This is a genomic window from Nodularia sp. UHCC 0506, from assembly GCF_034931045.1.
In the GTDB taxonomy this organism is placed as follows: domain Bacteria; phylum Cyanobacteriota; class Cyanobacteriia; order Cyanobacteriales; family Nostocaceae; genus Nodularia.
In genome coordinates this window covers 6,117-49,594 of the sequence record NZ_JAYGHH010000043.1, presented here as the reverse complement: position 1 = coordinate 49,594, position 43,478 = coordinate 6,117, and the positions used below count along the sequence as shown (strand labels likewise).

Annotated in this window: 44 protein-coding genes and 1 pseudogene; 22 read left to right on the top strand and 23 right to left on the bottom strand. The window is 41.6% G+C overall.

Annotation, left to right across the window (positions count from 1 at the left end; translation table 11 throughout):
• The 8 genes and pseudogenes from VB654_RS19550 to VB654_RS19515 form a co-directional block, all read right to left on the bottom strand.
• Positions 1–673, bottom strand: a 673-nt coding sequence (locus VB654_RS19550) for a chromate transporter (RefSeq protein ID WP_323215469.1), incomplete at its 3' end; no start/stop codon positions are given.
• Between the two features lie 96 nt (positions 674–769).
• A complete protein-coding gene (gene rppB, locus VB654_RS19545; protein WP_323215468.1) occupies positions 770–2,185 on the bottom strand; it encodes a two-component system sensor histidine kinase RppB in 1,416 nt (471 codons plus the stop codon).
• Positions 2,186–2,235: 50 nt separating this feature from the next.
• Positions 2,236–2,928, bottom strand: a pseudogene (gene rppA / locus VB654_RS19540) (two-component system response regulator RppA).
• A gap of 249 nt (positions 2,929–3,177) precedes the next feature.
• Positions 3,178–3,756 carry a Uma2 family endonuclease gene (locus VB654_RS19535; protein ID WP_323215467.1) on the bottom strand — a complete coding sequence of 193 codons (579 nt, stop codon included), beginning with the start codon at positions 3,754–3,756 and terminating at the stop codon, positions 3,178–3,180.
• A 48-nt stretch (positions 3,757–3,804) separates the two neighbouring features.
• Entirely contained in the window at positions 3,805–4,284 is a 480-nt protein-coding gene (locus tag VB654_RS19530) for a hypothetical protein (RefSeq protein ID WP_323215466.1), read from the bottom strand.
• Between the two features lie 106 nt (positions 4,285–4,390).
• Positions 4,391–7,516 (bottom strand): efflux RND transporter permease subunit, encoded by a 3,126-nt coding sequence (locus VB654_RS19525; protein ID WP_323215465.1) that lies wholly within the window; start codon positions 7,514–7,516, stop codon positions 4,391–4,393.
• A gap of 41 nt (positions 7,517–7,557) precedes the next feature.
• Positions 7,558–9,132 (bottom strand): efflux RND transporter periplasmic adaptor subunit, encoded by a 1,575-nt coding sequence (locus tag VB654_RS19520; RefSeq protein WP_323215471.1) that lies wholly within the window; start codon positions 9,130–9,132, stop codon positions 7,558–7,560.
• 194 nt (positions 9,133–9,326) lie between these two features.
• A complete protein-coding gene (locus VB654_RS19515; RefSeq protein ID WP_323215464.1) occupies positions 9,327–10,004 on the bottom strand; it encodes a DUF305 domain-containing protein in 678 nt (225 codons plus the stop codon).
• 209 nt (positions 10,005–10,213) lie between these two features.
• On the opposite strand from VB654_RS19515, the gene VB654_RS19510 reads away from it, so the two are divergent.
• Complete coding sequence (locus VB654_RS19510) at positions 10,214–11,350, top strand: HhoA/HhoB/HtrA family serine endopeptidase (protein WP_323215463.1); 1,137 nt, start codon at positions 10,214–10,216, stop codon at positions 11,348–11,350.
• A 135-nt stretch (positions 11,351–11,485) separates the two neighbouring features.
• On the opposite strand, the gene VB654_RS19505 is transcribed toward VB654_RS19510, so the two are convergent.
• Positions 11,486–11,791, bottom strand: coding sequence for a hypothetical protein (locus VB654_RS19505; protein ID WP_323215462.1), 306 nt, complete (start codon positions 11,789–11,791; stop codon positions 11,486–11,488).
• Positions 11,792–12,024: 233 nt separating this feature from the next.
• On the opposite strand from VB654_RS19505, the gene VB654_RS19500 reads away from it, so the two are divergent.
• Positions 12,025–13,152: a site-2 protease family protein gene (locus VB654_RS19500; protein WP_323215461.1), complete on the top strand. Its 1,128-nt coding sequence runs from the start codon at positions 12,025–12,027 to the stop codon at positions 13,150–13,152.
• 29 nt (positions 13,153–13,181) lie between these two features.
• On the opposite strand, the gene VB654_RS19495 is transcribed toward VB654_RS19500, so the two are convergent.
• Entirely contained in the window at positions 13,182–13,571 is a 390-nt protein-coding gene (locus VB654_RS19495; protein WP_323215460.1) for a hypothetical protein, read from the bottom strand.
• A 726-nt stretch (positions 13,572–14,297) separates the two neighbouring features.
• Between VB654_RS19495 and VB654_RS19490 the strand changes: the two genes are divergently transcribed.
• The 7 genes from VB654_RS19490 (at position 14,298) to VB654_RS19460 (ending at position 20,713) form a co-directional block, all read left to right on the top strand.
• Positions 14,298–14,648 carry a phage holin family protein gene (locus tag VB654_RS19490; protein WP_323215459.1) on the top strand — a complete coding sequence of 117 codons (351 nt, stop codon included), beginning with the start codon at positions 14,298–14,300 and terminating at the stop codon, positions 14,646–14,648.
• A gap of 69 nt (positions 14,649–14,717) precedes the next feature.
• The gene (locus VB654_RS19485) at positions 14,718–15,512 is read left to right on the top strand and encodes a superoxide dismutase (RefSeq protein ID WP_323215458.1); all 795 of its coding nucleotides are present in this window, start codon (positions 14,718–14,720) and stop codon (positions 15,510–15,512) included.
• A gap of 11 nt (positions 15,513–15,523) precedes the next feature.
• A complete protein-coding gene (locus tag VB654_RS19480) occupies positions 15,524–16,120 on the top strand; it encodes a DUF2459 domain-containing protein (RefSeq protein ID WP_416235699.1) in 597 nt (198 codons plus the stop codon).
• Positions 16,121–16,275: 155 nt separating this feature from the next.
• Positions 16,276–16,704, top strand: coding sequence for a hypothetical protein (locus tag VB654_RS19475; RefSeq protein WP_323215457.1), 429 nt, complete (start codon positions 16,276–16,278; stop codon positions 16,702–16,704).
• A 394-nt stretch (positions 16,705–17,098) separates the two neighbouring features.
• A complete protein-coding gene (gene mgtE, locus VB654_RS19470) occupies positions 17,099–18,463 on the top strand; it encodes a magnesium transporter (protein WP_323215456.1) in 1,365 nt (454 codons plus the stop codon).
• Positions 18,464–18,571: 108 nt separating this feature from the next.
• Positions 18,572–19,930: an APC family permease gene (locus VB654_RS19465; RefSeq protein WP_323215455.1), complete on the top strand. Its 1,359-nt coding sequence runs from the start codon at positions 18,572–18,574 to the stop codon at positions 19,928–19,930.
• 144 nt (positions 19,931–20,074) lie between these two features.
• The gene (locus tag VB654_RS19460) at positions 20,075–20,713 is read left to right on the top strand and encodes an SAM-dependent methyltransferase (RefSeq protein WP_323215454.1); all 639 of its coding nucleotides are present in this window, start codon (positions 20,075–20,077) and stop codon (positions 20,711–20,713) included.
• Between the two features lie 60 nt (positions 20,714–20,773).
• Here the strand turns inward: VB654_RS19460 and VB654_RS19455 are convergent, their stop codons facing one another.
• The 4 genes from VB654_RS19455 to VB654_RS19440 all read right to left on the bottom strand — a co-directional run bounded on the left by VB654_RS19455 (position 20,774) and on the right by VB654_RS19440 (position 23,206).
• Positions 20,774–21,913: a tyrosine-type recombinase/integrase gene (locus tag VB654_RS19455; protein WP_323215453.1), complete on the bottom strand. Its 1,140-nt coding sequence runs from the start codon at positions 21,911–21,913 to the stop codon at positions 20,774–20,776.
• Between the two features lie 4 nt (positions 21,914–21,917).
• On the bottom strand, positions 21,918–22,415 hold the full coding sequence (locus VB654_RS19450) for a hypothetical protein (protein ID WP_323215452.1): 498 nt from the start codon (positions 22,413–22,415) through the stop codon (positions 21,918–21,920).
• Positions 22,416–22,417: 2 nt separating this feature from the next.
• The gene (locus tag VB654_RS19445) at positions 22,418–22,732 is read right to left on the bottom strand and encodes a hypothetical protein (protein WP_323215451.1); all 315 of its coding nucleotides are present in this window, start codon (positions 22,730–22,732) and stop codon (positions 22,418–22,420) included.
• Positions 22,733–22,807: 75 nt separating this feature from the next.
• Positions 22,808–23,206 carry a hypothetical protein gene (locus tag VB654_RS19440; protein WP_323215450.1) on the bottom strand — a complete coding sequence of 133 codons (399 nt, stop codon included), beginning with the start codon at positions 23,204–23,206 and terminating at the stop codon, positions 22,808–22,810.
• A gap of 730 nt (positions 23,207–23,936) precedes the next feature.
• Between VB654_RS19440 and VB654_RS19435 the strand changes: the two genes are divergently transcribed.
• The 12 genes from VB654_RS19435 to VB654_RS19380 all read left to right on the top strand — a co-directional run bounded on the left by VB654_RS19435 (position 23,937) and on the right by VB654_RS19380 (position 33,987).
• Positions 23,937–24,152 (top strand): hypothetical protein, encoded by a 216-nt coding sequence (locus VB654_RS19435; RefSeq protein ID WP_323215449.1) that lies wholly within the window; start codon positions 23,937–23,939, stop codon positions 24,150–24,152.
• 5 nt (positions 24,153–24,157) lie between these two features.
• Positions 24,158–24,328, top strand: coding sequence for a hypothetical protein (locus VB654_RS19430; RefSeq protein WP_323215448.1), 171 nt, complete (start codon positions 24,158–24,160; stop codon positions 24,326–24,328).
• Between the two features lie 259 nt (positions 24,329–24,587).
• Positions 24,588–27,089, top strand: a complete 2,502-nt coding sequence (locus VB654_RS19425; protein WP_323215447.1) for a DnaB-like helicase N-terminal domain-containing protein — start codon at positions 24,588–24,590, stop codon at positions 27,087–27,089.
• An 84-nt stretch (positions 27,090–27,173) separates the two neighbouring features.
• Positions 27,174–27,485, top strand: a complete 312-nt coding sequence (locus VB654_RS19420; protein ID WP_323215446.1) for a hypothetical protein — start codon at positions 27,174–27,176, stop codon at positions 27,483–27,485.
• Positions 27,486–27,577: 92 nt separating this feature from the next.
• Positions 27,578–27,910: a hypothetical protein gene (locus VB654_RS19415; RefSeq protein WP_323215445.1), complete on the top strand. Its 333-nt coding sequence runs from the start codon at positions 27,578–27,580 to the stop codon at positions 27,908–27,910.
• A gap of 561 nt (positions 27,911–28,471) precedes the next feature.
• Complete coding sequence (locus VB654_RS19410) at positions 28,472–30,487, top strand: hypothetical protein (protein WP_323215444.1); 2,016 nt, start codon at positions 28,472–28,474, stop codon at positions 30,485–30,487.
• Positions 30,484–31,119, top strand: coding sequence for a hypothetical protein (locus VB654_RS19405; protein ID WP_323215443.1), 636 nt, complete (start codon positions 30,484–30,486; stop codon positions 31,117–31,119). Before VB654_RS19410 ends, VB654_RS19405 begins: the two co-directional genes overlap by 4 nt.
• Before the next feature lie 105 nt (positions 31,120–31,224).
• The gene (locus VB654_RS19400) at positions 31,225–31,479 is read left to right on the top strand and encodes a hypothetical protein (RefSeq protein ID WP_323215442.1); all 255 of its coding nucleotides are present in this window, start codon (positions 31,225–31,227) and stop codon (positions 31,477–31,479) included.
• Between the two features lie 36 nt (positions 31,480–31,515).
• Complete coding sequence (locus VB654_RS19395) at positions 31,516–31,956, top strand: hypothetical protein (protein ID WP_323215441.1); 441 nt, start codon at positions 31,516–31,518, stop codon at positions 31,954–31,956.
• The gene (locus tag VB654_RS19390) at positions 31,956–32,408 is read left to right on the top strand and encodes a hypothetical protein (RefSeq protein ID WP_323215440.1); all 453 of its coding nucleotides are present in this window, start codon (positions 31,956–31,958) and stop codon (positions 32,406–32,408) included. Before VB654_RS19395 ends, VB654_RS19390 begins: the two co-directional genes overlap by 1 nt.
• Complete coding sequence (locus VB654_RS19385; protein ID WP_323215439.1) at positions 32,405–32,734, top strand: hypothetical protein; 330 nt, start codon at positions 32,405–32,407, stop codon at positions 32,732–32,734. Before VB654_RS19390 ends, VB654_RS19385 begins: the two co-directional genes overlap by 4 nt.
• A gap of 443 nt (positions 32,735–33,177) precedes the next feature.
• Positions 33,178–33,987, top strand: a complete 810-nt coding sequence (locus VB654_RS19380) for a glucose 1-dehydrogenase (RefSeq protein ID WP_323215438.1) — start codon at positions 33,178–33,180, stop codon at positions 33,985–33,987.
• A 124-nt stretch (positions 33,988–34,111) separates the two neighbouring features.
• Here the strand turns inward: VB654_RS19380 and VB654_RS19375 are convergent, their stop codons facing one another.
• From VB654_RS19375 to VB654_RS19360, 4 genes are all read right to left on the bottom strand, one after another.
• A complete protein-coding gene (locus VB654_RS19375; protein WP_323215437.1) occupies positions 34,112–35,362 on the bottom strand; it encodes a ribulose bisphosphate carboxylase small subunit in 1,251 nt (416 codons plus the stop codon).
• A gap of 215 nt (positions 35,363–35,577) precedes the next feature.
• The gene (frr, locus tag VB654_RS19370) at positions 35,578–36,126 is read right to left on the bottom strand and encodes a ribosome recycling factor (RefSeq protein ID WP_323215436.1); all 549 of its coding nucleotides are present in this window, start codon (positions 36,124–36,126) and stop codon (positions 35,578–35,580) included.
• Entirely contained in the window at positions 36,113–36,841 is a 729-nt protein-coding gene (pyrH, locus tag VB654_RS19365) for a UMP kinase (protein ID WP_323215435.1), read from the bottom strand. Before pyrH ends, frr begins: the two co-directional genes overlap by 14 nt.
• A gap of 70 nt (positions 36,842–36,911) precedes the next feature.
• The gene (locus VB654_RS19360) at positions 36,912–37,463 is read right to left on the bottom strand and encodes a thioredoxin family protein (RefSeq protein WP_323215434.1); all 552 of its coding nucleotides are present in this window, start codon (positions 37,461–37,463) and stop codon (positions 36,912–36,914) included.
• Positions 37,464–37,914: 451 nt separating this feature from the next.
• Between VB654_RS19360 and VB654_RS19355 the strand changes: the two genes are divergently transcribed.
• Positions 37,915–38,814: an alpha/beta fold hydrolase gene (locus VB654_RS19355; protein ID WP_323215433.1), complete on the top strand. Its 900-nt coding sequence runs from the start codon at positions 37,915–37,917 to the stop codon at positions 38,812–38,814.
• Between the two features lie 275 nt (positions 38,815–39,089).
• On the opposite strand, the gene VB654_RS19350 is transcribed toward VB654_RS19355, so the two are convergent.
• From VB654_RS19350 to VB654_RS19330, 5 genes are all read right to left on the bottom strand, one after another.
• The gene (locus tag VB654_RS19350; RefSeq protein WP_323215432.1) at positions 39,090–39,311 is read right to left on the bottom strand and encodes a hypothetical protein; all 222 of its coding nucleotides are present in this window, start codon (positions 39,309–39,311) and stop codon (positions 39,090–39,092) included.
• 535 nt (positions 39,312–39,846) lie between these two features.
• Positions 39,847–40,095 (bottom strand): hypothetical protein, encoded by a 249-nt coding sequence (locus VB654_RS19345; RefSeq protein ID WP_323215431.1) that lies wholly within the window; start codon positions 40,093–40,095, stop codon positions 39,847–39,849.
• 167 nt (positions 40,096–40,262) lie between these two features.
• Positions 40,263–40,514, bottom strand: coding sequence for a hypothetical protein (locus tag VB654_RS19340; protein ID WP_323215430.1), 252 nt, complete (start codon positions 40,512–40,514; stop codon positions 40,263–40,265).
• A gap of 415 nt (positions 40,515–40,929) precedes the next feature.
• The gene (locus VB654_RS19335; protein WP_323215429.1) at positions 40,930–41,235 is read right to left on the bottom strand and encodes a hypothetical protein; all 306 of its coding nucleotides are present in this window, start codon (positions 41,233–41,235) and stop codon (positions 40,930–40,932) included.
• 30 nt (positions 41,236–41,265) lie between these two features.
• Positions 41,266–43,434, bottom strand: a complete 2,169-nt coding sequence (locus VB654_RS19330) for a peptidase domain-containing ABC transporter (RefSeq protein ID WP_323215428.1) — start codon at positions 43,432–43,434, stop codon at positions 41,266–41,268.
• Positions 43,435–43,478 lie beyond the last annotated feature (44 nt).

The following is a 43,478-nucleotide window of genomic DNA, read 5'->3' as shown; positions in this document are numbered from 1 at the left end:
TATAATACTCCTGAATCCGTTCTAGTCCCCAAAAGCTAGACAATGCCAATGTATCAGCAGATACAGTTGCCAGTGTTTTGGGCAGCATCTGTATTATGGGTAAAAAGGGAACTAGCCAAGCACTGGTACGATTTGATGGAGTGTACAGGATTAACCCGACAATACCTGCTAAGAGGAATTGCAATAGAATATTAACTTGAAATAGCCAGGTGACAAGTAGCACAGTTAAAGCGATAGCTACTCCTTTTCCATCCGTAATAGCCCGTTTTGCTAACTTCCAGCAAAATCCAAAGATGATCGCAATCACAACAGGTGTCACCCCTAAAAATAAATCATCAATCTGTGGTACACCCTGAAACCGAAAATATGCCCAAGATAGAGTTAGAACCATCAAAAAAGCAGGCAAGATAAAACAAATACCCGCTACTAAAGCCCCCAATTGTCCCGCCCGTATATACCCAGTATAAATTCCCATTTGCGTAGAAGCCGGCCCCGGTAACATCTCGCAAACGGCCACTCCTGCCAAAAATTCTTCTTGGGTAAACCAGCCTCGCCGCACGACCGCTTCATCATTTATCATGGCAATGTGAGCTTGAGGCCCACCAAAGCCAATCAAGCCTAGCTTGAGAAAAAGTTGAGCAAGTTCAAGCAATCGATGCGATAGATTAGGCATGAAATTAACCCCAAAAACAGGTAAGTTTGAGTAAGTTTTAGATCACAATTTTGCTATTTTTCGGCAATTCAACCTAAAATGGGAAATTGGCTGTGGCTAATGGCGATCGCTCCAATTCAACGTAATATAATTTGAATAGTTCGTAACTAGGCGAACAAAATTTTTCTTATGGCTATTCTCGAAAGGTAATTTTACAATAAATTTACTACCGATGTTTAATTCACTATGTATGTTTATACTGCCATTGTGTGCATGAACAATTGCTTGAGCGATCGCTAATCCTAATCCTGAACCGCCAGTTTTCCGAGAGCGATCGCTATTAACTCGATAAAATCTATCAAAAATTCGCGGAATCTCTGATTGTGGAATACCAATACCTGTATCCTGCACCTGAATTACAGCATCATGGTCATTGCGACCTAAACCAATAGTAACTTTTCCCCCGGCTGCTGTGTATTGAATAGCATTAAAAATTAAATTAGAAAATAGGCGATAAAGCTGATCTTCATTACCCATAACATTGAGAGATGCAGACATTCCGACCTGAGAAATTAATTTTATATCAGAGGCGATCGCTAATGCTGCAAATTCCTCAATTAAGTCACTAATAATATCATTCAAACAACACAAATTATATTGTATAGATACAGCTTGACGGTCTAAACGAGTCAGCAGTAATAAATCTTTCACCAAAGTTGTGAGTCGTTGATTCTGACGTTGTATAGTTTTCAGAACGTCCCGCGCCTCCGCCGTATCCAGTTGGGACATAAACAGCGTTGATTCTATCGTCGCCTGTGTTGCGGCTAAAGGTGTGCGTAACTCGTGCGCTGCATCGGCTGTAAATTGTTGCACTTGTTGATATGAAAGATAAATTGGCTGCATAGCTAAACCTGCTAACCACCAACTAGCAAAACCCACCAAACCCAAAGCTATGGGAAAAACCAAAGCCAAAGTTAATTTTATCGTTTCCAAATATGTATTAAAATCTTCAAGACTTCGCCCTACTTGGATATAACCCCAATCGCGATTATCTTGAGTGTGCAGAACAAAAGAAATTTGTTGATAAACAACACCTTGATTGTCCTTCAGACTTTGCCAACTTTCTTGATTAAACTCAGAAGATAATCCCTTCGGATAAGTACCAGCAATAGCAATCAAACGTCCAAAATTATCAAAAAACCGCACATAATAATTACTTTGATTAATAGCACTTAAAACATGACGATGAGAACTTAACTGTACTTGAATACAACCTTCACTAACTGTACAAATATTAGGCAAAAGTTGCTTCATGACCAGTGACAACTTTCCTGGTTCCTGTAACTTCAGTTCAATACTATCATGCAAAGTTCCCGCCACAGATTCCAATTCACGATTTAAAGTTACCCATTGAGTATGAGAAAGCACCCTATAAACCCCATACTCACACAGACTAAAAATCACAGCCATCACCAGCGCATACCAAAAACTCAAACGTAACCGCGTCTGCCGAAACAGCTTATTATCATTCATAAAGTCAAATTATATTCAGCCCTAGCAATTTATGTTCGCCCATAAATTTATCAATTAAAATTAAACCGATATCCCAAACCATGTAAAGTTTCAATCATATTCTCACATCCACCATTAACCAACTTCCGCCGCAACAAACGCATTTGAGCCGCCACCACATTACTAACAGGTTCCGCACTCACTTCCCAAAGCTGATGACGAATTTGTTCAGTAGTTAGAATTTGGTTTGGGTGCTTCATAAAATATTCTAATAACTGAAACTCCTTATAAGTCAGAATAATTTTCTGACAATTTCCCACAGCATCTTGACTACAAACTACATTATTACCGTAATCTAAAGTTAGATTACCAACGGTTAACTTTTGGGGTTGAAATTGAGGCGACCTTCTTTGCAAAGCGCGTAACCTTGCTAACAATTCCGCCATCCCAAAAGGCTTAACTAAATAATCATCTGCACCTGCATCTAACCCAGTAACTTTATCTTCCATGCTGTCTTTAGCTGTCAGCATCAAGACAGGTAGAGAATTCTGGCGTTTACGCAACCTTTTACACAATTCTAACCCGGAGATTTTAGGTAACATTCAATCAAAAATAGCTAAAGTATACTCAGTCAAGCTATCTTCTAAATATGCCCATGCTTCATCTCCGTCAATTACCCAATCAACTAAATATTTATGTTGAGTAAGAGTTCGTTTAATAGCAGCACCTAAATCCGGTTCATCTTCGACAAGTAAAACCCTCATTAGCCTTTTATTGATGTAAAAATCGGTTGTCAATTTCAAGTTATTGTAGGTTGGGTAGAATGAGTGAAACTCAACAAATCTGCCCAAATTTTTAACCTACACTGAATTGTATTATGGCAATTCCTATTCAAGTGAGGTACAAGCAGTAATAATTAAACGCAGATGGACGCAGATAATTTTGTACTTTATTAGATTAGGAAATGCTATAGGGAAGAAAGGACTAAAGTCCTTACTACGAACAAATGCCTGTTATGCTAAAATTTGTTGTAAATTTAAAGTAAAACCGGGAAGCACTTCTTCACCTGATAAACTTTTAGGAGATTGTAAAATTTCTGGTGGTTGATGAGGACGATAAATTTCTACTTGTTGGTTGTGGGGATTAATTAACCAACCAAGTTGTAAACCATTGGCTAAATATTCCCGCATCTTGGCTTGAGTATTTGATAAATCATCAGTTTCAGAAACCAATTCTACAGCAAAATCAGGACACAAAGGCAGAAATTTCTTTCTTTGCTGGGGAGTGAGACTATCCCATTTTTCCATTCTTATCCAAGCAGCATCAGGAGAACGAGTTGCACCATTAGGAAGTTTAAAACCAGTGGAAGAATCAAAAGCTTTACCCAATTTATATTGACGGTTCCAAAACCATACTTGACCTAATAAATCAAAATTCCGGTTTCCCGTTTCTCCCCCAGTAGGTGACATGATAACTAATTCCCCTTCAGCAGATAATTCCAAACGCAAATCCTTGTTAGCAGCCACAACCTGGGCAAATTCGTCATCAGTAAATTGCAAATGATTAGGTAATTGTAAAGTTAAAGCGCTCATAATTACTTCCTCCAGCCTCTAAAATATATGAACTGCATCTTCTAACCATTATCGGTTAAAACTAAAACGCCCGTTCACTTTTTCGTCATTAACATCTGCGGTAATTCTGACTTGATATTGTCCTGACGCTTGTTCATTCAGCATAGCTGTATAGTGTTTACCTTCAGCATCATAAGTAAAAGGAAGAGTTTGTTCCGTACCATTAGGTGTTTGAATTTGAGCCGTCACCTTAGCATCAAGTACAGTTTCGTGAGTATCACCAGTCAGCAAATATAAATCTAAGTGACTTCCCCCAGCTTCTTTGTCAGCTAAAAATTCTAAATGATAGTTTCCGGTTTCCACAACTTGACCACCTTTACTTGCGCCATGCTCGTTATTTGATTTCGCTACAGGCGCAGCAGCAGGAGTTTCAGCGCTGGGGGTAGCTGAAGTTTCTGTGTTAGCTACTGGATTAGTATTACTACAAGCACCGACAAAAAGCAGTCCTGTACATCCTAAAACAATCAAATTTGATGTTATTGATTTCATTGATTTACTCCTTTGAAATAGATAAATGAAAGTTCGTAGTCAGGGCTTTAGCCCTTTACTAACTTGAAAAAAAGCGATAAATCGCTTACTACAAACAAAATTTTTTTTACAAAATTACTTGTACAGCTTTACCATTTTCCACATTTACAGAAGGGTGTATTTGCTTAGGAATCAGAAACTTACCAAATTGAGCATACAAAGCAGGTAACACCAGCAAAGTTAAAGCTGTAGAAGTAAACAAACCACCCAACACAACCACAGCCAAAGGCTGCAAAATTTCCTTACCAGCACCAGTACCAATCACCAAAGGAACCATTCCTAAAGCGGAAGTTAAAGCTGTCATTAAAATAGCAACTAAACGCTCCATTGAACCTTGAAAAATCACTTCCTTTAAAGGCATTCCCTCCGCCAACTTGTGATTATAATTATCTACTAACAACAAACCATTACGTGTAGCCACCCCAAACAAAGTAATAAACCCCACCAACGAAGCCACAGAAATAATCCCGCCTCCTAACGCAATAGAAAAGATACCCCCCACCAGTGCAAGAGGTAAATTAACCATAATCATCAACATAGCGACAATAGATTTAACAGCAAAATACATTAAAACAGCAATAATTACAAATGCTATGCCCCCAAATAACAGTAGATTTGCGGTGGCGCGTTGTTCCGATTCAAATTGTCCGCCGTATTGGATAAAGTAACCTGTGGGTAACTGTATTGACTGGCTGATTTGGGTTTGAATCTCATCTACCACAGAACCTAAATCTCGACCAGATACGTTTGCAGATATGACTATCAAACGTGAAACATTTTCGCGGTTAATCGTATTCGGTCCAGTCCCATATTCTATACTGGCGACTTGAGCGAGGGGGATTTTTTGACCTGTGGGAGTATCTACTAATAAGTTACGAATAATGTCTAAATTATTGCGTGATTCTGGCTGTAACCACACCACCAAATCAAATAATTGTTGTCCTTCCAGCACTTGAGAAACAACTCGCCCATTCAGTGCTGTTTCTAAGGTATGACTCAAATTACCTACAGTTAAGCCATAACGGGCGGCGGCTTCTCTGCTAAATTTAATTTGCACCTGTCGAATAGGGACTTGGGGTTCGAGTTGTAAATCTACCAGTCCGGGAACATCCCCCATGACAGTCTCTACTTCTGACCCCAAACGGCGCAATTCTGGTAAATCAGGGCCAAATATTTTCACTGCGATCGCACTTCTTACTCCTGATAATACCTCATCCATGCGGTGGGAAATAAAACCGCCAATACTGGGCGCAACTCCGGGTATCTTAGCAAACTCAGCCCGTAGCTTCTCAATACTGGCTTCCCGATTCTGCAAACCCTCATCACTGAGTTCCACATCTAAGTGACCCAAATTCACCCCCCCAGCATCTGCATCACCAGGGGCGCGTCCAGACCTTAACTGCACAGTTTTAAATCGTGTGTCGTCCTTGAGTGCATCCTGTAAAGCAAATCCCACTTGATTAGTCGCTTCCAGGGAACTTCCAGGATAAAGCACCATTGCATTTACTAAAGATGATTCCTGAAATTCTGGTAAAAACACCCGTCCCAAAGTCGGCAAAATTACCAAAGAGGCAATTAAGGAAGCTGTAGCTACAACTAAAATAACCTTGGGAAAACCCATAGCAAAATTGAGGAGAGGACGATAAAAGCGCTGGGTTAAAGCACTCACCCAAGTGTCATCTGTGGGTAGTTGTCGATTTGCTAGTAAAATCGCGCAAAGTGCCGGGGATAGAGTCATGGCGACAAAAGTTGAAGCCAAAATTGATACCAAATAGGCGATACCCATCGGCGCAAAAATTCGACCTTCCACACCTGTGAAAGTGAAAATAGGTGCAAAGACAACGGCAATAATTACTGTAGAAAAAATCACACTAACTCTCACAGCCACAGAGGTATCATAAACCACCTTAAAAGGATGCACCGGATTTTTGGCTACTTGGTTCTGGCGTAAACCTCGGTAACAATTTTCCATGTCCACAATGGAGTCATCCACCACCGAACCAATGGCTACGGCTAAACCTCCCAGTGTCATAGTATTGATACCCTGACCAAACCAGCCGAGAATCATCATCCCAATTAATACTGATAGAGGAATGGCGCTTAAAGTAATGATGGCGGTGCGCCAATTCATTAAAAACATTAACAGGATAATGCAAACGATAATTATGCCATCTCTGAGGGAACTGGTAACATTTTGAATCGCAGATGTAATAAAGTTTTCTTGGCGAAAGGTTTCTGTAACTGTGATATCTGCGGGTAAGCCAGCTTTCACTTCTGTCATCGCCTGTTCGATGGCTTTAGTAACTGTGGGTGTATCGTTTTGCGGTTGTTTGTTAATCAGAACTACAACGGCTGGTTGACCATCCAAACTACCATCCCCACGCTTTAAACCTGCACCAATGCGAACATCTGCCACATCTTGCAGTAACACAGGTGTATTATTACGAGAAGTTATAGCCGATTTCCCCAGTTCTTCAATAGACTCAATGCGCCCCAATCCCCGAATAATTAGCTCTTGGTCTGGATTTGTCAAAAAACCACCCGCAGCGTTAACGTTAGCTTCCCTAGTGGCTGCTGTGACTTCATCTAAGGTGACGTTAAAGGCTTGCAGTTTGGCAGGATTTACTAAAACCTGATATTGACGCACATCTCCACCATAAGCAATCACTTGGGAAACTCCAGGAACAGCTAGTAGGCGATTGGTAATATCTCTGTCTACTAAGCGCCGTACTTCCATAAGTGGGAGAGTTTTGGCGGTGAAGGCGTATTGTAAGACTGTGGCGATGGGGGAAGTAATGGGGGAAATTTGCGGGTTTTCTACACCTTCTGGGAGTTTTTGTTGTGCTTGTTGTAACCGTTCTGTTACTAGTTGTCTGGCTTGATAAATGTCTGTGTTCCAGTTGAAGATGACTTTGACGACGGATATTCCTACTGCTGAGGCGGAACGGACGGTTTCTACTCCTGGTGTACCGTTGACTGCGCTTTCTATGGGTAGGGTGATGAGGGTTTCTATTTCTTCTGGTGCTAGTCCTGGGGCTTCTGTTTGAATTTCTACTTGGGGTGGGGCGAAGTCGGGGAGGACATCTAGGGGCATCTGGGTGAGGTTATATACTCCTAAGCAGGTGATGATGACTGCTCCGAGGACTACTATCCAGCGTTGGATTATTGACCATTTGAGGATTGTGTTTAGCATGGAGGAGGCAGGGGGCAGGGGGCAGGGGGGAAGAATTTGGGCTATGAACACAATTTTTCTTTTTTATCTTCCTCATCTCCCCCAGTTTCAAAATTGGTTGCTGGTAGTAAATGCGACTGGCGGCGGTGTGTCCAGAAGGCTCCTGTGATGAAGGCTAAACAGGCGATCGCACTTCCTCCAATTAGCATCAGCCACGGTGGTAAAATTGATGTTGTGATCACAGGTGTGTGTTCGTGTTCTGCTGTTGTGGTGGGATTTCCACCCCGCAAGGATTGAGCATACAGTTGGGGCGCACGTTGCGTAACTATTATGTCTCCTTCAAATAAACCAGTTTTAACTTCTACCATGTCGCCGGAGGTTTGACCCAAGGTGACTTCTACTGGTTGATAGGCGTTACCGTTTTGTATATATACTTGTTTGATATTATTGGCTTCCACTACAGCTGAACTGGGTATAGCTAAGATGGGTGTAGATGTTTGGTCTGTGAGAACTTCTAATTCTGCAAACATCCCTGGTTTCAGGATTCCTCCTGGGTTACTAATTTCAGCTTTCACAGGGATAACTCGCGTTTCACCTCCGACCACAGACCCCATCACGGTAATGCGCCCGGTAAATGTCTGGTCAGGTAAAGATGCAATTCTGACTAATATCTGTTGTCCGTTTCTGACTTGCTCTAAATCTTTTTCATATATATTCGCCGTTGCAAATACCCGACTGTCGTTAACAATCGTCATCAGTTTGTCACCAGCATCCTGGAAGGATTGACCAAGGGTAACTTCCCGGTTTGCAACTGTACCAGAAATTGGGGCTGTAATTGTGACTAATCCTTTAGCATTACCACGAATACCTAATTGTTGCAGCCGAGTTTCATATATATTATTACTGAGACTCACTCGTGATTTAGCTACTTCCACAGCAGCTTGGGCGCGTTGGACTTGATTTTGAGCCGCAATCACATCACGACTGCTGTTAGCTGTAGCTAGTTGTGATTTAGCTTGAGCCAGTTGAGTTTGGGACTCTAAAGCATTACGCTGTGGTAAAGCCCCCGCATCAGCTAATTCTTGGTCTTTGCTGTACTTTTCTTGAGCAAAAGCGATTTGAGTTTGAGCTTGAGCGATTTCGGCGGCGGAAATTTCCTGCAAGCGAATATAATTTTGTTGAGCCAACTTTAAATCAGCTTGGGCTTGTTGTAACTCCGCCCGACCTTGTGCCAACTTTTCCTCAGACTCCACCCGCAGCGATACCAACTCAGGGCTAGAAACCACAGCCACAGGTTGACCACGTTTAACTACAGTCCCAGGTTCGACCAATAACTCTACCACTTTCGCCCCAGCAATAGGAGTAGTCACTTGGGCTTCTTGACTAGGTAAAGTTTCTATCTGTCCAGTAGTTTTAATACTCACAGCTAATGGCTGGCGTTTCACTGGTTCAACTTTAATACCTAGCCGTTGAGAAGTTTCAGCATCAACTTGAATTGGAGTTACAGAAGGAGTAGCATCACCTCCACTATGAAACTCATCACCATGTCCAGGATGAGCAACAACTACTACAGGACGAGCCAATAAAAACAGACTCAGCACCGCTAAAAATGCTGGAGAACGCAGAGAATTAAGCATCACAATCAAAAATCCTCATACCATTTTTTACTTCCTTCTTCCTTCTTCCTTCTTCCTTCTTCCTTTGTGACCTTTGCGTACTTTGTGGTATGCGCTTCGCGCACGCTACGCGAACGTTCTTCTTACCCATCAAAATTGTGCAAGTTGAATGCTCAACAGCTTATAATCCAGCGCACATTTATACACAACAGAAATTACTTGTTATACCAAGCTTGTCGCCACTGCTTCATTTGATTAATTTCCGTTTCTTGCGCCTTAATAATCTCCTCAGCCAATTTCTTAATTTCCGGGCGCTGAGACTTCTGCAAAGCATCTTGAGCCATAACTAAAGCCCCTTCATGGTGAGGAATCATCCCATTGATAAAGCGCAAATCAAACTCAGCATCAGCCGCACCCAAATCCATGCTCATCATCATGGTTTGCTTTTGCTCAGGTGTCATCTCCATCATGTGACCCATTTCGCCATGATAAGCCATGACTTTATCCCCAGCGTTGGGATACCAAGCTGTTCGCCACTGCTGCATTTGAGCAATTTCTTGGTTTTGGGCTTTAATGATGTCATCTGCTAACTTTTTCATTTCAGGACGTTGTGATTTTTCCTGTACATCCTTAGCCATAACCACCGCCCCTTGATGGTGAACAATCATGCCATCAATGAACCGTAAATCATAACTTGCATCGGCTGGCCCTAAGTCAATTGCATGATCCATACCACTGTGCGGCATTTGCTGCCTATCGCTTGTTTCGGTTACAGTCGTATTGGGGTTGGCATTTTCGGAACTTGTTGTGGAACAAGCCGTCAAAATTCCGCCAGTTAGAGATGTCAGCACTACAAAGCTCAACGTCAAAAATTTATTTTTCAAAATTTGCATAATTCTTATCCACAAGACATGACTCCGATTATATGATCAACTCTCTAGTTAACTAGAGAGTCAAGCTGTGCAGTGATGTTTAACCCACTATTAAGCATGGCAGACAAAGATGAAACCAGGATGAAATGCTGCTATTCCCTAACTACAATAGAAGATAAACATCTCCTCAAGGTGATTGGGAATTAATTCCTAGTCCCAGAGCATTGACTATGAAACGACTTCTCAAGCAATCGGCTTTTTGCTTATTTTTACTCGTAAGTGGATGTAGTACCCCTATTAAAGATGTTAGGAATATTCAACAACCACTAGACCAAAACTTGTTAGCGAAATCAACCGCTAATTCTGATGTAAACTCAAATGTCAGTTATGCCACACGGGTTGTGCAACAAGTAGGCCCCGCAGTGGTGCGAATTGACTCTACACGCATTGTAGCAATATCTCCTAACCCTGTCATAGAAAGATTTTTTCCCGGACAATTGCCCACTCAAGAAGAAGTGCAAGATGGTCTTGGCTCAGGGTTTATTACTACTACTAATGGTTTAATTTTTACTAATGCTCATGTGGTAGCAGATGCGGATAAGGTAACAGTTTTATTGAAAGATGGTCGCAGTTTTCAAGGGGAAGTAGTGGGTGCTGACTCTGTTACTGATGTTGCCGTTGTTAAAATTGAAGCTGCGGAATTACCAGTAGTCAAGCTGGGTAACTCAGATAATTTAATGCCGGGAGAACCTGCGATCGCCATCGGCAATCCTTTAGGATTAGATAATAGCGTCACCCAAGGAATTATCAGCGCTACACAGCGTTCTGTAGCGGCATTAGGTGTACCAGCCGAACGAGTTGACTTTATCCAAACCGATGCAGCCATTAATCCCGGTAACTCTGGCGGCCCTTTGCTGAATGCTCAAGGTGAAGTAATTGGGATGAACACTGCTATCATCGAGGGAGCGCAAGGGTTAGGTTTTGCTATTCCCATTAATACTGCTCAACGAATTGCAGAACAATTAATCGAAAAAGGACGAGTAGACCACCCTTACATCGGTATTCAAATGGCGCAGTTAAGTCCTGAATTACGTGAGAAAATTAATCAAAGTAATGTTGGTATTACCATTACTCAGGATAGGGGTATCATTATTTTAGGAGTCGTCCGCAACTCACCTGCTTCTCGTGCCAAAATGCGTCCCGGTGACATTATTGAAAGTATTAATAATGTAGCTATTCAAGATATCAAGCAAGTACAGCAACAAGTAGAAGCTACCAATATTGGTGAAACTATGCAAATTACTATCAATCGGGATGGTAGCAGACAACAAATCACACTTCAACCAGAAGCTTTACCCACAAAATAGCAACGTTGCTGTATACAGTTCAAAATAATTCATTCCCTCCTCCTGCAACAAGCTCGAAACCCTTGATTTATCGTTAAGAGGTAGGGAATAGTGTAAAAAGTTACATTCGCGTAGTTAAATCCAGCGAGTAGGTGACTACTGTCCCATTGTGCGGTTCATTGCGCCTTCCCCCGGTTTATTGTTCTGGTCGTTCATCATCCCAGGCATATTACCATTGTTCATCATTGTTTCCATCTTTCCCATCATTGAGTTGCACCGCTCCATCATTTGGTTCATCTGTGCTTTTGTTGGCGTTGTTTGTGATTGAGCCAAAGTTGTCTCAGATGTAGAAGATGTTTCAGATGGATGACGGTGTGCAAACACTGGAATCGCTGTCAGCCCCAACAGTGCTAGACCAGCCACAGTGGAGCGAATTATTGTTTTCTTAGTGGGTGTAGACATATTTGCTACTCCTTGATTATTTTTTTGATCTCCTGAACCTATTCTAAACTCTCTAGTTGACTAGAGAATCAAGGGATTAATAAAACTTGTTTCTTCACCCTCAAGAGGCTAACCCCAAAGATACATCTCCACTCTCTATCGTTTGCTAGAGGCGGAAGTAATTACATTTATTTATACTTATCGTGATATTTGTTACTCATTAACCTCATCCTATTGCACACTTGCCTGAAGCTATGCAAGGTTTTCGTCTTGGTTCTATTTTCGGGTTTGAAATCCGAGTAGACTTGTCTTGGTTATTAATTTTCTTCCTCGTTCTGTGGACTTTAAGCGCGGGTTTATTCCCCACGAACTATCCAGGATTTAACAATGCTACTTATTTTGGCATGGGTCTAGTAGCAACATTACTATTTTTTGCATCGCTGCTGGCACATGAACTTTCTCACTCTTTCGTCGCCAGGGCTAAAGGAATTCCCGTCGAAGGTATCACCCTCTTTATTTTTGGTGGAGTTTCACGTACCCGCATGGATGCCGAAACTCCTGGGGATGAGTTCCAAATAGCTGGGGTGGGGCCTCTTATAAGTCTGTTACTGGCTGGCTTTTTCGGCTTGATTTGGTATGTAGGCGTAAATGCTGGTTGGAGTGTAGTCTTCACAGGTGTTTTTGCTTACCTGGCTGTGATTAATCTAGCTTTAGCTATCTTCAATATGCTCCCAGGCTTTCCCTTAGATGGTGGTCGCGTTTTTCGTTCGATTATCTGGAAGTATACTGGCAATCTCAAAAAAGCCACAAAAATCGCCTCTAACGGGGGAAAATGGCTGGCTTATCTGTTAATTGCTTTCGGTGTTTTGGAAATGTTTGGTGGGGCAATTTTAGGTGGACTATGGTTAATTCTCATTGGTTGGTTCTTGTATAGTGCCGCAGAAGTTAGCTATGAACAGCTTTTGCTTCGCACCAGTTTAGAAGGAGTACGGGCGCAAGAAATCATGACTCCTTATCCTGAAACTGTCAGTCCTGACATGAATCTCCAAGAGTTGGTGGATACATACTTTCTGAGTCGTCGCTATCATTCTTTTCCAGTCGCACAAGACAGTCATCCTGTAGGCCTTATTACCTTAACTCAGGTCAAGGATATTCCTAGAGAAGAATGGAAATATCGCACTGTCCAAGATACGATGATTCCTACAGAAAACGGTGTAACTGCCAGTCCAGATGAGCCAATGTCTAAAGTATTGCAAAAAATGCAAGATTCAGGAGTCCTTCGTGTATTGGTGATTCAAAATGGCTTACTTAGAGGCATTATCACTGCCAATGATTTAGCTAACTGGTTACAGCGACAAAGAGAATTAGGTCAGATGACTTAACGATTGATTAAATGGAAATCATCAATACCTTATTTAAAGAGGCTATTTGGCAAAAATTTGCCATTTTTAGGCGAATATTCGGAGCAATTTTGCGCTTCTTCGGTGAGGACAAGAGAAGGGTTGACTGCACATTTGAGATAATGATTATTGGCATAAAAGCGACAGTTTTTACATGGTACTTTATGTGCAGCATTGCCAGAAAAAACCATTTTATTGTCTAAGAAAGTCCGAATTTTTTGCAATACTAAGAAAAAAATTACCCAACTGAATAGCAAGGCCACAGGAGATAAAGTTAAAGCTATATTGGGAATATCTAAGCCATCTGGTTGCATTTGCTCTTGTTTGACTTCACTACTAGTGACTTGAGAAAAATTTCTATTTTCGGCTATTTTTTTTAGCAAAATTGGCTCAACAGACATCTTCTTTACCCTCAATTACATAAAATATGTTGATTTTTGAGACAAAGTTAATTGGTGATTTGAGAATAGCCATAAAATTTGCTCGGCATTTATCGGCGGTTAATTATTGATTTATGAGACTTTTGCCGAAAATTAAATTAGCAAATAATGATAAGTTTTGAAAACGATAAATTACCCAATTAAAACCAGTTTTTACTGGCTGAGTTGAAATAAAAAATACCAAGCCAATAGTACTGCCGTGAAGTCAAAATTTAAAAAGCTGATCAAATAGGCCTTTCCTTGACTTCAAATAATTGCGCTATTTCTGCCAAACTGTACTAGGCAAAAAGTATATTTTATGTTTGAATATTAAACTGTTATCTCTTAATCTTTGTTTAGCATATTTTTCATAACGTTTGTAATCCTTGAAAGAAATAAAATGCAGATAGTTATTATTATTTTGTCCTTGTTTAACTAAATTATGGATATTGATTATGCTTCAATTATATATTTAGCAAAATAAATTTTATCGTATATCTGTCGATAGTTTTGTTGAGAAACTTTGATTATATACCTAAAGATATATATTAATGAATAGGCTTAAAAGCTGACTTGTTCATGCTAAAATTGACCAGAATCAAGACTAAAATTTGACTTGCACAGAAAATTACAATTATTGTCTATTTATTTTTTCAAGACAAAAGTAGAAATAATTTTTCATCAATTAAATATACTGAGGAATGATTAATGTTGAACCTTCTTCTAGCTTGGTTAGTTACAACAATCAGTTTTCTAATTATTTCTAAAATTCCTATAGGCATTGAAATTGATAGTTTTGGTAAGGCAGCTATTTCTGCGGCTGTTTTCGGAATATTGAATGCAATTTTGCTCCCAATTCTGAGTTTAGTGACATGGCCTGCGATCATTCTGAGCTTCGGATTATTTTTCTTTGTGTTAAATGCGATTATTTTTGCTTTGGCGGCTGCTATAGTTCCAGGTTTTACTCTCAGATGGGGCTTTTGGAGTGCTTTGATTGGCTCGATTGCTTTGGCAGTTGTGAATTCAATTCTCTTGGCTCTTGTCAGAACAGGGGGTTAGAATAGTGGTTAAATAACAGCAAAATTATCCTTCTCAATCGTACAAACGTTAATAGTGGTGTGAATAGTTATGTCCAAATTTATCCGGGAAAAAATTGCCTTTTTATTCACAGGTGTGCTGCTGGCAATTCTGCTAATTTCTTGTCAAGCCGTACCCGTAGCTGAATCACAATCTCCTCAAGCAACCCCCACTGCTACAACGTTTCCCCCCGTAGCTTCTCCTGATGGCGAACTGAGTGCTAGTCCAGCAAAGCTACCAATACTGCCCTATGATTATGCAGCATTAGGAAAAGCTATTGATGCCGAAACGATGAAACTACATCATGATGGACACCATGCTAGTTATGTGAATAACCTGAATGATGCTCTCAAACAAGAACCAGATTTGCAAGAAAGTAGTGTGGAAGCTTTGCTACGGGACTTAAATAAGGTTCCAGAAAATATTCGGACAAAGGTACGTAATAACGGTGGTGGTCATCTTAACCACACAATTTTCTGGCAAATTATGAGTCCTGATGGTGGTGGAGAGCCGACGGGGGAAATTGCGGCGGAAATTAATCAGACTTTTGGCAGTTTTGATGAGTTTAAAAAACAGTTTAATCAAGCTGGAGGCGATCGCTTCGGTAGTGGTTGGGTATGGTTAGTGCGTAACCCCGCCGGAGAACTGCAAATAGTTACCACAGCTAATCAAGATAACCCGATTATGGATGGTGCATATCCGATTATGGGTAATGATGTCTGGGAACACGCATATTACCTGAGATATCGCAACCGCCGGGCGGAGTATTTAAATAATTGGTGGAATGTGGTGAATTGGCCAGAGATTAATAAGCGATCGCTTGTTTCATTGCAGTCAGGTAGTTAGAAAAAAGCGGTGTGAGTATTTTTCGGCGGATATCTCTATTTATGCTGGCAATACTAGCTTCAATTTCACTAGTTTTGATTGCCGCCCCCGCAATTATTATCCCCCCAGTTGACCCTGTGGAGCCAGTGACTGTTTACGTACTTGATTTAGGTTTACATTCAAGATTGGTTTTACCTGATGGAGATAACGGACTAATTCAGTATGCCTACGGTGATTGGCATTATTTTGCCTTAAATCAGCAAGATTTGGCTAGTGGAATTGCAGCGCTGCTGATTCCCACTCAGGGAACTTTCGGCAGAAGAAAATATCAGAATATTGCCCAATTGCAGCAGACGATAACTAATGATGTGAGTGTTCTAAATTTTGCCGTGGCTAGAACTAAAGCAACACAACTACAAAAATCATTGGATCAACGCTTCCAGCAAAATATTGCCACACAGATTTTTAATCCCCTGAATCAAATGAATTTTGTTCAAGATGACCTGGACTATACCTTATATCACAACAGTAATCACGAATTAGTCATCTGGCTACAAAATTTAGATTGTCACATTCAGGGTTTTGTACTGTTAGCTGATTTTCGATTAGCAGATCCAGAGAAGAAGTAGAAAATCTCCCAAGGCAATTTAGGCTTTACTAAACATCACTGCTGGTGATGATGAAAGAATTTATGAACAAAAATAAAGCTGGAAATAAGTGGGTTTATTTTTATTAAAATGAAGCTGGGTATTGTTTGATTTTTGCAACCTGGGGGAATAAAATCATGAATGTGGGATTTTTTCACAGAATTCCAGTGCTGCCCCTGGTACTTCTTTGGATAGCTTATGCTCTATTGGGGTGGTATCTTGCTGCTCATCACATTGTTTGGTTGGCGGGAGCTTTTGTCGTCGCTGTCACTTTAGCCATTGTGAGAAAAACTATTGTTTGGTTAGAGCAGTTAGTTGCGTTTGGCTCTAGAATTTTAGTTGTGGTTTTATTTCTCAGTTTATCGGTCGCTTTAGTGGAAACTTGGTCAATATTTTTTAGCCTTTTTCTCATACCCATAGCAACTACGTTTTTAGCTGACTTAGAAATGCGTTTTGCTGGTTTCAACAAAACTGATTCCTTTTGGGTTTTAACTATTTTAGCCCTGTGCGGTTTGGTAGTGGGTGAATTGATTGATATTTTACTTTTGCCCAGTAGCAGATTTTAGCTGCAATACCTTATTTAGTTATATATGACTTGCTAACTCGGCTAATTTTAATATAGTTAGTTCTTCCTTATCAAGATAATAATAATAACAAATCATCAAGCAATTGTCAACTCCCTATACTCTATTTATGGATTGAACTAAAGAAAAAAATTAGAGGTTTTCCAAAATACGCTTCTGAGGATCAATTTCGACAAAAATCAGTTTGATAGTGGAACTTGGTGGACTTGAAAGTACTTATGCACTCAGTCCGTCAGGGAGTAAAATATAAAGTTGCTTTGGATTAAGTGGCGAAAAACTGCTATGAATAGCCTTGATAGGGTGAAAAAATGTCACACTTGGTCACAGTAAAAGCAAATTAGCTTTCAAGAACACTGCGTTTATCATTAGTTCAGATATGCAAAGCAGATCCCGACAAGAGTTACAAGACCTAGTGCGTGAGCAGCTGCGAGTGTTACTTGAACAAAAAAACTTTCAGGGTGCTAAAGCTTTGTTAGTTCCAGTTCAGGTTGCAGATATTGCCGAGTCCATTGATGGTTTACCAGAGGCTACCCAAGCGATCGCTTTTCGGTTACTTTCAAAAGAAGAGGCTATAGAAGTCTTTGAATACCTCGATCCCAGTGTCCAACAAACGCTACTGGAAGATTTCAAGCGTCAGGATGTACAAGAAATCGTTGATTATATGTCACCGGATGACCGGGCGCGCCTGTTTGATGAACTCCCGGCGAAAGTTGTGCGGCGATTATTAGAACAACTCAGTCCAGCTGAACGGGATGCAACGGCTCTGCTTTTAGGTTATGCGCCTAACACTGCGGGGCGGATTATGACTCCTGAGTATCTGTCACTGAGGGAAAATATTACGATTAATCAGGCACTAGCGCAAATTCGTTCTTTGGCTAACTTAAGAGAAACTATTTATTATATATATGTAACTGATGATGCTCGCCGCTTAACGGGAATTCTTTCCCTGCGGGATTTAATTTTAGCGCAACCAGAGCAAACAATTGGCAGTATCATGACCCGTGATGTGGTATTTGTCAATACTGGGACTGACCAAGAAGAAGTAGCCCGGACAATTCAGCACTATGACTTTGTAGCCATTCCTGTAGTAGATGCGGAACAGCGTCTAGTAGGGATTGTGACGGTGGACGATGTGCTGGATATTTTAGAACAAGAAACCACAGAAGATATCTATAAATTAGGTGGTGTCGAATCTGGTGGTGATAATTATTTTCAAACTAATTTATTTGCTGTTGCCCGGAAGCGGGTAGTATGGTTATTTGTGCTGTTGATAACTAATAGTGCTACGGCGGCGGTAATTACTAACCAAGAAGATATTTTAGAAAAAGTAGTGGCTTTAACTGCCTTTATACCCTTGTTGATTGGTACAGGTGGGAACGTGGGAGCGCAGTCTTCAACTGTGGTAATTAGGGGTTTAAATACCGAAGACGTGCGCCCTAGTGAAGCTTTAAATATTATCAAACGAGAAGCGATCGCAGGGGTACTGCTCGGAGGTATGCTAGGTGCTGTGGTTATAGTCTGGGCTTACTTCTTGCAAGGTAATCTCTTTGTCGCCCTGGCTGTAGGTATTAGTTTATTGTCCATTTGCATTTTAGCCTCAGTTTCTGGTTCTGCGCTGCCATTTTTATTCCGTGCTATGAAGCTAGATCCGGCTTTGATGTCAGCACCTTTTATTACCACTGCTGTGGATGTATTGGGAGTATTTATTTACCTGAATGTAGCGAGATTAATTTTAGGATAATAGCAGCAGTCGCAACCGCAAAAATATTCCAGAATTTGAAGTTTTGCAGTCTTGGATATACTGAGAATGGTTCTGCGCTCGGTATGCTCAACACAATGAGGTATGAATGTGAGTAGTCAGGAAAACTACAATTTAGTTGAGTCGGGAGCGACAACTGAAGCCGGATCTCCCAAATCATTGCTGACATTATCCGACGCAGTAGCGCTGATTGTCGGTGTTGTCATTGGGGCGGGAATTTTTCAAACTCCGGCATTAGTGGCAGTTCAAGCAGGTAGCGATCTAGTTGTACTGCTGTTGTGGTTCACTGGTGGCTTGGTATCTCTAGTGGGGGCTTTGTGTTATGCAGAGTTAGCCACAACTTATCCCAATGTCGGCGGTGTCTACTATTATCTCAAGCGTTCATTTGGGCGGGGAGTCGCCTTTTTATTTGCCTGGGCGCGGATGACTGTGATTCAAACAGGTTCAATTGTGCTGTTGGCATTTGTCTTTGGCGATTATGCGACTCAGATATGGCGCTTAGGTACGTTTTCATCTTCTATTTATGCAGCCGTGGCCATCGCTTTATTAACTGGTTTAAATATCCTTGGTTTAAGACAAGGTAAGTGGACACAGAACTGGTTGTCTCTGGCTAAGGTTCTGGGTTTATTGCTAGTAGTAGTTTTGGGATTAACTACCCTCCCTAACTCTACAGTCTCTACAGAACCTACATCATCAGGTAATTGGGGATTGGCGATGGTGTTTGTACTTCTGTCTTATGGTGGCTGGAACGAAGCAGCGTATATTTCAGCAGAAATGCACAATAAACAACGCAACATTCTGCGATCGCTACTTTGGAGTATTGGCATCATCACTAGTATTTACCTGCTGATTAATTTGGCTTATCTGCAAGGATTAGGTTTATCAAACATGGCCGGATCAGAAGCCGTCGCCGCCGATTTGATGCGCTCGATTTGGGGCGAACCAGGAGCCTTATTTATCAGTCTGTTAATTGCAGTTTCGACCTTGGGAGCAATCAACGCCACAATTTTCACCGGTGCGCGGACTAATTACGCTTTAGGTCAGGATTTTTCCCTGTTTAGTTTTATGGGGCGCTGGCAAAAAAGCCACAGTACTCCCATCGAAGCCTTTTTGTTACAAGTGGCGATCGCCTTAGCCTTGGTTGTATTAGGCACGATTACGCGCGGAGGCTTTGAAACAATGGTGGATTATACCGCCCCCGTTTTTTGGTTATTCTTTCTGCTTTCTGGTGTATCGCTGTTTGTACTGCGAATTCGGGAACCAGAAATAGCACGCCCTTTTCGTGTACCATTTTACCCCTTGACACCGTTATTTTTTTGTGGGTCGTGTAGCTATTTGCTTTACTCTAGCTTGGCTTATACGGGTGTAGGCGCAGTTGTCGGGGTTTTAGTGGTAGCAGTAGGAATCCCTGTGTTGTTCTGGAATCACCATCACCAAGGGAGAGTTTGAGGAATTAATGAGAGGCGGGTTCCAGCAGTGAGTCTGTTGTCCCTCGAAATTCTGCATAAACCCACCCGTAAGTGAGTAGGGAATGGGCAATGATTGAAAACTGATCACGGAATTATCACACGTTATAGAGAAAGGAAAAAATTGATGAATCACAAAAAAATCCTGTTCTTATTGGCCACAGGAGTGAGTCTGACAAGCTGGGGATTTGTCGGATGTACGCAGCAAGCACCGAATGTGGAAGCAGAAGCCCCAGAAACATCAACTTTAGCAGGACAAACCGAAACCACAACTCAACCCCAAGAACGTCCGGGTGATGTGCCTTATGTGCCAACACCACAGCCAGTGGTAGATGCGATGTTGGAAGTAGCAAAAGTGGGCAAAGATGATCTACTTTATGACCTTGGTAGTGGTGATGGTCGCATTGTCATCACAGCTGCCCAAAAGTATGGTACGAAAGGTGTGGGTGTAGAAATCAACCCCGAACTGATCCAGGAAGCGAATACAAATGCACAGACAGCAGGAGTAAGCGATCGCGTAAAATTTGTACAGCAAGATTTGTTTAAGTCTGATTTTAGTGAAGCCACAGTAGTCACACTTTACCTCCTACCTGATATCAACCTCAAACTCCGGCCTCAACTATTACAGCAACTCAAACCGGGAACGCGGATTGTTTCCCACGCTTTTGATATGGGCGAATGGGAACCAGAACAAACATTGGATGTGGATGGCCGGACAATTTACTATTGGGTTGTTCCCGAAGAAGTACCCGCTAATTTGAAGTAAACCTATTACCGACCGCATCCGCTAGAATTTTTTAGCGGTTTTTGAGTAGAAATTGAGTAGTCAGAAGTCCGGGCAATCGGATTTGCTGACTACTGGATGGCAGTAGTAGGTCAAGACAGTTTGCACATCATCACCAAGCCAATAAGCAACTTTATCTATGGTCGATCCAGTTGCGATCGCCCAAGTCGCAAAAGTATGGCGACAACTGTAGAGCTTGAGATAAGGAATTAAATTTTGGTCTGCTAACTCCCTGACCACGCCCGGATATAAATAATTGTTTACCCGGTAGCCCCTCCAAAATTTATCTAAAATCCTCGGACTTAATTGTTCACCAGTCGGGATAGTGAAAACTAATTCATCAGCTTTTGGCTGTCGCGATCGCATTTCGAGCAGCAGGCTTTGGAGCTTGCCACCAGTGGCACAAGGGAAAATTCTCCGCTTCCCATTCTTGGTTCCCTTGGTTCGCTTGATGCGGTTTGAGTAGCTTTTGCTAATGGTGATTTTAGTGCAGTCTGGAGAAATGTCACCCCAGCGCAAAGCGATCGCCTCGCCAGGACGACACCCACTCCAAAACAGAAATTTTATAATTTGACTGTAATAGCTATATTTTTTGTGATTCTCAAAAGCAGAAATTATCAAATCTCGCTGTTCTAGTGTATAAGCCGCAATTTCTTCTTGACTCGATTTTTTCTGTTTAGGTAACTTCATTTTTTGAAAAGGATTATCTGAAATTAATTTTTCGTTAATTGCCCAATCATGACAGCGAGACAAGTCAGCTATAACAGTTCGCGCTGTGTGATAACTGTATTTTTCTAAAAGATAATCTTTTATATCTATTTCTGAACCGTTGGGCAGTGCTGCAATTACACGCGATGTAAATCCATAATTTCTGTGAATTGTGGATTGCTCTAAAAATTGTTCTTTAAAACGAGTAAATTTATTCCACAGTTCTAATAAAGTATATTTATTTGATTGTGTAATTAATTTTGGTTTTTTATTGCCAAATTTGTACCGTTGAAGTGTTGAGTCAAACTCATCCAATGAAATTTCACGCTGAATTAATTCCCAGCGTGAATCTACTATTGCTCTATTTGATTTATTACCTTTTAGTCCGGTACTTAAATAAAATTGTTTATCAAATCCCTTGACTCGAAATCTGATAATTAATTTATTTGATTTCGGGTCAAGGAGTACAGCCATGATTTTATTCTTCAGCGTCAGCTATCGAGAAGTCCCCTTTGTTGTCACGGTGGATATTAACGTAAATCGTTCGCTGTTCTGCTTGCAATATCTGTGCTTCATCCTCATCTTGAGTCCCTTCGTATACAGCTATCAATGCAGCAACGCCTACGCAATATTCACCGCTATCTGCATCTGAATCGCTTATGAATGAACCTGTAATTGTATTTTGTGTAACTTCCGACCAAGTGTAACTTCTGTCATCTGGAGGAGCAAAACCGCTTACCCCTTCACAGGTAGTATCATCTTCAGGGTCGCCCCACTCCTCCCAGTAGTAAACTATCTGTCCAACCGGTGCATAAACATCGGTTACATAATTTTCTGCAAATGTTTTGAGCTTCTCGTGTAATTGAAATTTGTATGGTTCAGTCATTATTTTTTTTGTTCCGTATCTCTTGTTGTACCCATGAAAAATTCCCCATTCCTGATAGTGATTAGGGTTTAGAAGAATTTGTACTTTCATTTTTAAAAACTATGGTCTTCATCTGACATTGGTTCTTTACTCAATAATTTAAGTATTTTTGCAGCCAAAAATGAACGGTCATAGTGTGGCAATCCTGGGGAGGATAGCATTGCTAGTAAGCATCCAATTTCTTGCTCTAGACAAGTTTGTAGTTGCAAGTACGGCAATAAAACAAGAAGACATCGGGCATAAGCTCTAATATCTTTGTGTGTTAAAACAGGTGAAATTTCTTTACCTGCAAGTACCTCATCATTAGATGCAACACGCTTTAAGATGTATTTGAAACCTGATGTGTTGCCATCAAAACCAAAAATCATGGGCTTGTTTGGTGTACAATGTGAACGAGGAAATTACCGAATCGCGATTGACAGAGACAATCGCGATCGCCTTTTTTAAAGAATGTTCACTTGCGGCTGTTCAAAGGTGGACATAAAATACCCAGGCATCATGCGATTTAAACGCTGTGCGTGAGCTTCTGCATCGCCTCTGAATCGATAACGAGCAACACATCTCCATCCACCAGCTTCAATCTGTTGCATGACTAACCAGGGGTTATATTCATGGTCTTTTGTATCTATTGGTTTCATTTTTGAATTCCAATTGTTGTTAATTTGACGGCTGCACTGCTGAACAGCGTGAAGTGCCGCAAGCAAGCTGAATTCAGGGTTGTAAAGACCCTGACGAACTATGTCTGCGTAATGCTGTGATTGCAAAACGCGCTGCAAGGTAGACTCAAGCATCAGCAAGTCTTTTGAGATATCTGCATTTATTGGCAGGATGTCTGCATTCATCTGCCACTACCTCTAAAAAAAGTAATTTCCATTTGCTATTTAGTAATGAACTTTTAAGCAGTTGTCTAGGCGTTTAGCCCAGGCTTTAAGCGCAACAATTCTATTGACGCGTTGCTTTTGGTGGTAAATGTTGGATAATCTTTTACTTTTAGTTTTCATCGATTTAGTTTGGGATGAATGGTAAAGGTTATCCAATTGCTCCACAGGATTTCAGAGAAACCAAAAGGGCATAAGTTTCCCTCTGATGCGCCATCAAAGCGAAGGTATAGTTTCCAGAACTTAACCTCTAACGTTCCATTGCTGGTGATTGTTAGTTTCATATTTGTGCGGTTGTAAACGAGTTGAAAATTTGCCTGTATTATTTAGATATAGGCAAACTAAAAAAGACATTTGTGTTATTTTGTGCGGTTGTAAACGAGGGGTTTGTTAGCTAATGTTTGCCTCCAGTAATTTTGTTAATTGTTGAATTTCTCCACGCAAGGTCTAGGCGTGGGTGCTTGCTCCGAATTATTGGGGTGTCCTGCGGGGGCGGTAAATTTGGCAGGTCTTTTTTCTTGGGGGCTGCCATCTCTCCAAGGTTTGATTTTTCGCCAAGTGCAGGAGGGAGCTTGTAGTTTTGTATTGACTAAACTAATGCTAGTATAATGCAATGACAAAACTTGTCAAGGGTTTTGTGTGTGCAAAACGTTTTTGTATATATAAAATGAAGGTAATCTTATAGTGAAAGCAGATGCCAAGGCCAAGAGAACTAGCAGAGGATGCAAAAACAGTCAGCTTGAGAATGAGTCCTGCGGACTGGGACAACCTAGAAACAATGGCTCTCAGTATGGGACTGAGAGACAGATCATCATTGCTTCGGCTGATCGCTCAGGAGAAAATAGCTCTAGGGCAAGTCACCCGCCAGAAGGCTCAGATGCTGGGAAAATACTCCAGCGCCTCGAATTAATCGAGTTGTCCTACCTTGAACACATTGATGCATATCAGTCCCGACTAGAGGCGCGTCTGGATGATAGCCGTACTCACAAGCAACAATTTTTACGCCAAGTAGCAGAATTGAAACAAGAGATATATAACTTGGCGACTGAAGACCCGGAACACATTGATAACGGACATGAACAATAAAGCGGCTTCACCTATTTGGTGAACCGCCTTTTTTCTGCATAAAAAATTCACATGAATTAAACATTAAAAATTAATTCATGTGAGCTACATACGGAATTTGACAATAACTATTTACTGCATCAATTGTAGCAACACGAGGCAAAAAAAACTCTAGATATTACTAGAGTATCTACACAAGCAAAAAAATGAAACTAAATTTTCCAGGGACTATGCTCTACATCAATTATAACATTTCAACCAATTCAATACAGGGGGAATCATGACGCAAGGTATTTACAACTTTCCCCAAAGTCAGTTCACCCCTGAACCGGATGATAGACTTCCTCCATGCAATATAGAAGCCGAAGAAGCAATACTAGGAGGCATTTTATTAGACCCCAATGCCATCTATCGCATCAAGGACAGACTTAAGCCAGAACACTTTTACATCAGCGCTCACAAAGACATTTATCAAGCGTGTCTAAGATTAACCAAGCAAGATAAAACAACTGATTTATTAAGTGTAACTAGCTGGTTAACAGACCATGACATTTTATCAAGAATAGGAGGAAGAACCAAACTCGCCAGTGTTGTAGATAGAACTGTTAGCGCTGTAAACATAGAACAATTAGCAGCACTGGTAATGGAAAAAGCTATGAGGCGCGACTTAATTAAAGTTGCTGGTGAAATTAATCGCCTCGGCTATGAAACAGAACTAGAATGGCCGGAAATTTCATCATTAGTAGCAGATAAAACTCGCTCAATAATCGAAATACCAATTGCCCCAACTAAAGATGAATATCAGCGTTGGAGGCATGACCGATTACTTGAACAATTGACCAGCATTTACACTACTTGTCCTGAACCATCCCTCAGATTTTTAAAGCTCAAAGACTTGGCTGATGAACATAGAGTTTCAATGGGATTTTTAGAAACATTTTACCTAAAAAGTTTGACTGCCCAATGTAGTAAATTACTCAGTTACGATGAACTAAAAGCATTAGCCGGCTCCACAGTCCGCGAATGGTTAGTAAATGGATTGGTTCCCAAAAGTACTACTATCCTGCTTGCATCAGATGGTGGAGTTGGTAAGACAAAGTTTGCTTATGGTTTGGGTAAGACCATAATTCAGGGTAAAGAATTTGGTCAATTCCAACCCACAGCCGAGAAGCGCAAGATTCTTTACTATCAGGGCGATGAATCACCAGGGGATATGCTTCAGGCACTGGAATCACTGGGATATTCTGAAGGCGACATCAACAAGTATGTGAAGGTGAGATTTGGGTGGAGCGCAGAGAATATGCCAGCGCTGATCCAAGACCTCAGCGAATTTAAACCGGACTTCGTGGTAATTGACTCGCTGTCCACTGCCAACCGTTTTTCTGTCTACCAAGAGTCCCAAATGGAATATGCCCGCCCAATTTTGGAGATGACCGGGCTGGCTAACCAGTACAACACCACCTTTGTGATCATTCACCACACAAACCGAGATGGTGGTGTGCGAGGTACAACAGCCATAAGAAATGCAGTTAGTGAAGTGTGGCAACTGTCGGTTGACAAAAGTGGGATGGCCACACCCAACGACCGCATCTTAGAAATTAATAAGTCGCGATCGCGTTCCTCTGGGAAGAAATATCGCATGATTTTTAACCCTGATGACCTTAGCTTTACTTTCCTGGGTGAAGAGGGCGAACCATACACGCCAGGAGGAACAGCCAAAGATAAAACCTTGAAGCTGTTGTCAGACAACAGAAATATCAAATTTACCAGCGAAGAAATTGCTCACAGGATGGGATTCTCGAAAGATTACGCCAGGAGGTATTTAACAGAGTTATCAGCTGACGGATTAGTTAGTGTTAGCCGACGACCGGGTAAACCTAACCTTTACTTTCTAGCCTATGAGGGGTCAGTTCCAGGATCACCAAAAGATCACCCCCTGGATCAGTACTATTCAGCGCCCAGGAATCAAGCTGACAGCGCATTTATCGGTAGTACAGCAAAATGTATCAAAAAATTAGGATCACCCTTAGACACACCCCAGGATCACCCCAACAATCCATATACAGCAAGCGATACAGCCAAAGGTGATCCTGAAAATGCGAAAAATGACCTAAATTTTAAAAAAGATCACCCCTCAGAAAAAAACGAGCCAAAAAAGGAAAGTCAGGATCACCTTTGGCTGAATCCATTACCAGCTAAGGAGTCTGGAGGTGATCCAGGGGGTGATCCTACCCCGGATATGTACGAAAGTATACAGATTCCGGAAACAGGCATCAAAGACTTGCCAGACAATGACTCTAGCAGTTATCCACAGGGTGATCCGGGGGGTGATCCTGGGGTGATCCTTTCAGGGGGTAATAGTTATAAAAAGGTTAAGAACTTTACAAAAGTAAACATTGAGGTTGGTGGGATTTATGAATCGCGATCCTTGGGTAAGCGAGTTAAAGTCACCAGGATTTATCCCTCAGTCAAAAAAGCGGATGTTTTAGTCGCTGGTGATGCTACTGCAAAACCCCGGCTGGACTTTTCTGATTTGAGCAGCGCCACCGATGCCCCAAACCCAAAAACTAATGAGGAGGTGAAACCTGGGGACTGGATACAACTCACCAGCAATACTAATGGGCTGATAGCTGGTGAATGTTTTGAAGTAGTGGAGATTTCTGGTAACTGTGTCGTGGTTCGTGTAGTGGCACGAAATAACAAGCAAGCAGGAAAGCACTTAGGCGATAAACACATCCATCGTGATTACTACAAGAAAGTATCGAAACCAAGACAGAATTAAAAATTTAAGTGAAAATGCGGGAATTTCGGAGGCGTTAGCGTCCCATTTTCCCGCAAGCTTGAGTTTAGTACTGATTGAGTTTGTATGCACATTATAATCTTGTCCGCTTGGTTAATCCTGATGATTTCGGCTGTCCTGCTTGCTATATCTGTACTTCAGACTGCACCCAAATCGAAACGTAAACAAAAAACATCGAGGAGGAGGGGAAGCGATCGCCCCGCAGCGCATATCAAAACCAACTCTAGAAAATGGAAAGAATTGGTGCAGTTGCTGCATGGTGATGTGGATACGGCCAACCGATTAGTTCAGGGTGAAAAAATGCGAAATCCTAACCGCAGCGCTGACTGGTGCGTTGATAAGGCTCTTTGGCAATTGGAGAGAGATAGGAGGGGTTGAAGTGCGATCGGTCCAGGTCTAGTACAAAGGCTCTAGTCACTGGCATAATTTTTGTATAAACTAATTTATCCACACTCAACACAATTATTCTTATGGAGCCAACATTACAAGCTGTGTTTGGAGCGAACGCAGTCCAGGACGCTACCACAATCACATTAACTAAAGCTGATTTTGCCGCACTGGGTTTTGTTTCGAGTGCCGATAATACGGCTGAGTCTATTTTTGCAGCCATTGTTTTAAATGCGAAACCTCAGCTAACTCAAGCTGGTTTTGAGGCGAATATTGATCAGTCAATAGTAATTGAAAACAGCTTTCCTAATATTACGAACCGAGGCGTTAGCGCGGCTGAATACAGGAATGATCCGCTAACAATCAACTTATGGAAACCCTCGACAGGAACGGTACTTAATCCGATGGATTACTAATGGAATGGCTCAATACTGTGAAGCAGGGGACACAGCACGTGTAACTTTTCCCGATGGAAGTACGCAGGATTTTACTGATACTCCTATAACAATCGAGTGTGACATCCCTGAATGTACGTTAGTTACGGTATCCGTCGATTATCGGTGGGGAAGTCGTACCATCTTAAATAGAAGATTCGATTGTAACTATCTACCCGGATTATTTGTGCGTGTGCCACAACTAGCCGACCGTGCATATGAAGTATGGTGTCGGGGGACTGGATTCTGTGTGAATCCTGGTTTTAGGGGACCCCTTTTCGGGTTATCTCTCGGAAAGGCAGATGAGATTTTAGATTGGAGGATTCATAGAAGATTTTCATACGATCCACCCGACAGACTTCTGGAAGTCAAAAATAGCACTGGCACTATTTTGTTTTCAGGTACTTTTCCCAGTTGTAATTACTCCGTGGAATGTCTTGGTTGTCCCCCTGGAACATTGGATTGCGGCGACTGCTGTTTATCGTGCGACTTAATATTCAACCAAATATCAATACTTAGAGCGCAACTAGCCGGAATAAGATAATGACATCTTGCAGTGAAATATCAAACCAGCTTGCCGCGTTATCAGCGCAAATTGCCGAATTAGACAATAAATATGTCTTAAAATCGGAAAGACAAGGAATAATCAACGAATCAGTTGGCAAAGCCGACACTACGATTACGCCCAAAATAAACCCTATCGCGCTTGGCGCTGCGGGATTAGTGGTCACGCAAAGACTCGCACCAGTAACAGCTAAAGTAGCCGCTAACGCAGCAACAGCAGCAGCAGCAAAAGCGGCAGCAGCAGCAGCGCTGGCGCAATTAGCAGGATTGGCGGCAATCATCGCATCCATACTGGCATCTATCGCAGGGTTCAGGATACTAGCCGGAAGGATTGACGCAATAGAAAGGGGAGTATCAGCGCTGGGGAACCAAATCAGTGAAGCCTTTGGGCGAATACAGCAAGTTATCGCCATAGCGAGGCGTGCTGAAGGCAAAGCCGATAACGCCGGAAATGTCGCTAATCGAGCGGATAATACGGCGAATCAATCGCTGGCCAAGGCGACCAACGCAGAACAAATAGCGCAAAGCGCAAGACGACAAGCCAACAGTGCAAAGCGAACGGCTGACGAAACAAGAGCTTTTGTACAGCCATTTCCGGGCAGAATTGACGATGCTAAACGCAAAGCAGACGAGGCGAATAAAAAATCTGATGAAGCGCTCAGGGCATTCCCCCCAATTCGCGATCTATCTAACAGCGCAAAGCGAACGGCTGATGAAGCGTTGCAAAAAGCGAGGGAAGCTCTTGAAAGAGCATTCCGCACACCTGCCAGGGGTGAACCAGGAAAGGACGGTAGACCAGGACGCGACGGAAAGCCAGGAACGCAGGGGTTAAGGGGTATTCCTGGTCAACCTGGGCGACAGGGTTTTCCCGGATTTAATGGACAACCGGGACGCGATGGTAAAAATGGCAAGGAGGGCTTAAGGGGGCTACCAGGATTACCAGGACGACCGGGACGCGATGGTCAAGATGGGAGGGACGCTATGGACGCTGAAACTAAACGATTAATTCGCCAAACAGCCAATAATGCTTTTTTAATACCTGCACTAGTAGCACGACCGATTCCCCTAACAGCACCACAAACGGAAGCGGCCAGCGCTGCGGGAACTTGTAAAACGGCCGCCCCTGGTGGGTGCATGAATAAATTGGTTAATGATGCGGCTAATGGTGTAAAGAGTAACAGTAATAACAATACTAAAAATATTTTAGACAAGATAAATGCAGGGTCGAATGCGGCTCAGTTGGCTTTGCTACAGAAAATTGATGTTAAATTAGGCGCTCAAGTCCTGGATGGACTATCAGGCAATTTAGCCCGGATAACTAAATTCATCAGGGGTGAACGGATTACCAACTTTATTACGATGGCTGCAACTTTACACAATGCTGCAATGCTAAGTAATGCCCTTACCACTACCCTGCTAAGTACGGTCACAAACGTATTTTCAATTATTGGGTTACGCGATGCCGATGGACAAGAATATGATGCTAGTGAATTGATAAAGACTTCGTTGGCTAACTTTTTAAAATCAGTAATTGGAACACAAAACTATGACAAATTGACCCTGACTTGGAAGAAGGCAAGCAGAGTTTATCAAGCTGGGGCGAATGTTGTTTCTAGGGTTCGTTCTATCGTTGATGCTGTTAGCAACATCGCTACAGTTACTCACATTAATGTTGCTGATATCGGTAACGCTCTTAGGCGTGACGGTGTTGTTGATGGTGATTCATATCGGGAAATGTCCCGTAGCCCTGGTACTTCCAAATTCCAAAAAGCAGTGGATAAGCTTACTAATTTAACCGAAGCTGCTAGTGATATTGAATCTGTGACCTCTTCCGTTCGGAGCATCCAGGATGACATTAAAGAAATCCGAGGAGAACAAGAGCAATTCAACAAGGAACTAGCATTGGGCATGGGGCGACAATTGGTATCAGAAGGTGAACTAGAGAAAGCTACCGACCCCCCCAAAATTGAAGAGAAGGATTTAGAGAGGGCATGAAAACAAACGCTTGGGCTTTTACCCGCAAAGTTATCGCAATTAATCACAATCGTGATGTTAGGAAATTTTTCAAATTAAATATTAGGGGTGAAAGTCCGGGCGCAACTAGGGGACGGAAAGCAATGATAGACGCGATGCTGATTAATCCCAAGGACTCGGCACTACAAATTTGCAACAAACAAATTCATTTTAGAATGGTATTAGCTGTTGATGAAAATACGCCAGTTGAGGCAGAAAGCTGGCTAACAAAACATGGTACGAATATCAAACAATTAGTTATTGTTTACAAGGTCGTCGGTAATCGGCATCGGGGCGGATATTCTGTGACGATTCCCCATTTTAATGGGAGTAGAGCAATTAAGCCACCTACTTATACAAAAGGGAGTACTCCCGTCGTTTTTAACCTTAAAGACCGATCCAAGATAGTTGTCAATGCTGAATCAGAAAAAGAAGGCAAACGGGTAATAAATTATCTTTTGAGATTCGTTGACCCTAAATTTATTGCAAACAAGGAAGCATTTGTTCTGCCATCAAAAACAAGAGTGAAAAAACAAAAAATGCAGCCAACACGCGCCGATTATTTCGAGAAGGGAAAAGAAACTAAAAATCCAACTTGGCGTATCTACCTATAAAACCGGTACTATGCTGCGGTTTGCTTCTTCAATAGCCGAAACTATTGCATACCAAAGGATTTAGGCTATATTCGTGATATCGCGTAACTCCAAAAACTACAAATTATGCCAGCATCTGTATTAGCTCCATCAACCGATATTAAATCCACAACCAAGCCAGCCGGCTTGCTTGAATTAGCTCACTTACTCCAAGCCGATGAATTAGCAATTGGGGTGGACACTCGTCCAGATAACGTCAACATCACCTATGACGCTGAGGCTGGGACGGCTACAGTTGCAGCTACTCTTCCCATTACTTTCGCATTGGATGCAAGCGGTAAGCCTGTAGCTACAGCTGTAGATTACTTAGCGCCTCTTTAAGTAATAGATTCTAATTTAAGGAAGAAGGCTTAAACTATGGCAACTAGAAGAGGTCCAACAAAAGGGGGGAGGGTTTTAGTAAAACTTCCCTTTGGCAGAAATACGCCCCCCAAAGGAAGGCAGCGTGGGTTATCTAGCTTAGTAAAGGTTAAGGAAGGGGTAGCCGACCTATTGAAACTTAAGCCAGTAACATCAATTCCTACAGCCAAGGTGACATTTAAGACTGCATCTGGCAGCAAAACCGTTACTCGTATTCGGAATGTGGGCAGCTATCGGCAGCAGTCTGTAACCTTAATTTTTGCAAAACCGCAAACAATTAAGGGTAGTAGAGGACAGTACGATACTGTTAGCCTTCCCCTCGGAAGTGGATGTACTGTTACTGATGCTGTCATCTACTTTCAGAAAAATTTCCCTAACATTGTTGGCATCCGCACTCAGAGCGGGAATAGGATTCAATGGGGTGTGGGAGGTAGTTAGTGAGCTTATCTGATTCTCTGAATTGGAATCTTGGCATTAGAATGAGCGCTCGTGGTAGAAAATTACCCGATGGCAAGTTTTTATTTAGCAGAATTAGATTTAGCGTCCCCCCTACTGACAACATTATTGTTGCGGTTGGCAGTAGGGATGCCAAACAAACCTGGAAGTATGGGGGGATATGCAATATTATTTTGCCTTCAAGCCCTTCATCTACTTCTCAATTTGCTGGAGGGATAATTTTAAAGGATGGTTCATTACCTCTAGGCAGATTAAAATTTTTTAGTTTATCAGAATATCCTAAAACTCAATATTCAATAGAGTTAGTCCCGCCCAATTGGTTCCCTTCTTACACCTACGAATGTTGGTGGTATGACGGCGCTAACCCTACTGAAGCGATGAGGGCATTAGCCGAAATCCAAGCCAAAATTAATAATATCGACAGCAGAATATGACAGTAGCAGAGGCGTTGCAAGCTTCACTCTCCTTATTTACAGTCGTGGGATTCATTTGGAAGATAGCGAGGGTAGAATCTGCCATCTACAAGGAAATAGATTCTTCTGAAAAACGGGTAAAAGAACTCTATGCGGCTTTAGATAAAACGTTAGCCTTGCAGATCCACGAATCACAATCTTCCCGAAGTGAAATATTTTATAGGCTTGATGGACAGGGGGCTAGGCTGGGGGGTGAAATTGAAAGCCTAAAAAAGAGGGCTTCAGGCGCAATAGTGTTCGAGCGCCTGGAACTAAAAATAGATGATCTGATGAAAAAGTTACCATGATTAAAATAGTGGCAACTGACCGGGGGAAGTGCGATCGCATCCACACCCCGGTTTTTTAGTTTGGAAGAAATTGGGGCAGATTTTCAAGAAAATGAGTAGAGTTTGAGTAGCGCTATCGCACCTCGCACTTGCCAAAATATTGAGTAAAATTAAATATTTTGAGTAGTAAATGAGTAGTCGGAAACCTGGGCTTTCCAGAAACCCTTGCTACGAGCGCATAATAGGAATTTCCCGAAGAAGTACCCGCTAATTTGAAGTAATAGAAGTCAAAAGGCTTTGATTTAGGGATTTTGAAATGTATTTATGCCTAATTGTACAAGTCTAGTACCAAATAGCAGAAGTCAAAAGGCTAGGTATTAGGGACAATAGGTAGAAATCATCTGGGTTAAGGCGCAAAATCAAACATTCTGGTGCGCCTAACCCACCTTACACAATGTGAAGATATGAAAGGATTACAAGGCAAAAATGCGTTAGTTACAGGTGCAACTTCAGGTATTGGTCAGGCGATCGCGGTTAAACTTGCCCAATTAGGCTGTAATATAGCGATTAACTACCGCAAAACTCCAGAATCAGGGGCGGATACCGAAGCCATGGCAGTAGAGAAAGCCTGTAAAGATATCGAAAATTGCGGAATGCGTTCGCTTTTAGTACAGGGTGATATTTCTCAAGAATCAGATATTGTGACCATGGTCAACAGTGTCGTGGAGGCTTTTGGCAGTTTAGATATTCTAATTAACAATGCCGGGATTCAAACAGAATGTCCATCCCACGAACTGACTACCGCAGACTTCGATCAAGTCCTTGCAGTTAACCTCCGGGGTGCTTTTATCTGCGCCCGTGAAACTATCAAACATCTGTTATCCCATAATCATTCTGGGGTAATTATTAATATTTCCAGTGTTCATGAAATTATTCCCATACCTACATATCTGAGTTATTCCCTGAGCAAAGGGGGAATGGAAAATCTCACTAAAACCCTAGCATTAGAATATGCTAATCAAGGTATTCGTGTCAATGCTGTAGCACCGGGAGCTACAGTCACACCAATCAATCAAGCTTGGATAGATGACCCAGAAAAAAAGGCAACTGTAGAAAGTCATATCCCCATGTGTCGGGCTGGAACTGCTGAAGAAATGGCAACAGCCGTAGCTTTTTTAGCTTCAGATGATGCTGCCTACATCACTGGTCAGACTTTATTTGTAGACGGGGGACTGACTTTGTACGCTGATTTCCGCGAAAATTGGTCAGCATAAACGAACCGCAGAGGCACAGAGAACACAGAGAAATCAGGAATACATTGCTTTCTCTTCCCTGTTCCCTGCCTCCACGACAAAACTGTTATGCCTAACGGCACGCTACGCGAACAGCAAGCCCTAATTAATTCTTACCATTCGGACGCTGAATAATCGTTTCTACTACTCGCCGTTTAGCTTTCGGGTCAATTCCTACCAAGCGCACGTACTCACCCTCATATTCGGCTAAACATGATTCTAAAGCTGATATCGCATCCCATTCAGCATTGATCTGAGTTGTACCGCAACTTTGCCAAGAACCCATGCGGAAGCGACGTTCATCTACGTGTTCAAAGTTAATTCTGTGACCTTGAGCTAAAATTTGCCGGATTTGTTCTTGTGTTTCTAGGCTTAAATGAGTATTTGATCCTCTCTGTTTCTGAAATCCATTACCTGACGGCTGACTATTGGGTGTGACAGGCGTGGGTGATACAGGTTGATAATTTTTACTGCCTCGATTCAGTCGATTGTATTCATCAACCAATTGAGAATTTTCTACCCGTTGTTGTTCACCCACCATCAAGTTACCCGCCGCAATCAAGTGGGACAAGCTGAAATCAGGCTGTTTAAATTCTGGTGGCTTTTCAGCACTGTTAACTACACGCGACGATACACGTTCAAAACCTACTTGATAAATAAAATCACGTACTTGTTCATCATAAATCCGCGATCGCAAGGCGCTATAAAAATCAATAGACTGATGAGGAAAAGTATCAACAAGCTGTACAACTTCCCGTTGTGAAAGTCCATCTGATTCAAAAATTCCGCCCACAATTCCCACTTTGTCGTCTCTATCTGGTTCCCAATAAAATTTCTCCATCCGTCCATCCCGAATTAACGGGGCGTAGAGAGTGGAAAAATCATTTCCGGTGACAATAATCGGGACACGATGTAAGGGTGTAGAATCGTAACTTCCTGGTAGCTGCACATCTGTGGGATGATCAGCAATATTCATCAGTGTGGCATTGACCATCTGAGTATTGACAGTATACTGAGTACCTTCATCAAAGCGTCCCGCACCCGCATCCAAATCATTAATCATCAGCACACACATTTTGCCACGCACTTTGATTAATTCTGCGGTTTCCCGATAACGCAAACGAATTAACCGCGCCGGATCTCCTGCATCGGGACTCTCTAGTTCTCCACCGGATATGTGAGTCACTTCAATACCCATTTTTTCAAAGACTAACTGACACTGAAATGTCTTGCCTTCGCCTTTACGGCCATGAATCCCTAAAATCAGTGGTACTCGCACACCAGGTAGATTCAAGAAATTTTTAGTGATGTGAACGCCAAGTTTGTCTAGAAAGCGAGGAGCAATGTAGTAACTCATAAAATTATTGATTACAACTTATTAAGATCATGCTAAGTTTTTTTGGTGCATCTTGTTCATTTATCTTCTGGTAGAAATTTATTGCTACTTACCAGAAACGCCAAATTGGATACGCTGACCCTGTAATAGATAAAGGCTGAAGAATTTATACAACATTCTTCAGCCTTCCTAGTTGATATTACTCTATTTTATGAGTTGCTGGGCAGGTATATGCCTTAGACAGTGGTAATGTCTTTTTCTTTGTCTGCTAGCAATTCATCGATTCTGGAAGTGTACTTATTTGTAAGTTTTTGCAATTTATCTTGTTGGTCTTTGGATTCATCTTCAGAGATTTCTGAAGCTTTTTCCTCTTTGCGAATGGAGTCTTGGACATCACGCCGGATATTGCGAATAGCTACACGTCCTTCTTCAGCATACTTAGCCGCAATTTTCACTAAATCTTTCCGGCGATCGCTTGTCAAAGGCGGAATGTTCAGCCGAATTACAGAACCGTCGTTACTGGGTGTTAAACCGATGTCAGACAGGGAAATTGCTTTCTCAATTATGTTTAAGCTGCCTTTATCGTAAGGCTGAATCAAGATGGTTGTAGCCTCTGGCGTGCTAATGTTGGCCAGTGATTTTAAAGGTGTGGGTGAACCGTAGTAGTCCACCGATACCTTATCTAGTAAACTCGCATTGGCGCGGCCAGTGCGAATGGTGTTAAAAGCTCGTTGGGTTGCCTCAACGGTCTTTTGCATCGTACTCTCAGCTTCAGATAATTTCACATGAACCTCCCACAAGGGTGCCGATTTTTTCTCCCAATACGGCTCGGCGGACGTTACCTCGCACCGTTAAATCAAAAACCAGTATTGGGATACTATTGTCTTTACACAAGGCGATCGCTGTACTATCCATGACGCGCAAATCTTTCGCTAAAACGTGCGCGTAAGTGAGACTGGTGTAACGCTTGGCCTCTGGATAAATATGGGGGTCAGCATCGTATATACCGTCTACCTTGGTGGCTTTAAAAATCACCTCGGCATCAATTTCTGCGGCTCTTAAGGCTGCTGTGGTGTCAGTTGTAAAGAAGGGATTTCCTGAACCAGCACCAAAAATTACCACCCGTCCTTTTTCTAAGTGGCGGATGGCGCGACGACGGATATACGGTTCTGCTAATTCTTGCATAGCGATCGCGGTTTGTACCCGCGTCTGTACCCCAATTCGTTCTAAGGAATCTTGTAGCGTCATGGCATTCATTACCGTGGCAATCATTCCTATGTAGTCAGCGGTTGCCCTGTCCATTCCCGCCGACGCAGCTTTTACGCCACGAAAAATGTTTCCGCCGCCTACGACGATGGCGATTTGAACGCCAGTGGCTACTACCTCCGCTACTTCTTCTGCTATTTCCTTGACCACTTCTGGATCAATGCCATAGCCCATGTTGCCCATTAAGGCTTCACCGCTTAGTTTAAGTAAAACCCGCCGGTAATTCGTTCCCATGAAGTTACGCTTTATCAAAAAAGTTGCAATTGCCTCCAATTTAAGATAGCAGCACAGCGACTATATGTGTCTAGTTCCGCCAAATCAATGAGGTTCCTACTGCTTCAGTTTCTGCTAGGTTAATTGCTTGACCACTGAACAAACAAGCGATCGCATTTTTGAGATAATCTTCTCCCAGAGACGATGCCTCTTGAGGATAATTGTCAATTTTCCCTTTGTACTGCACTATACCATTATTATCGACTAAAAACGCCATTGGTGTTTTATTAGCGCCAAAACTCCGAGTCACATCTTGGGTTGAATCCAATAAATAAGGAAAATTCAACTGATGAGATTGGGCAAAAGCTTTCATCTGATCAAGATTTTCTGTTATCTGTTGTGTCGCACTGGCATTCATCCCAATCAGCGTAAAGCCCTCTGCCGCAAATTCCGCTTGAATATTTTTTAATTTTTCTAGATATGATTTTACATAAGGACAGTGGTTGCACATAGAAATAACACCAACTGCACGAAATTTTTCTAAATAACGGCTAAGATGGTGTACCTGATTATCAATTCCTGGAAGCTCAAAATCTGGTGCATAGCTACCAACAGGTGTGTTAATTGTTTCTAGTATATTCATCTTTATATAGCCGCAAGGAACTAATAACAATTTTCAGCCAATCCTTGATATCCCGTAATTTTACAGACCAATATGGCTACCATAAACTGTGAAGCTACAGAATTGACTAACTATCCTGATCTTATTACATCACATAAAATCATATCGTAACATTTTTTTTGAAAAAACAGAGGCTTTAATTCTCTTACCCTATCCAGGTAATGAAACGGCAAGATTACGAAATATGAATTATCATAACAATAGTATCAAAATCTGCAAATAGCAGCACACAAATCCCGTGTGTAGCAGTAATTCGCTATTAATAGGCAACAGTCAACGGTCACAGCCAATAGCCGAACCGTGAGATTTTACAAATGATTTAAGACTGCTATTTCTCAGGATTATAAATTTTTAGTAAAGCCACAAATGTATTGTTTCTTGGTACTTATATTAATTTTTTCATAAATTTCTGATGAAAACTTCCACAAACACATTTACCTCAACCAAAACCTGGAATTGGCAAGGTTTCCCCATCTCCTATCAGACTCAAGGAACCAATGGCCCCGCAATTGTTCTCGTCCATGGCTTTGGAGCCTCATGGTGGCACTGGCGCAAAAATATCCCCGTGTTAGCAGAAAATTGTCGCGTTTATGCCATTGATTTGATTGGTTTTGGCAATTCAGCTAAACCTCAACCGGGGGGAGAAATTAACTACACTCTGGAAACATGGGGAGAGCAGTTAGCAGACTTTTGCCGGCAAGTAGTGGGGGAACCTGCCTTTTTAGTAGGAAATTCCATTGGCTGTATTGTGGTACTACAAGCAGCAGTCAGCAACCCCGATATAGCTTTAGGAGTCGCCTTACTCAATTGTTCATTACGATTGCTGCACGACCGCAAACGGGAAACACTACCCTGGTCGCGTCGTTTCGGCGCACCGATTCTGCAAAAAATATTATCTATCAAACCAATTGGTCAGTTTTTTTTCAATCAAGTTGCTAAACCGAAAACAGTCCGTAAGATTTTGCTGCAAGCCTACGCGAATGCAGAGATAGTCACAGACGAGTTAGTTGATATTCTCACTGCACCAGCAAAAGACCCAGGTGCTGTAGCGGTGTTTCTAGCTTTTACTTCTTATTCTACAGGACCTCTAGCAGAAGACCTGTTACCTTTACTGCCTTGTCCTGCCATCATTTTGTGGGGAACAGCCGACCCCTGGGAACCAGTAGACTTAGGTAGGGAACTAGCCAATTATCCACAGGTGCTAAAATTTATCCCCTTGGAAGGGGTGGGACATTGCCCCCAGGATGAAGCACCTGAGTTAGTTAATCCGATTTTACTCGATTGGATAGGCGATCGCTATTCCTCTAATTAGGGCTTACTGTTCGCGTAAGGTGCCGTTAGGCATAAAAGTTATTTGTGAGGATAGGGAACGGGGAACAGGGAACGGGGAACAGGGAACGGGGAACAGTTTCAGCTATCTGTCATCCCCAAATTTTCTGATTTATTCAACCCCAAATTCACACTTTTTATATCGAGATAGCGAAGAAAAGAGCTTGCCGCGTAGACGAAAACGAAGGCCGCGTGGCCTTCGTTTCCTAATTGCAAAGTTTAAACTATGGGATTACCCAGTTTATGGATTTTGCCAACTTAGTAAAAGCCGAAACCACGACCTCTGAAGCCATAACCGAAGCCTAAACCACGACCTACGCCACGACCTAAACCACGACCTAAACCATAACCGAAGCCTAAACCACGACCTAAACCAAAGCCACCAAATCCTAAGCCATAACCAAATCCCCCAGAAACATCCTGCTGTTCTTCTGTAGATAAATCCATCAACAAATCAGATTGGAGGTCTTGAACTGACATAATATTTTCCTCAAATTCGTCCATAGGTGGTACACACGTATGTACAAAAAAATATGGAAGTGTAGTACCTGTGCTTTTATTTATAAACAAGCTTTATAGTAATTAAATTGTCCCAAAGTCATAAAAAAATACAATAATTATATATCTTTTGATTAATGTAAAATCCAGATTTAATTCCAGCTAATTTTTTATACAATTCATCAATCAAAATACTGGGAAAAACTATATTTTATTGATAGAATATATTTGAAATGTACAAAATATAACGGAGACTCATATAAACAAGGTTTTAAATATTCCTCTTCCATATAAGAGAAGAGGATAGTTATATCAATTTTAAAAATTTTTGCTTGTAGTAAGGGCTACCCTATCGGAATGTTCCGCGAACAGCCCTTATTTTGAGGACTAAAGTCCTCACTACAAACTTAAAATAATCTGCCAGTTGCGTAAGTCCTAATTGTATTAGGTTTCGACGGCTTTGATGTTTAATAGAAGTTCTCCAAACATCCTTAAAGAGTCTTTTTTACCTGGGTTATTAAAAACCACCGCCAAAAGGACTGCCACCACCACCAAAAGGACCGCCACCACCCGCCGGTGGCCCTGCAACAAAGCCAAAAATCCGAACAGGGATACGTTGACCCCTAGAATCAATCAGAGTTCCAATAACAGTAATATCAGGTCTAGTTGGTCCACCTAATTGTAATTGTTGACCTCCAGATAGAAGTTCTTGTGACTCTGCTGATAATTCGACAAATAAATCAGATTGAATGGTTGTTTCTGACATAAATTTGTTACCTCAATCTCCAACATAAATTTTAGGTAGCACCCATACCAGAAATTTGTCTGGGTGGGTGCAAAACTACGGCTCAGATTTGAATATGTACCGTAAAAAAACTGTTGATTAAGTAGACAAGAATATTAGCCAAGTGAAATCATGGTAATATTCAGTCTTTATTTAACAACTTCCAGAATACCGGTCAAGCGGATGGGAATACGGCGAACACGTTTTTCAGAATCGCGGCCACCCCGACGTTGTGGACTACCAAATTCATCTTGTCTACCAAATTGATCTTCACCGCCAAAATCATTTTGAGAGCCAAAATCATCTGGACTGCCAAAATTGTTTTGTCCACCGGCTAAAAGTTCTTGTTTCTCTGGGGATAACTCTGTCAACAAATTAGATTTTGTGATTTTAAATGACATAAATTCGTACCTCACTTACTTTTGTTAGGTGTGGATCACCTATGTTTTTATTATTAACTATTGGCGAATTATTTAAACTATTCTTAGGTTAGAAAATCATGAATTAGCTTTACTTCTTTAGACGCATGAAAATATTTTTTTGTTATTTATTTTTTTATGTTTTATTAAGAGGATTTATGTATAAGTCATGAAAGTAAAGCCTTCTGCATAGCTTCGCTTATTTAACTTAAAAATGACGAATAGATCAAGAAATCTTGCAATTTCTCTTTCTTCCTTCGCGCTCTTTGTGTCTTTTGTGGTTTGTTCCTTTATCCGTCAAAATAAATTTGACAGACGACTAGTCTGATTAAAAAAAAATGAATTCCCAAATTTGTCAATAAATCGGGAATTTGAAAATTTTGAAGCCAGTGTTTGTTTACGCAGTCAATCCCTTGATAACTTTAGCTATGAAATTATTTATGCTATTAGTAGCAGAATTCAAATGCGGCAATGTAAATGTGATAGATGATGCCATAGTAACTTGAGATAGAGTATATTTAGTGCCTTGAGAAATAGATTCATCCCCGGCAAGATTTAAATTATTATTTGCCTCAGTCTCAATGTCAGTTTTTTGAAAGAAAAAATTACTGGTTCCTAGTATACCGTTGCTTTGCCCACCTGCTAGGCTTTCTTGTTCTTCTTCAATGAGAGACTGGAAAAAAAATGGATAATTTTTAGACATGATATTACTTCCTCACACCAAGAAAAATTGTCATAATGATAAAAACTTTTGATGCTCTCCTTTTTCTGCCAAAAAAGTCTCTGGAGTTCCTTGTAATTGCACTTCACCTTTTTCTAACATTACAATCCAATCAGCTCGATTGACAACGCTGGGACGATGAGTAATTAAAACTGTAGTTTTGCTTTTGCGGTAGTTCAAAATGGCATCTAATACATTAGCTTCACTAACTGGGTCAAGTCCAGCAGTGGCTTCATCTAAAATTAAGACAGGTGGATTAGTGAGAATTCCTCTAGCGATCGCTAATCGTTGTCTTTGTCCACCAGAGAGATTAGCCCCAAATTCACCCAACACAGTTTGATATTTATTAGGAAGTTGACTAATAAAGCTATCCGCATCAGCAATCTCGCAAGCTTTGACAATTTCCTCAAAAGAAATGTAGGGCGTTCCTAAACGGAAATTCTCTAAAATCGAGCGACTCCAAAAATGAGGTTCTTGGGGGATATAAACTATTTGTTGGCGGAGACAATCCAGGGCGATGTCATCGAGGTTAAAGGAGCCAATGCGGATATTACCAGAATTGGGCTGATATAAACCTGCTATGAGTTTGGCTAAAGTACTTTTACCACACCCAGATTTACCAATTAAAGCGATCGCTTGTCCACCAGGTAACTTTAAAGAAAAATCTTCTAACAAATCAACTCTACCAGGATGGTGAAATGTCAGATGGGAACAATGAATATCTGCACTACCGGAAATTTTAGCTACAGGCTTTTGGCTACCTCCCACGACTTCCGGGGTTGCATCAATCACTTCTAAAAGCCGAGAAACTGCCGTTTGAGAGCGAAAATATTCATCTACTAAGCCAACTAAGGAATTAATTAAACCCAGAACATTCACCTGTAGCACATTAAACGCGAGCATTTGTCCAATACTTAATTCTCCTTGAATCACCAAGATACTTCCTAACCCCAATAAAGCTACACCGCCAATAGTAGAAAGCAGTCGAGAAAGAGTATTATTGATAATTCCGATTTGCACAGTACTAAACGTCAGATTGGCTAGACGACCAAAACGACTTTGAAATTCTTCCCAAAATTGAGGCGCAGCATTTGTAGTTTTAAGTACCTGTGCGCCCTTAAATGTTTCGACTAACACCCCTTGATTTTCCGCCCCCAAGACTAAAAGACTGCGAGTTTTTTGTTGGAGAATCGGTAAAAAAGGCACAGTAGATAAAGTCATTAAAGCACCGACCACAATAACTGCTAATGTTAGTTTCCAACTATAAAACAGCATTAAGCAGAAAGAAATCACCGCAATAAAAAATTTACTCGGTAAAAGCACGACTATCTGTGATACCAACTGGTTAATATCATTGATATCTCTTAATCGGCTAGTGATTTCACCACTCCGGCGGGCTTCGTAGTAATTTAAAGGCAACTGAAGCATCTTGCGCCCAAATTCCAAAACTAGCCCTAATTGCAGCCGTTGACCAAAGTGAGCAATCATTGTAGATTGCAATAACTGTAGAGTGCTGCTAAATAAGGTCATCACTACAACTGCGGCTACAACAACAGTCAGTAACTGGACATCTCCGCGCACTAAAACATCATCTGTGAGGATTTGGATGAGTATAGGAGAACCCAACGCCAGGACACCCAAAGCAATATTGAGCATTAAAACCTGAGTTAGCAAACCACGATAAGGCAAAATCCGCTTCAGAAAGCGTCCAAAGCCACCCATTGGTTTGTCTTGGGGCTGATCAAAAAAGCGGTCTGGATCTGGTTCTAGTAAGAGCATAACCCCATTCCAACCAGACATTAACTCTTTTCGATCCACATACCGAATACCCACAGAGGGATCAGCAATCACATACTTTTTGCCCTGTTGGTTATATAAAACTACCCAATGATGACCGTGCCAATGGATAATGGCTGGTAACTGCACTTCTTTGATTCTGTCGATAATTTCTGGCGAGGCTTTAACTGCTCTGGCATTAAAACCCAAGTTTTCAGATCCACGTTTTAGACCTAATAAAGTTGTGCCTAGTTGTCCAGTTCCTACTGATTCTCGACTACGATTAATGCTTAAAAATCGGCCGTAATGTTTGCAAATAGAAGCCAGACAAGCTGCTCCACAATCTTCTTCGCTCAACTGTGAAACACACTGATAGTTTTTTTGCAGTTTGATGAAACCAAACATAAGTTAATTCGTAATTCGTAATTCGTAATTCGTAGTTCGTAATT

Coding starts and splice junctions, on each gene's coding strand:
- VB654_RS19535 (WP_323215467.1), bottom strand. CDS start 3,756: ATGAGCGCTTTAACTTTACAATTACCTAATCATTTGCAATTTACTGAT.
- VB654_RS19485 (WP_323215458.1), top strand. CDS start 14,718: ATGTCCAAATTTATCCGGGAAAAAATTGCCTTTTTATTCACAGGTGTG.
- VB654_RS19520 (WP_323215471.1), bottom strand. CDS start 9,132: ATGCTTAATTCTCTGCGTTCTCCAGCATTTTTAGCGGTGCTGAGTCTG.
- VB654_RS19500 (WP_323215461.1), top strand. CDS start 12,025: ATGCAAGGTTTTCGTCTTGGTTCTATTTTCGGGTTTGAAATCCGAGTA.
- VB654_RS19510 (WP_323215463.1), top strand. CDS start 10,214: ATGAAACGACTTCTCAAGCAATCGGCTTTTTGCTTATTTTTACTCGTA.
- VB654_RS19330 (WP_323215428.1), bottom strand. CDS start 43,434: ATGTTTGGTTTCATCAAACTGCAAAAAAACTATCAGTGTGTTTCACAG.
- VB654_RS19450 (WP_323215452.1), bottom strand. CDS start 22,415: ATGAAAGTACAAATTCTTCTAAACCCTAATCACTATCAGGAATGGGGA.
- VB654_RS19415 (WP_323215445.1), top strand. CDS start 27,578: ATGGAGCCAACATTACAAGCTGTGTTTGGAGCGAACGCAGTCCAGGAC.
- VB654_RS19375 (WP_323215437.1), bottom strand. CDS start 35,362: ATGAGTTACTACATTGCTCCTCGCTTTCTAGACAAACTTGGCGTTCAC.
- rppB (WP_323215468.1), bottom strand. CDS start 2,185: ATGAATGATAATAAGCTGTTTCGGCAGACGCGGTTACGTTTGAGTTTT.
- VB654_RS19355 (WP_323215433.1), top strand. CDS start 37,915: ATGAAAACTTCCACAAACACATTTACCTCAACCAAAACCTGGAATTGG.
- VB654_RS19505 (WP_323215462.1), bottom strand. CDS start 11,791: ATGTCTACACCCACTAAGAAAACAATAATTCGCTCCACTGTGGCTGGT.
- VB654_RS19425 (WP_323215447.1), top strand. CDS start 24,588: ATGACGCAAGGTATTTACAACTTTCCCCAAAGTCAGTTCACCCCTGAA.
- VB654_RS19380 (WP_323215438.1), top strand. CDS start 33,178: ATGAAAGGATTACAAGGCAAAAATGCGTTAGTTACAGGTGCAACTTCA.
- VB654_RS19340 (WP_323215430.1), bottom strand. CDS start 40,514: ATGTCATTTAAAATCACAAAATCTAATTTGTTGACAGAGTTATCCCCA.
- VB654_RS19460 (WP_323215454.1), top strand. CDS start 20,075: ATGAATCACAAAAAAATCCTGTTCTTATTGGCCACAGGAGTGAGTCTG.
- VB654_RS19360 (WP_323215434.1), bottom strand. CDS start 37,463: ATGAATATACTAGAAACAATTAACACACCTGTTGGTAGCTATGCACCA.
- VB654_RS19475 (WP_323215457.1), top strand. CDS start 16,276: ATGAATGTGGGATTTTTTCACAGAATTCCAGTGCTGCCCCTGGTACTT.
- VB654_RS19400 (WP_323215442.1), top strand. CDS start 31,225: ATGCCAGCATCTGTATTAGCTCCATCAACCGATATTAAATCCACAACC.
- VB654_RS19435 (WP_323215449.1), top strand. CDS start 23,937: ATGCCAAGGCCAAGAGAACTAGCAGAGGATGCAAAAACAGTCAGCTTG.
- VB654_RS19525 (WP_323215465.1), bottom strand. CDS start 7,516: ATGCTAAACACAATCCTCAAATGGTCAATAATCCAACGCTGGATAGTA.
- VB654_RS19405 (WP_323215443.1), top strand. CDS start 30,484: ATGAAAACAAACGCTTGGGCTTTTACCCGCAAAGTTATCGCAATTAAT.
- VB654_RS19345 (WP_323215431.1), bottom strand. CDS start 40,095: ATGTCAGAAACAACCATTCAATCTGATTTATTTGTCGAATTATCAGCA.
- VB654_RS19335 (WP_323215429.1), bottom strand. CDS start 41,235: ATGTCTAAAAATTATCCATTTTTTTTCCAGTCTCTCATTGAAGAAGAA.
- mgtE (WP_323215456.1), top strand. CDS start 17,099: ATGCAAAGCAGATCCCGACAAGAGTTACAAGACCTAGTGCGTGAGCAG.
- VB654_RS19515 (WP_323215464.1), bottom strand. CDS start 10,004: ATGCAAATTTTGAAAAATAAATTTTTGACGTTGAGCTTTGTAGTGCTG.
- VB654_RS19495 (WP_323215460.1), bottom strand. CDS start 13,571: ATGTCTGTTGAGCCAATTTTGCTAAAAAAAATAGCCGAAAATAGAAAT.
- VB654_RS19410 (WP_323215444.1), top strand. CDS start 28,472: ATGACATCTTGCAGTGAAATATCAAACCAGCTTGCCGCGTTATCAGCG.
- VB654_RS19395 (WP_323215441.1), top strand. CDS start 31,516: ATGGCAACTAGAAGAGGTCCAACAAAAGGGGGGAGGGTTTTAGTAAAA.
- VB654_RS19350 (WP_323215432.1), bottom strand. CDS start 39,311: ATGTCAGTTCAAGACCTCCAATCTGATTTGTTGATGGATTTATCTACA.
- VB654_RS19420 (WP_323215446.1), top strand. CDS start 27,174: ATGCACATTATAATCTTGTCCGCTTGGTTAATCCTGATGATTTCGGCT.
- VB654_RS19490 (WP_323215459.1), top strand. CDS start 14,298: ATGTTGAACCTTCTTCTAGCTTGGTTAGTTACAACAATCAGTTTTCTA.
- pyrH (WP_323215435.1), bottom strand. CDS start 36,841: ATGGGAACGAATTACCGGCGGGTTTTACTTAAACTAAGCGGTGAAGCC.
- VB654_RS19445 (WP_323215451.1), bottom strand. CDS start 22,732: ATGATTTTTGGTTTTGATGGCAACACATCAGGTTTCAAATACATCTTA.
- VB654_RS19385 (WP_323215439.1), top strand. CDS start 32,405: ATGACAGTAGCAGAGGCGTTGCAAGCTTCACTCTCCTTATTTACAGTC.
- VB654_RS19530 (WP_323215466.1), bottom strand. CDS start 4,284: ATGAAATCAATAACATCAAATTTGATTGTTTTAGGATGTACAGGACTG.
- VB654_RS19455 (WP_323215453.1), bottom strand. CDS start 21,913: ATGGCTGTACTCCTTGACCCGAAATCAAATAAATTAATTATCAGATTT.
- VB654_RS19440 (WP_323215450.1), bottom strand. CDS start 23,206: ATGAATGCAGACATCCTGCCAATAAATGCAGATATCTCAAAAGACTTG.